Raw genomic sequence first — 57,671 nt, 5'->3', positions numbered from 1 at the left:
AGCTGGTGTGCGGGCTGCTATCTCCTCTGGCTGTGAAATGCCGATGCTGGACTTCACTCACGATTTAGCCCGCGATATTCCAGAGATTTGGGCGGCCTTGGCGATTCATCCTAATGAGGCGGCGATACATGCCGGGGTGCGCGAAGTGGCGCCTGATGGGCTTGATCCACATGTGGAACCGTGGCATGAGGAGTTGTCGCTTGACGACGCCGTTGCGCGGGTTGCACAGTTAAGTACCGATCCGTATGTGGTTGCGGTTGGTGAAACGGGACTGGATTATTTTCGTACCGGCGAAGCTGGGAAGCAGGCGCAAAAGGATGCGTTTCGGGCACATATTGCGTTAGCGAAGGAACTCGGTAAACCGTTGCAGATTCACGATCGCGAGGCACATGCTGATGTTATCGAGATTCTGTTAGCTGATGGAGCTCCGGAGCGTACGGTGTTCCATTGTTTTTCCGGAGACCGTAAGATGGCTCAGGTGTGTGCCCAGCATGGCTGGTACGCTTCGTTCGCTGGTCCGGTGACGTATAGTCCCAACGTCGAGCTGCAAGAAGCATTTGATGTGCTTCCTGAGGAATTGGTTCTGGTAGAGACTGATGCTCCGTATCTGACTCCAGCTCCTTTCCGTGGCCATCCGAACGCTGCTTGGGGAGTGGGGTATACCGTACGTTTTATGGCTGAGCGTCGTGGAGTGGGCCTAGGTGAGTGGTGTTCTGTGATAGATCGCAACACCCACAATGTGTACGGTATATAGCGAGAAGTCCGAATAATTTTGTTATTCGACCCACGTTAGTAAGAATAATGATTACAATTTGATTACAATCGATATACATCAGATAACTTGTCGATATGAGACGTGGAGAAATACCAATGGATCAGACGCAGCGGATGGACCTGAACCCGCCAAAGCCAGGTTCACGCCGAGCTCGCCGAGCAGCTGAACGCGCAGCTGCCGCACGCCGCGAGGCAACTACGGGTGAAATTCCAGTTGTCACAATTGATAAAGTCCATGGTGTCGCATCCAATCCAGTCACCGTGCTCCCGGCAGTTCCCTATGCGGAAAAAATGAACCACGATCTGGTTGTGTCACGTACTGAAGAAATAGTTCATGTGCGAAAGTCACGCAAAGCCACACTCATGCAAGGCGTAGGTTTTGGCTCAGCGGCAGCTCTTGTTGTTGGGTTAGGTTTCGGAATTGCAGTGGAAAACGTGCCCCCAAGCCTTGCGATGGCTGATAACGCGCCTGCAGTTGCTGGCGTTGCGAATGCTTCGGTCTCGCTGGGTGAAACAACTCCGCTTATCGAAGGTGTCACCACTCAATTCTCAGTTAGTGTCGATGGACAAGTGAAGACGGTTGTTACCGGTTCTAAGGTAACTTTGGCAGATGCTTTAGAGGCTGCCAAAATTACGGTCAATCGTGCAGATATTGTTTCAGCTCCGCTCGATAAGCCCGTTGCTGCTGATGCGAAGGTGACTATTACACGAGTGACCACTGAATCGTTCACGGAAAACTATCCGGTTGCTCAAGAAACTACCCGTGAGGACGATCCAACTTTGCCGAAGGGTGAAGAACGTATTGAATCAGAGGGTGCACCGGGTGAGGGCACTCGAACCTATACGATTACTAAGCACGATGGCCAAGAAGTCAGCCGTAGCGTAACGGTAGATGTTGTGACAACGCCTGCACAGCCGAAGGTCGTAAAAGTTGGCACGAAGGAAGAGGATGCGCAAACTGCCGTTGCAGTCCCTGCGAATGCGGCGCCGGTTGCTCCGGGAACTGCTCGTGCCATTGCAGCTGAGATGGTAGCAGCCCGCGGTTGGTCAACAGCCGAATTTTCCTGCCTCGATCAGCTTTGGCAACGTGAATCCGGTTGGAATCACTTGGCTAACAATCCATCATCTGGCGCATACGGTATTCCACAATCGCTGCCAGGATCGAAGATGGCCTCCGCTGGTGCCGATTGGCAGACCAATCCAGCAACCCAGATTACGTGGGGTCTAGGATATATTTCTGGCCGTTACGGTACGCCATGTGGTGCGCTAGGACACTCGCACTCGGTGGGCTGGTACTAAAAACGTCGATAGAAGCCGGTAAGTTACCGGCTTCTATCGTTATTATCTACACGATGAACGGTCGCGCTATCTGACACTCGTTTATTAAATTGTTAAACTGGAGCAGGTAAATCTAGCTCAGCACTGCGAGGAAAATATGAATCAACCATCCGTTCCCCTTCTTGGACCGGTGAAGATCCGTGAACTCGCGGCTAAGCTCAACATTCGACCAACGAAAACCCTGGGGCAAAACTTCGTCCACGATGCTGGTACTGTACGTCGGATCGTACGCGACGCCGGGGTGGAAGCAGGTGATCATGTTGTCGAGGTTGGTCCGGGCCTGGGATCGTTAACTTTAGCGATACTTGAAACCGGGGCAATAGTCTCAGCCATCGAAATCGATCCACCGTTAGCGCAAGCTTTGCCGAGTACGGTTGCTGAAGTTCAACCCGAATCCGCCGCCCGTATTGCTGTCACTAATCGTGATGCGATGGAGGTTGCTTCGGTCGCATATCTCGCATTACCACCAGTACTCGAAGCAACCGAGGATTTTGTTCCCAAACATCTGGTAGCAAACCTTCCCTATAACGTAGCGGTCCCGATTCTCCTTACCCTTCTACAAACATTGCCAACTCTTGAAACAGTTACTGTTATGGTACAACTGGAGGTAGCCGATCGACTCGCTGCCGAACCCGGTTCGAAAACCTACGGTGTTCCGTCGGTTAAAGCTCATTGGTATGCCGACGTGTGGCGAGGAGCGAAGATTTCACGCAACGTATTTTGGCCCGTTCCCAACGTCGATTCGGCGTTGGTGCATATGCGTCGACATCCAGAACCGGTGGGTGTGCCACGTTCCGACGTATTCGACGTCGTCGATGCAGCCTTTGCACAACGCCGTAAAACGTTGCGACAGGCGTTGTCGACGTGGGCTGGTAGCGCGGCGCGTGCCGAAGAAATTTTGCGTGACGCCGGAGTGGACCCGAGCTTGCGTGGCGAAAAGTTGACAATCGACGACTTTATTTCTATCGCACAAAGTTTCACGAAAGTGTCCTAGGTTACGGAAAATATTGCAAAGACTGCATATCTCCCTTATATTAGGTAAGTGAAAACCCCTGGGTGTTACTGCTAGGCAGGCATGACCAGAATAGCGCCGATTTATGGTGCGCTCGATGAGGAGCATTATGGTACAGTCTGCTGCTCGTGTCGTAAGGATTTTCAACAACAATGCAGTGCTGGTCAGTATTGATGGGGTTGAAACAGTTCTTGCTGGACGAGGAATTGGTTTTGGGAAACGGCCCGGAGATATAATCCCCGCCGGCGATGCCCAGCGCCAATTTATTGAAGCTAGCCCAGATAAAGTGGACTTTCTGACGTCAGTGAATGCACTCGATCCGCATCTAGTGTCCATAGTCAGCGAAGCGGTAGAACTTGCAACGAACGTTTTAAGCGATCTTGATTCATCAGTCTATGTTTTGCTGGTAGATCACCTTGCATTTGCAGTCCAACGTCATCGCGACGGATACGCCATTAGCAACAAGCTGGTTGACGAAATCCGTATTGCGTTCGGTCCGGAATTTACTGCTGCTCAAATGATGGTTCACTTTGTCAATGAAAATCTCAATGTGGAGCTCCCCATTGACGAAGTAGCGTTTATCGCATTGCACTTGAATGCCGCTCGCACCGGCGCGACTGTGAAGCAACCATTGTCAGAAGTTAACAAACTGGGTGCTATCGTCGAACTGATTACCACTGAGTTTAATGGCCAAGAGACGGCTGAGATTAATGAGTTGCTGAGAACTATCAATGGGTTTATCACACGTATTCAAGCTGGGATATGGCGAACAAATGAAACCGCTCCAGTGATCGAAACGCTGTTGCGTGAAGAGTTCTCCGTAGCTCAGCGAGCCATAACATACATTGCGCAACCGGGTACTGCGCCGCTCAAGATAGCCAACGAAGCTGCATACCTCGCAGTATTCTTGCATGGCTGGCGGCAAAGCTCTACGAGCGCACAAAACGATGCGCAATGAAGCGCATAAACTAGCACATATAAAGGACACATCATCATGAACGGAAAAGTCATGGAGAGCCTGCAACGGCTCGGTAAAGCATTGATGGGTGCAGTCGCTGTGATGCCAGTGGCAGCAATCTTGATGGGTATCGGTTACTGGATTGATCCCGACGGTTGGGGAGCCAACAGCGTGCTCGCTGCTGTTTTGATTAAGTCGGGTGCTGCTGTGCTCGATAACCTCGGATGGATTTTCGCTGTTGCTATCGCATTCGGTTTATCGCGTGATAGCAACGGTGCAGCTGCGCTTTCCGGTTTCATCGGATTTGCAACTATTAAGATGCTTCTCAATGAGAAGTCAGTTGCTGGATTCCAGGGCGTTGATCTTGAGGCTCTCGAAGGCGACGCGAAACTCGAGTGGGTTTCCCAGGGATGGGGCGCCATGGGTGACAAGAACGTTCTCATGGGTATCGTTATCGGTATTTTGGCGGCTTGGGTATACAACCGTTTCTCGCGCACCAAGCTTCCGCCATTCTTGGCCTTCTTCTCCGGACGTCGTTTGGTGCCAATTATTACTTCGCTTTTGGCTATCGTGCTCGCTGGCGTGATGTACTTCGTATGGCCATTCATTTACTCCGCACTCTTCAACTTCGGTGAATCCATCCAGGGCATGGGTGCTGTAGGTGCAGGTATCTACGGTTTCGCTAACCGTTTGCTCATCCCAACCGGTTTGCACCACGCATTGAACTCGATCTTCTGGTTCGACGTTATTGGCATCGACGACATCGGTAACTTCTTGGGTGGCGGTAAGACCATCGCTGCTGCAGCTTCTGCTACCGACGCTGCTACCTGCCCTGGTGTTGGTATTTGGGAGAACGGTACGTGTACTGTTATTGGTGAAATTGGCCGTTATCAGGCAGGCTTCTTCCCAGTGATGATGTTCGGTTTGCCAGCTGCTGCTTTGGCAATCTACCTGCGTGCAAACACCAAGTCTCAGAAGGCTGTTGGTTCTTTGATGTTCGCTGGTGCACTCGCATCGTTCTTCACTGGTGTTACCGAACCACTCGAATTCGCATTCATGTTCGTTGCTCCGGTCCTTTACGTTGTACACGCACTCCTGACTGGTCTTTCGGTCTTCATCGCAGCACTGTTCCACTGGACTGCTGGCTTCGGCTTCTCCGCTGGTTTGGTTGACATGGTACTTTCTGCACGTAACCCATTGGCTAACCAGTGGTACATGCTCCTAGTTCAGGGCTTGGTCTTCGCAGCAATTTACTTCGTTGTCTTCTACTTCCTTATTGGCGCGTTGAACCTCAAGACGCCAGGCCGTGGCGACGACGTTGAAATGTCTACCGCACAGACCTCGGGTGACGATGAGTTTGCTGGTATGGCGTCCACCGTGATCGCAGGTTTGGGCGGTGTTTCCAACATTGAGTCCATTGATTACTGTGCAACCCGCCTCCGGACGGTTGTGAAGGATGAGCTGAAGGTCGACGAAGGTGCTATCAAGTCCGTTGGTGTTGCCGGTATTATTCGTCCATCGCAGCGTTCAGTTCAGGTTGTGGTCGGTCCACAGGTACAGTTTGTATATGACGAGGTGGCAGACCAGTTGCGGGCCTCGGAAGTAACACTGAACGGTGAACAGGAGATTTAATGTTTGGCTTAGGCAAGAAAAAGGTGGAGTTTCATCCAGTTTTCGCAGGCCGGGTAGTTCCGGTGACTGAGGTTCCAGATCCAGTGTTCTCCCAGGGTATGTTGGGTGCGGGATATGCAGTTGTTCCGGATGAAAACGCTGCTGAGCTTGTTGTTTGCGCACCAGTTGACGGTACGGTAGGTAAGATTTTTAAGACCTTGCATGCGTTTACGATGCATGTCGAGTCTGGCGTTGATCTGCTTGTGCATATCGGCCTTGATACGGTTGAGATGCATGGGGAAGGTTTCACTGCGCTAGTCGAGAAAGGCCAAGCAGTCAGTGCTGGCACTCCGATTATGCGCGTGGATGCGCGGGCTTTGCGGGCTGCTGGCAAGAACCTCATCACCCCGGTAGTGTTTACTGAAAAGGTGCAGGTGAAGTCGGTTGCAGTGCATGAAGGTGAAGCTGGTCTTGACGCGGTTGCGGCAACCGTGACTCTTGCCTAAGAGTATTCATCTCTGACATAGCTTAGATGCTGGGTGGTGCGAGGAAACTCGTACCACCCAGCATTGTTATTTCCAGGTGTGAACAGTGGATAATAGGAAGCATGAGTATGGTTCGTTCGGTGCGGGCGTCGGCCCCGGGAAAAGTGAATATTGCGTTGCGGGTTGGTGGGGTTCGCTCTGATGGTTTCCATCCGCTCGATACGATTTTTGAGGCGCTGGATCTGCGTGACGACGTCGAAGCCCGGCTTGCTGACGAGCTTTCGATGAGTATTCGTGGGCTTGGCGAGGACTTGCCGGTGGATGAATCGAATCTGGTGATTCGAGCGGCTCAGTTGTTGAAAGAGCGTTACGGTTCGCGTACTGGTTTAGATATTGCTCCGGAGGATCTTGGTGCTCAGTTGACGGTGACGAAACGGATTCCGGTGGCTGGCGGTATGGCGGGCGGTTCGGCTGATGCGGCCGCTACGTTGGTGGCGCTCAATGAACTGTGGATGTTGGGGCTTTCCGGTGCGGAGCTACATGAGTGTGCTGCCGAACTGGGTTCTGATGTTCCTTTTTCGCTTCTGGGTGGGTTGGCGCGTGGCACGAGCCGCGGTGAAGAACTGCAGTCGCTGTCGTCGAACCAAACCCATGGTTGGGTGATGTTGATTAACCCGCACGGCCTCTCAACCCCGGCAGTGTTTCGGGAGTTCGATGCGCTGGGTTTAGGGCACGGACAAGTGCCGGACACAGCTGCCGTCACTGACGTGTTGGCCGGGCCGACGACTGGCAGTGAACACCGGGCACTGTTGGGCAGTGTGCTTGCCAACGATCTGGAAGAACCGGCACGCTCGTTGCGCTCCGACGTTGCTACCATTATTGACACTATTCGGGCACATATTGCTGCCGGTGTGCTTGGTGCACACGCAGTGATGCTGTCTGGCTCTGGGCCGACCATTGCGGTCCTCGCTGAGCCGACAAACCTTGATTCGCTCTCGGGCCGACTCGGGAAGCTCTTCCCGGAACTCACCCCGGTGGTAGCTACCGGTCCGGTACGTGGGACCCATCTAGTAAGATAACAACATGTGCGTGCATTCAGTTTGCATATGAGGTCACTTCGGCTCGATTTTTTGAGGTAAAAGCGAAAAATCCCTAACTTTGTGTACGCTTGGTGATTTTTAAAGAAAGGCCAGGTTGATGGCACATATTTTAGGTGTTGAGAACGTGTCGATCGATCTAGGGTCGCGCCCAATTCTCGGCAATATTAACGTCTCGATTGAAGACGGCGCCAAAATCGGTATCGTGGGCCCCAACGGTGGCGGAAAATCCACGCTCCTGAAACTACTCACCCGGGCGCTTGAACCAGATACCGGCCAAGTCACGATGACCAGCGGTACCCGATTTTCGGTACTGTCCCAAGCGATTTCGTTTGCGCCAGATGTGACGGTTATTCAAGCGATCCACGGCAATGCTGCCGAATACGAATGGGCATCCGATTCAGCAATCCGCTACCTTCACGAAGGACTACTGCCTGATGTTCCGCTGGACAAGAAAGTTACTGAACTCTCCGGCGGGCAACGACGCCGAGTAGCGCTCGCCGCCACCCTAGCAGCGGACGCGAACGTCATCGTCCTCGACGAACCCACAAACCACCTTGATATTGAAGGCGTCACCTTCCTTGCCAAGTATTTAAACGAACGGTTCGGTAGGGGAGAAGGCGCACTTATCGTCGTCACCCACGATCGCTGGTTCCTCGACGCGGTATGCGACCGGTTGTGGGAAGTTGTTCCGGGTAACGACGGCGCGGGCGGGCGAAACCCGCAACCTGGCCACGTCGAAACCTACGAAGGTGGATATGCGGCCTATATTTTGCAGCGCGCCGAGCGCTCGCGGATCGCGCAGCAAGCTGTCGAGAAGCGCAATAATTTGTTGCGTAAGGAGCTGGCATGGTTGCGGCGCGGTGCCCCGGCACGTACCTCGAAACCAAAGTTCCGAATCGATGCCGCGAACGAGCTGATTGCGAACGAGCCACCGCCACGCGATTCGATCGAACTAGCGAAAATGGCCACCACTCGTTTAGGTAAAGACGTTATCGACCTCATTGGCGTCTCCTTCGCCTACGATGCGCAAGACCAAACACCTGTCTTGGATGATGTCACTGTGCGGTTAGCCCCGGGCGAGCGCTTGGGTATTGTTGGCGGAAACGGCGCTGGAAAGTCCTCGCTTCTCGGGCTGATTAGCGGGGCTTTGGAGCCAACCGCCGGGCGGATCAGGCGCGGAAAAACCGTGAAGTTGGCGGTGTTGACGCAGGAAACAAAGGAACTTGACGAGATCGCTCACCGCCGCGTCGTTGAAGCCGTGCATGATATTGCCACACATGTGATGGTGGGCAAGAAAGAAATGACGGCCGCGCAACTGGTGGAAAAGCTCGGGTTCACCCGCGAGCGTGCTTGGACGCAGGTTGGCGATCTGTCCGGTGGCGAACGCCGTCGTCTGCAACTGCTACGACTCTTAGTTGGCGAACCGAATGTGTTACTGCTCGACGAGCCGACGAACGATCTTGATACCGATACGTTGGCGGCGATCGAAGACGTCCTCGATTCGTGGCCGGGCACGCTGGTTGTGGTCTCCCACGATCGCTACCTGCTGGAACGAATTACCGATCATCAGATCGCGGTGCTCGACGGGCACGTGCGTGATCTGCCTGGAGGCGTCGATGAATACTTGCGGTTAGCGGCCGAGCTTCGTGTGCAACACGATAAGGGTGGCGATGCCGGTTCGCAAGCCGCGCAACCTATTAAGACGAAAGATGCTGCCAAAGAGCGGTTAGCTCGTAAGAATATGGCACGTATTGAACGCAAGATGGATAAGGTCAGCCAGCTCATTGAACGGATTGGGTTGCAGCAGGCTGATGCGGCTGCGAGCGGTGATTTTGAGGCTTTGGTTGATCTAGGAAAAGAAGCTGCTCTAGCCCAAGAAGAATTGGATTTGTTGGAAGAGGAGTGGATGGTTGCTGCCGAAGAGGTAGAAATTTACTGAAATTAGTTAGATGCATTGTTGTAAATGTAATGGTATAGTATAGTTTTAGTAAGTCGCAATCGTGGCTAGTGGAATTAAAACGGAAAGGTTTCAAAGGCGAAAATCAGGAGTCTACCATGAGTCGGTTAATGAAATACTTCAGTGCTGGTGTGCTTTTGGCCATCGTTAATTCTTTTATTGTGGTGAGTCCAGATTTGCGCGCTGGTGTCAGTGTTGCAAATGCGCTATCGAATAATGCCATGATGGTTATTCTCCAGGCAATAGTGGCATTGGTGATCATGGGTGTTGGTGGCGTCATGCGCGAGAAAGTGGATTCGGGCGATTTTCCTGATAAAACAGTTCAAAAACTCGTATCTTTCGCCTTGTTAACAGCACTTGTACTCATTTCTATTCTGCTAGTTTTGTTGTGGAGGTAGGGATACGGCCTAAAGTCCGTAGACTGTATTTTGATGTCAAGGTAAGGTGATGGGTGTGCGTCAAGCAATGGCGCTTAACGCACGCTCTTAACCTGCGCTACACCACAGGAGCTTGCCATGACTGACCCCACACCTCTCGATACCCCAATCCGCGACGAAGTCGATGAGGTTATCGCCCAATGGCTCGTACAACGCCCAGAACTCGATACTGATCCGCTGGAAGTCTTTTCCCGGCTTATCCGGTTAACCCGCCACGTCGAACGCATGCGCAAAACTGTGTTCGCCCGCAATGCGCTCGAATCGTGGGAATTTGATATGCTCACCGCGCTCCGTCGGCAGCCCGATCATACTTTAACTGCCGGGCAGCTCATGAAAGAGACGCTTGTTTCGTCAGGAACCGTTACTAACCGCTTGGATCGCATGGCTCGTAAAGGGCTGCTAGAACGTCACACAGACGAGCGCGATGGGCGTATCGTTCACGTTAAAGCAACTGCGCTAGGAATTGAGCGTGCAGACGCTGCCTTCGCTGATCTCCTGAGCGTCGAAGCCGATATTCTCACCATGTTTAAGTTAGAAGATAATGCACAAGCAGCCGCCTACATGCGGCGGCTGCTGTGCTACTTCGAACAGTGAAACGGCGGGCGCTCTGGGCCTCTTAGCCCTTCAATGCCTGCTTGATCGATAGACGCTTGCCTGAGTGCAGTACAGAGTTCCGGTAGATTTTACCGGCAAACACTGCCATCAGCGGAATGAATGCGACGGCAATGACGAGTGCAATGATCTGCTCATAGGCTGACGAGATGCCGTAAGCCTGGCGTACCGGCATCAGATAGGAGGAGAAGAACGGCAGGTACGACACAATCTTCGTCACTAACGCGTCAGGCATGGCCGAAATGAGGAACATTCCACCGTAGACCGGCAGGAAGATCAACATCATCAGTGTTCCGGTGATCGGTGCCAAATCCTCCTGACGCGAAACGGTTGCTGCGAGCGCGCCAGAAATAATCGCGAAGGAGAAGAATCCGATAACCGCCCAGATAAGAGTCCAGCTTACGAGGCTCGACAAACTAAAGGGCACAGAATATCCAGAAATCTTCAACGAGACGATAACTGCGACGATATAGAGCGCGAACTGCCCCAGGATCACCGTTCCGATACCGAGGACTTTTCCTAGCAGGAGGGTGCGCGGCTTGACCGCGGAGAGAATGATTTCCACAACTTGGGAAGATTTCTCTTCCACCACACCCATCGAGATAACAGACAAGCCTGAAGCAGTCACCGTCACCAGGAGAACAAGCACGGCCAGTGCGGCGAAGTATCCGGTAGGGTTCGAGTCCAGCAGATTGCCGCCAGACTTCAACTCAAATACCTGCACATTGGCTGCTTCGGCGGTAGCGATGGCGCTGCTTGCCACCTGCGCGGTGAGGTCGGATTGATCACTGGCAATCCACATGGTCACACCCTGTTGGAGCTCGTCACCGAATGTTCTCAACGCGCCAACATTAGGGAACAGCACGACTGGTTTTTCCGTTGTTCCAGCGACGACGGCGAACGAGACATCGTCGTCAGAGTCGGTTTGCGCTTCGATGGATTTCGTCAGCCAGTCTTTCCCTTCGCCGTCACCGATCATTTCTGTGGTAATAAATGGGTGAGTAGCCTCAATGAAGTCCGTTGCTGCACTGGCGTTTTGCTCAACACCTACCACGTAGGATGTTTCCGATTGTGCCGCATCAGCATCGTCGTCGGAACCAGAAAAGAGGTGAGCGACGATTCCTGCGCCCAGAATCAAAACGATCATGAAGGCAAAACCGATTTGGTTTGACCGGGTTTTAAGAAGAGCGGTCATTTCCCGCTTCATAATTAATGCGAGCATGTCACTTCCTCTTTCCGAACAGGGCAGCTAGGCCGCGTTTCTTTTGTGGTGTTTCGTTGTGTTCTTCGGCCACTGGTGTGGAGACGATATCTTTGAAAATGTCTTGTAAATGCGGGCGCTGCGGAGCAAATTCCATAACTGTCCCCGCTTCGAGTGCGATACGAAGCAAATCTTGGGTGTCGACGTTGGCGTCGACCGTTAAGTTCAACGCTCCGTTCGGGTCACGCGTAGTGGTGACCCCGCGCGAAACGAAGGTTTGGGCAAGCATTGCGCTATCGCCGTCGATACGGATTCGTAGATGCTGTTGTTCGGTGGCGCGTAGTTCGTCGATGGTGCCTTCAGCAACGATCCTGCCTTGGGAGCAAATACCGACGCGTTCACACATGCGTTCCACTAAGTCGAGTTGGTGGGAGGAGAAAACAACGGTTGCGCCGTCGTCGGCCTTTTCACGCAAAACGTCACTCATGACGTCAACCGCAACTGGGTCAAGGCCAGAGAATGGTTCGTCGAGAACCAGAACTTGGGGATTGTGGATGAGTGCAGCAGCTAGCTGTACGCGTTGCTGGTTACCGAGCGAAAGTGTTTGAACTTCGTCGTTCCGACGGTGAGCTAAGCCTAAACGTTCGGTCCAATACTCCATAGCTTGAGTCGCGTCATGCTTGGTGAGCCCTTGCAACCGCGCCAGATAAATGAGCTGTTCTGCCACCCGCATTTTCGGGTAGAGTCCACGCTCGGCCGGCATATAGCCGAAGGTTTTCCGGGTTGCGAAGTCAAGTTCTTTACCGTCGAGCGTTACCGTGCCCGAATCAGCGGATAAGACGCCGAGGGTGATACGCATCGTCGTCGTTTTGCCGGCACCGTTAGAACCGACGAAACCGTATAGTTCGCCGGGGTGAACGGTGAATTCCATCCCATCAAGCGCAACGACGTTACTGTAGCGCTTATGGAGATTGCTGATATGAAGATTCATCAGCACTCCTTTCTTGTTTTTAAAGATAAGTATATTTTCCGCACCGGAAAGTGGCAGGTAAAGCTACGCTGGTGCGGGCCTAATGTTAGAGGTGGATGATCGTCGTAGTTACTTTTCCGGAGTAACCAAAGTGGGTTGTGCTTCTAAATGATGCAAGCCGTTCCACATCAAATTCACCAAATGAGCAGCCATCACACGCTTTTCAAGCTGGCGGTTAATCGCCCATGACTGGCCTACAATTCCCATGAGCCCAGAGAGCATCTGGGCATAGAGAGACATGGCGTCCGGCGGGAATTGCAGTTTTTCCACATAGGTTCCCAGTAACTGATCAAGATGGTCACCCATATCGGAAATGATCGTAGAGAATTGACCGCCGGCTAAGACGTCTGGACTTTGATGTACCATCAAACCAAAACCGTCTGGGTTTTCCTCAATATAATCGAGCAAACCCAGCACGACTGATTCTAGAGATTCACGCGGACCTTTCCCCGTCGTTAATGCCCCATGTAAAATCTCGTTAACCGCCGTTGTCTCACGGTCCACTATCACCTGGTACAGACCTTCTTTGCCACCAAAGTGCTCGTATACAACCGGCTTGGACACGTTAGCGGCGTGGGCGATCTCTTCGATGGATACGGCGTCGTATCCCCTGGCTGCGAACAAATGGCGGCCGATGCCAATAAGCTGGTCGCGACGCTGAATGCGAGTCATACGCTGGCGTTTCACTGGTTGAGGAGCGGAGGTGAGATCTGGCTTCGGGCTAAGTGTCATGCTCATATTCTCCCATACTTACGATACCAAAACCAGGGAGCTGCATGGGGTATTTCCATAGCACGGAAATAGATATATATGCCAGATGAGTTGCTATTTAACGGGGTGGGGAACGCCATAAGTGCGGATATGGGTGCGCGGGTGGAAACTGAGCGCACAAGCTGGCACAATATATCAAGTAATCCGCCATGGTGTAATGGCAGCACAGCGGTCTTTGGAACCGCTTGTCTAGGTTCGAGTCCTAGTGGCGGAGCGAAAACAACGTCGGTGCAGCGTTGTGAGAGATAGTTCGGTTAGCCGAGGAGGCACCTGTGAGTTATCAACTCGCTGCAGCAATTATTCTAGCTGCAGGAAAAGGAACCCGAATAAAATCGCAGACCCCTAAAGTCCTCTTATCGATGTGTGGTCGATCCCTAGTAGGGCACGCACTCGATGCAGTAAGTAAAGCAGGAACAGAACACACTGTCGTCGTCGTTCGCCATGAACGCGACCAAGTGGTCGAACACGTCTCACGCATAGCTCCAGAAGCGAAGATTGCCGATCAAGATGACATCAAAGGGACTGGCCGTGCCGCATGGTGTGGAATGCGTGCCTTGCCCGCCGATTTACGCGGGCCAGTATTGATTGTTGCCGGCGATTCGCCCATGTTTGCCCCTGAAACTCTGGGCGAACTAGCTCGCGTCCATCACACCTCAGGCGCTGCAGTTACTGTTTTGTCCACAGTTCTTGAGGAATCATACGGATATGGGCGAATTCTTCGCCAAGCAGCTCCCGGATCTGACGAAGTGGCATTCACTCCACAAGCTACTGGTCCGGTTGTCGGTATCGTCGAAGAAAAAGACGCATCCGATCTACAACGCACGATTAAAGAAGTCGCCACGTCAACATACGTATTTGATGCTGAGTTCTTACGTGAAGCCTTAGGTGGTTTAGATACTGACAATGCGCAAGGCGAAATGTATCTCACGGACGTGATCGCCAAGGCTGCCAACGATGACCGCGGCGTAGCTTCCTATGTGCTTGCTGATTCAGTGCAAGCTGAAGGTATCAACGATCTTGTCCAACTGGCAAATCTTCGCACCGAAAAAAACCGTCGCATCCTAGAAAAATGGATGCGTAGCGGTGTTTCGATTATCGATCCGGCTACCACACATATCGATGTGGATGTTACTTTGGCGCCGGACGTCACCATTCAGCCGGGCACAATTCTTCGTGGAAACACGAAGGTGTCCGAGTTTTCCGTCATCGGGCCGTTCACAGAACTAACCGATGTGAATGTTGGAAAGCACGCCCATGTTCCGCATGTCGTCGCCGATTCGGTGTCAATTGCTGATCATGAGCAGATTTCACCATTTTCGGTGATGGGTATTAACAACTAACGGGCTGGGGTAATGGCCAGCCGGCCGTTACTTTTCAATTGGTAGATTAAGAATGGTCGGGCATGACAGGCATCCATACAAGCGGTGAAAAGCACCTCGTTGTCGCCAGCGGGCGCGCACATCCAGAACTAGCAGAAGAAGTGGCCAGGGAGCTCGGCATCGAGCTTTCGCCAACCACCTCTTACGAATTCGCAAACTCAGAAATCTATGTTCGATTCGATGAATCAGTTCGTGGGTCTGACGTATTTATTATCCAATCCATTGATGTTCCAGTGAACAAGTGGATTATGGAAGCGTTGATCATGGTTGATGCAGCCAAGCGTGCTTCGGCAAAGCGCATCTCCGTCGTATTACCTTCCTTCCCGTATGCTCGCCAAGATAAGAAGCATAAGGGTCGCGAGCCTATTTCGGCTCGCTTAATGGCGGACTTATTCAAGGCTGCTGGTGCAGAGCGCATTATGTCGGTTGATTTGCATGCATCGCAAACCCAGGGGTTCTTCGACGGTCCAGTCGATCATTTGTGGGCTATGCCTACCCTTGTTGACTATGTGCGCACTCGTGTCAATCCAGAAGAGTCTGTGATCGTTTCTCCGGATGCTGGACGTATCAAGGTTGCCGAGCAGTGGGGTAATCGTCTAGGTGGTGTGCCGTTGGCATTCGTTCACAAGACCCGTGATATTTCCCGGCCAAACCAGGCAACAGCGAACCGTGTTGTGGGTGATGTTGCGGGGCGGACCGCGGTCATCGTTGACGATCTTATCGATACGGCTGGGACGATTGCTGGTGCTGCTCGCGTTGTGCTTGAAGCTGGCGCAAAGGATGTCATTGTTGCCGCTACGCATGCGCCTATGTCCGGTCCGGCACGGGAACGGCTCATGGAGTCCGGTGCGTGCGAGATCGTCGTAACCGATACCCTGCCAATTGCCGACGAGAAGCGTTTCGATGGCTTGACTGTGCTCTCGATTGCACCAGTTTTGGCACGTGCTATTCGCGAAGTGTTCGACGACGGTTCGGTCACGTCGATGTTTGATGGTGCGTTCTAATAGCAAACGATGTACATGCTCAATAGTGAGTTAAAGAGAGAACTTGTGTGATGTTCACACATTAGCTTTTCTCACTAGCTAGTTCGATAGTAGACTGATGGGGTTGCCTCGGCGAGGGAACCCCATCAGTGTCTGTTGATGCGAATTGGGTGTTCCGTTATCGACGCGGTGTCTGCACTCCTCACTGTAGGAGGGTAGTCTTCCGGTTTCGAGGCTATCCATAACAGAAAAAGAAGGAGTTAGATTATGGCTGATCTATTAACAGCTGAGATTCGTCAGGAATTCGGCAAGGGCGCATCGCGTCGCTTGCGCCGTGAGGAAAAGCTTCCAGGTGTGCTTTATGGCCACGGCGAAGATCCACTACACCTTGAGCTTGATTACCACGCAACCTACATGGCTGTTCGTGGCAACGCTAACGCACTGCTGAGCATTGAGATCGAGGGCGAAAAGCACCTCGCTATTGTTAAGGATGTTCAGCGCAACCCACTTTCCCGCCTGATCGAGCACGTTGATTTCTTGCGTGTGAAGAAGGGCGAAAAGGTTGATGTTGAAGTCCCAGTCATTATTGAAGGTGAGCCAGCTGGTAACGCTATGGCAAACGCTGAGATTCTTCATATTCTCGCTAAGGCTTCGGCAACCAATATTCCAGAGTCTATTGTTGTCAATGTTGAAGGCTTGGAAGAAGGCGCTCACGTGACCGTGGCTGATCTTGAACTCCCAGCGGATGTTGAGATCGAACTCGATCCAGAGAGCGTTGTTGTTGTTATCTCTGTTCCAACAGTTGAAGTCTCAGAAGACTCCGCTGAGGAAGAAGCAACAGAAGAAGCCGCTGAGTGATCTAGTGTTCTTGGGTGAGGCCTGGCCCCGCAAGGGGTCGGGCCTCACATCTTTTTGCATCCGTGCTGTGTTAATGAACCACAGATCGTGGTCATTAACGTGGGTGTGCAATAAAATGTGTGGGACAGCGGGTGTAGAACAGTTTCAGATAGTTTTTGCACGGTTACGTTGTTAAGGAGTTTTGATTGTGTACACGGTTGTCGGCTTAGGTAATCCGGGTCCAAAATATGCGGGGACTCGGCATAGTATTGGGCACATGGTTATCGACGTATTAGCGCAACGGTTAAATACTCGGCTCAGCCTCCACAAACAAACTCAAACTCAGTCAACAGCTGTACGGGTGGGAGTACGTCCCGGCGAACCTGGGGAGCAAGTTGTGCTTGGTATGTCCACTGGATACATGAACACGTCTGGTGGTCCGGTCACATCGCTAATGTCTTACTACAACGGTGAGGTAGAAAACCTGATCGTCATTCACGATGAACTAGATTTGCCGTTTGGTACGTTGAAACTGAAGCGTGGCGGTGGCGAGGGTGGTCACAACGGGCTGAAATCAATTTCGCAGTCGAGTGGAACGAAGAACTATATCCGGTTGCGCTGCGGTATTGGCCGGCCGCCAGGCCGTCAAGATCCAGCCGATTTCGTGCTCTCACAGTTCTCAGCTGCGGAACGTAAAGAACTTGGGGTCATGCTTGAGATTGCCGCTGATGCGGTTATTGACATTATCGAACTCGGGCTAGAAAAGGCCACTATGCGGTTACATACTGCTTCGTAAGCACAGCACACGGTTGATCAATTTCCCTCGATATTTCGCAGATCTCCACAATATAAAGAAGGCCGGTATGGATCTTTCAGTATTACAGCGTCTATTCTCATCTGCTCCGCAATTTCAGGAGCTCGATGGGCATCACTGTGATATCACAGTGCCACGTGGCGCATCGGCGCCGCTACTGTCTGCCATCATCAATCGAGATATCGCAAAAACCCATGTTCTTGTCACTGCAACAGGGCGTGAAGCCGACGAATTAGCAACGCTACTTCATACATTCTTGCCCGAAGAATCGGTCGCTATTTTGCCTGCGTGGGAAACCTTGCCGCATGAGCGGCTATCTCCGCGTGCGGATACAGTTGCACGCCGGTTATCGACGTTTCGTCGCCTTGCCCACCCGGAAGAGTTTCCGCCATTACTAGCAGTTATTGTTCCAGTACGTGCCTTGCTTCAACCGGTAGCACATGGTCTGGGCGAGCTTGTTCCAGTGCGGATCAAGCTCGGCGATATTATCGATATGGAAGATCTCCAAGAGCAGCTGGTTAATGCCGCCTACTCACGCGTCGATATGATTGAAAATCGCGGAGAGTTCGCCATCCGTGGTGGCATCATTGATATCTTCCCACCAACTGAAGCTCATCCGTTACGTATCGAATTATTCGACGACGAAGTCGACGACATCCGTACCTTTGCAGTGGCTGACCAGCGTTCTTTGAACAAACGCGCACATGTTTATGCTCCGCCATGCCGGGAATTACTGCTCACTGATGATGTGCGTTCGCGGGCAAGTGAGGCCATGACGCAGTTGCCCGGTGCAGTAGATATGTTGGAAAAAATTGCCAACGGCATTGCGGTTGAAGGCATGGAATCACTGATGCCAGTTCTGGTTCCGTCCATGACCCCGGTCAGTGAACTTATGCCGAAAAACTCGCGCTTTATCGTCATGGAGCCAGAACGAGTAGTAGCTCGAGCTGATTCGCTGGTAGAAACAACTGAAGAATTTCTTGCAGCTGCCTGGAATGTCGCGGTGGCTGGTGGGCAGTTGCCAGTTTCAGTTGATATGGCGTCGTTCATCGCGCTGTCTACTGCTCGTGCGTCGGTGATCGAAGCAGGTCAAGATTGGTGGACGATAGGCGGCTTGCCTCACCCAGACGCGACCGATTTTCATATTCACGAACCACAAAGCTTCGGCGGTAACGTTGATGCCACAATCGAACACGTAGGCACGCTTGGGCGGCAAGGCTGGCAGATCGTGCTCACCACGCAAGGTCCAGGGCTTGGTAGAAGACTAGCTGAACAGATCGAATCAGCAGGCTATGCAGTCTCCTATGTAGAAGATCTTCCAGAAGAACTTACCGCGGGTGTCATCTATGTGGCGGCTGTTCCGATGCTGACCGGCTTCGTGGACGAAGAACGTAAGATCGCAATCTATGGCTCCCAAGATTTGTTGCAACGCAAAAAATCCGGATTTGTTCCTCAGCAAGTCATGCCAAAGCGGCGGAAAAACGCCGTCGATCCGCTCCAGCTTAAGCCAGGCGACTACGTCGTTCATCAACGCCACGGTGTCGCGCAATTCGTCAAGCTAGCTAAACGATCACTTGGGGGTTCATCTGGCAGCCAACGCGAATACGTCGTGCTCGAATACGCGGCCTCGAAACGCGGCGGGGCTCGTGACCAGCTGTGGGTTCCTACCGATCAGCTCGATTATGTAACAAAATATTCCGGTGGTGATTCCCCGTCACTAAACAAGATGGGCGGTGCTGACTGGGATAAAACCAAAGCGAAAGCGCGCGCAGCAGTCAAACAAATCGCCAAAGAACTCATCCGGCTTTACGCCAAGCGTCGCGCAACTAAAGGTCATGCGTTCGGCCCAGATACACCGTGGCAACGCGAACTTGAAGATGCGTTCATGTACGTCGAAACCCCAGATCAGTTGACCACCATCGAAGAGGTCAAGCGCGATATGGAATCGCCAGAACCCATGGATCGGCTCATCTCGGGCGACGTCGGTTATGGAAAAACTGAGATCGCGGTACGCGCAGCGTTCAAAGCAGTCCAAGATAATATGCAGGTTGCCGTGCTTGTACCAACCACGTTGCTTGTCCAACAGCACGCCGAGACATTCATCGAACGATACTCCGGATTCCCGGTCCGAGTAGCTAGCTTGTCGCGCTTCCAAAGCGCGAAAGAAGCCGAAGACGTCCGAAAAGGCGTGCGTGAAGGAACGATCGACGTCGTTATCGGGACACATCGACTCATCACCGGAGACGTCCGCTTCAAAAACCTAGGTTTGGTCATTATCGACGAAGAACAACGCTTCGGCGTCGAACACAAAGAAATGCTCAAACAGTTGTATTCGTCAGTTGATGTGCTGTCGATGTCGGCAACGCCGATCCCGCGAACGTTGGAAATGGCAGTGACGGGTATTCGCCAGATGTCGACGCTGGCTACCCCGCCGGAAGAACGCCACCCGATTCTCACCTACGTGGGTGCGCATGAAAACCGGCAAATTTCGGCCGCTATCAAACGTGAATTGTTGCGTGATGGTCAGGTATTTTATGTCCATAATCGCACCCAGTCTATCCATCGAGTAGCTCATGAGATCACCGAACTTGTTCCACAAGCACGCGTGGGTGTGGCGCATGGAAAGATGAGTGAAACCCAGCTAGAAGATGTTATTCAAGCATTCTGGGATAAAGAAATAGACGTACTTGTGTGTACCACAATTGTGGAAACCGGCCTCGATATTTCGAACGCAAATACGTTGATTGTCGAAGATGCTCATAAACTTGGCTTATCTCAGCTTCATCAGCTACGTGGCCGAGTGGGGCGAGGAAGAGAGCGCGCCTACGCCTACTTCCTGTATCCACGCGATAAGTCGATGACTGAAACTGCGATTGAACGACTGCGTACCATTGCTGCCCATTCGGAGCTCGGTGCCGGTATCCAGGTCGCAATGAAAGACCTTGAAATTCGTGGTGCTGGAAATATTTTGGGCGGTGAACAGTCCGGGCACATCGCCGGAGTCGGATTCGATCTCTATCTGCGGATGGTTTCGGAAGCTGTAGCGCAGTTGACCGGGCAAGATAAACGCACCGAAGCTGAACAACAAGCAGAAATGCGTATCGAGCTCCCCGTCGAAGCCTATGTTCCAGAACGTTGGGTGACTTCGGAACGCTTACGGTTAGAGATTTACACGAAGATTGCTTCGGCGGTTAACGAGCAACAGCGTGATGACGTGCGCCAAGAACTCATCGATCGGTATGGCAAGATACCGGTGGAAGTAGATCGGTTGTTCGCCCTTGCTGCACTGCGGGAACAAGCGCGCTCGTATGGTGTTGAAGAAATCACTGTGATGGGAAAGAACCTGCGGATCGCTCCGGTAGTCCTTTCAGACTCCAAGCATGCTCGTCTGCGCCGGTTGTATCCGAAAGCTGTGGCGAAAGCTGCAATACGTACAATTCTGATTCCGCTATCGGATTTACATCGATCGTCACACGAACGTAGCGTGCTTGCTGCGCAGACAATGTTAGAAAACGATGAAATGATTGCGGCAGTGAAAAAGATTATGGAGCAACTGCTGGCCTGACCAGCGACAATTTTGCGGCCGATGGCAGGCAAGCGCGCTAGCGAGTATGCAGTTGAGGTTCGCGGTGATCGCATGTCGGATAAGAAGTATTCTGCTCTGAAAAATCGATGAGCCGATCGGAATAAGCCAGACGCGTAATCGACTATCTCATAGGACTTTTAGCCGGGATATAGCCAAAAAATTATGCCCGTTTAGCTCTTGTCGTGAGTAATTTCGATCAGTATGGCCATCGGGATACCCAAATGACACAAAACGTAGGACAATAGAAGAGTACGTGTTGGAAAACTTTCCAGCACGAGACTGCAAGACCAAAAATAACAATTTAAAGGAGTCCTTGTGGCACTTATTGAGGCAATCGCCGCCCGTGAAATTCTTGATTCCCGTGGCAACCCAACCGTTGAGGTTGAGGTTCTTCTAGACAACGGTGTTTTCGCTCGCGCGGAAGTTCCATCCGGTGCATCAACCGGCGCATTCGAAGCTGTCGAGCGTCGTGACGGTGACAAGTCCCGCTACGGTGGCAAGGGCGTTGCTGACGCTGTTGCGGCAGTATCTGAAGTTATCGAGCCAGAAATCATTGGCCTTTCAGCTTCCGATCAGCGCTACCTCGATCAAGCTCTCATCGACCTTGACGGCACCCACAACAAGGGCAAGATCGGCGCAAACGCCATTCTCGGCGTTTCCCTCGCAGTTGCTAAGGCCGCTGCTGAGTCTGCCGGTTTGCCACTGTACGCATACCTCGGCGGACCAAACGCACACGTTCTCCCAGTTCCAATGATGAACATCCTCAACGGTGGATCCCACGCAGATTCCAACGTTGATATTCAGGAATTCATGATTGCGCCAATCGGCGCTTCCACCTTCAAGGAAGCTCTGCGCTGGGGTGCAGAAGTTTACCACGCACTCAAGTCCGTTCTTAAGGATCGCGGCTTGAACACCGGCCTGGGCGACGAAGGCGGTTTCGCGCCAAACCTCGGTTCGAACGCCGAAGCTCTCGATCTGATTGTTGAAGCAATCAAGAAGGTCGGCCTAGAGCCAGGCAAGGATGTTGCACTCGCACTCGACGTCGCTTCCACCGAATTCTTCGAAGATGGCAAGTACAAGTTCGAAGGCGAAATGCGCGACACTGAATACATGGTCAAGTACTATGATGAGCTCGTCGCCAAGTACCCAATCGTCTCCATCGAAGATCCACTCTCTGAAGATGAGTGGGATGCATGGAAGTCCCTCACCGAGCATGTTGGCGATCGCGTCCAGCTCGTTGGCGACGATCTCTTCGTCACCAACCCAGAGCGCCTTGAGAAGGGCATCAAGCTCGGTGCGGCTAACGCACTCCTCGTGAAGGTCAACCAAATTGGTACTCTCACCGAAACCTTCGAAGCTGTTGAAGCAGCACACCGCGCTGGTTACAAGTCAATGACTTCCCACCGTTCCGGTGAAACCGAAGACACCACCATTGCTGACCTCGCAGTTGCAACTAACTCCGGTCAGATCAAGACTGGTGCACCAGCTCGTGGCGAGCGCGTCAACAAGTACAACCAGTTGCTCCGCATTGAAGAAGAACTCGGCGATGCAGCAGTTTACGCTGGCGCTTCGGCATTCCCACGCTTCAAGGCATGAGACTCAACTAGCTTAAGCTAGAACATATACGTCAGGCGGTTCCGCGAAAGCAGGACCGCCTGACGTATATTTTACCTAGCGTTACTCCCATCGGAGACGTAAAGAGGCAAGGGCGAAAGACAAATTTCTCGCGTCGAATAAAGATGGTGGGATGGCTCACCGCCTCCCTCTCCCGTTTTAGCTCCAAGAGCTCTAAACTTATAGGCATGGTTCGTCGTCCGAAAAAGCACTCATCCGGGACCCCCGGATCATCTCGTGTACGCGCAACGAGCCAACGGCACACGAAACCATTGACGAACCCGCCGCGACCCGGCCAGAAAAGACGATCGACGCCCGGCGTACAACGAAGTCAAAAACAGGGCTTCCGGTCCCGCTTTTCTCAAGAACACCATATCGTTTTCGAAGGGCGAGATAAGACGCACCGGATCTCGTTACGTTTAGCAACTATTATGATGTTCGCCCTTATCGGAGTTCTTATCATAGCTAATCCGCTCACGCAGTATTTGGCGCAACAAGAAGAAATCCGTCAAGCAAAATCGGAACTTGCTATTGCGAAAGAACGAGTCGAAACTCTTGAAGAAGAAAAGGCGCTCTGGAGCGATCCGGTATTCATCCAGGCTCAAGCGCGCGAACGGCTCGGATTTGTTATGCCGGGGCAGACCTTATATATTGCTAAGGATCCCAAACAAGGCGATGCAACGACGCGGCTGAATAAGCGCACGGAAGAAGTGAACCGGCTTCGCCGGGAAAAAACACCGTTCTTCGTCACCGGTTGGGACTCCCTAGTTATCGCCGGGCAAGTTGGGGAACGCGCCAACCCGCAAAATACCCCGATTCTCAACGACTCTCCGGAGCCGGAAGCACCGGCACCGGAATCCCCAACAACTGAATCGACGCCGCCGGAATCGACGCCGACCCAAGACCCACAGCAAGAATTCCAGCAGTAAACCCAGACCAATCTAACCTAAAGGACTAGGCGACATGACCTCTGTTTCTATTCCACTCGACGTTCTACAACGAGTTGCAGTCAAGGCCACCGAAATCCGTCCCGGTGATCGAGAGATCCTTACTGAACAACTCGGTCGTGATCCGCGTGGACTCGTCGGTATCGGTGCTCGTTGTGTATGTGGTGCACCAGCGGTGACAATTACCTATCCACGGTTGCCTGATGGTTCACCATTCCCTACTTTGTTCTACCTGTCCTACCCGTGGCTAGTGCGCGAAATTTCGCGAATTGAAAGCTCCGGAGACATGGTTAAATATAACGAACGCCTAGCTAATGACCCGCAGTACGCGCAGGCACATACTCGAGCACACCAATCGTATGTTGCACGCCGCGACATCCTTGATGAAGTCCCAGAAATCGCTGGTAAGTCCGCTGGTGGAATGCCTGACCGCGTGAAGTGTTTACACGCGTTGGCTGGCTATGCGCTTGCGGTAGGCCCAGGGGTTTGCCCGGCTGGCGATGATGCTCTGGCACAGGCCGGATGGGATCCGAACGTGTGTCACTGTGGTTCACACGACGATGCCGAGTCAGACGCTTGGACAACCCAGGGGTGAAGGAATGACGAAGCGAGTTGCTGGGATTGACTGCGGTACGAATTCGATTCGATTGCTGATCGCCGATGTTGATGAAAACGGCAAGCTAACTGATATTGATCGCAGGCTTGAGATAGTGCGGCTCGGCCAAGGAGTCGATAGTACGGGACAATTCGATCCCCAAGCGCTGGAACGCACGTTAGCTGTGGTGGATGACTATGCCCGACGTATCCGTCACCATGAATGCGAGTCGGTTGTTTTCGCGGCGACGTCAGCTACTCGCGACGCTGCGAATCGAGATATTTTCATCGACGGTGTGCGCGAACGGTTGGGTGTTGATGTCAATGTATTTTCCGGCGATGAAGAAGCACGCACGTCCTTTGCGGGTGCGATCTCAGCGCTTATTGATCCAATAGAGCCGATGCTTGCGATAGATTTAGGTGGCGGTTCAACCGAACTTGTTTTAGGTAAGCGCGACGGTAGTGTGATCAGTGCGTTTTCGATGGATGTAGGGTCAGTGCGGATGCGTGAACGAAGGCTAAAATCTGATCCTCCAACGAGTGAAGAAATCGCCTTGGCGCGTGCAGATATTCGCTACGCACTCGATGAGGCAGAATATCATGTGGATCTTGGCCAGGCTCGCGCAATCGTTGGTTTGGCAGGAACAGTAACATCTGTGGCTGCATTAGCCCTTGGCTTGGAGACATACGACTCTGAGCGTATCCATGGTTTATCGATGAGTATTGCCGAAATTGAGCGTGCTACTGATTGGTTTATCAACGCTTCTGGTGCGGAACGGGCAGCAGTCCCGTTCTTGCATCCACAACGCGCGGATGTGATGGGAGCTGGGGCACTAGTGTGGCAAGAAGTCGTGCGACGTATTGTGCAACGCTGTGCTGAAGCTGAGCATCAGATATCAGCGGTGACTATTTCCGAGCACGATATCCTTGACGGCTTAGCGCTAAAAGCGGCGCGCTTGTAATTGAACAAGCGTGAGCAGATATATTTTATCAACCTAATTATTGCAAATGTATGGGTTGAAGGTATATTTCCTACTTTCCGAAAGACCTAGTTAGAAATTTCGTTGCTGTATTAAAATTCGAATGCATTAGAAAGGAATCGCGTATGAAAAAAATTGCTAAATTTGCAAGCCTGTTATTGACACTTGTGTTGATGTTTAGCTCGTTTACTCAGGTGGCCAATGCTGATGAATATAAATATGAAGGCTATATGTCCTCATTTGGTAATGTGTTAAAAATTAAAGATGGTCAAACTGAAGTTGATGGTTGGTGTATTAACCTCAATAAAACTTTTTTGAAGAGATGGGGGGCAAAAAATCCACTGTTTAAAAAGTTAGATCCGACCGCAGATAATCTTAAAAGACTGGTAGAGGATCCTAAATCCAACAGCGCTGAAGAGCTCTTAACGCGCGTAAAGCAAGTTATAAAATATTCCGAAAACCATCGAAAAGAACTTGAAAGTCTTGCGAATACCTTCAAAGGTAGGACGGGGTTCGAAGACCACCGTGCACCGGAAAAAGAAGCGTATTTTTTGGCAGTGCAGGGTGCTATTTGGAGTTTGACAGATTATAGAAAAGCTGGCTCCAATCCTACAGATTCACGTACGCGTTATTTTCCGACTGAAACACAGAAAAAAATCAAGGATTTAGTGAAACAAATTCTGCAAGAATCAGTTGAAATCTCGTATTTTGAATATAACACGATTCATATTGGTATTTATGAAGCTGAAAACCCGAGAAATCAAAACATTATAACACGTGAAAAGCCAACAGTTAATACTTTTAAGGTGAAAAAAACTGTTTCCGGTTTTACAGGTGAAGAAAATAAGAATAAAGAATATGAGTTTAGCTACACGTGTACCGATGGGCAGTCTGGAAAACTAGTTCTCCAAGCAGGTGAAGAAAAGGTCGCGGACAAGTTTTTCCCTATTGGTACTTCTTGCACTATTAAAGAGAATGCGGACTCTGCGAAGGTTGACGGCTATACGCTGCTGAAGCCTAAAGAACAGACTTTGACCATTGGAGAGGATGAGACTGCAGAGTTTGTTTTTGTCAACAAGTATGAGCGGGAAAAAGGAGCCTTCCTAGTTCAAAAACATGTTACTGGAACTGAAAATAATGCTGGTAAAAACAAGCAGTTTGAGTTCTCGTATTCTTGTGGTGGTGAGACAGGAACGATAGCCGTTAAGGGTAACGGCGAGTTAGCTAAAGTAGGAGATTTTCCGCTAGGTACTTCGTGTAGTGTGAAAGAAGTTGGTAATACTGATGTTCCAGGTTATGTGCTGAAGATCAAAGCCGCTGATACGACGGTTGTTTTAGCTAAAAATAAGGCAAATGTAGCTACTTTTAACAACCACTATGAGAAGGTTGAGCCTGAGAAGGCTACTTTCCAGGTCAAGAAGTTGGTTACTGGTGTTACGACTGATGCTGCTAAGGATAAGGAATTTGAGTTTTCTTATACCTGTGGTGATCAGGTAGGCGCGGTGAAAGCCAGGGGAGATGGTGTTCCTGTTTCTGTGGGCAAGGAGTTCCCTGTTGGTACTTCGTGTACTGTGAAAGAAGTTGGTAATACTGATGTTCCAGGTTATGTGCTGAAGATCAAAGCCGCTGATACGACGGTTGTTTTAGCTAAAAATAAGGCAAATGTAGCTACTTTTAACAACCACTATGAGAAGGTTGAGCCTGAGAAGGCTACTTTCCAGGTCAAGAAGTTGGTTACTGGTGTTACGACTGATGCTGCTAAGGATAAGGAATTTGAGTTTTCTTATACCTGTGGTGATCAGGTAGGCGCGGTGAAAGCCAGGGGAGATGGTGTTCCTGTTTCTGTGGGCAAGGAGTTCCCTGTTGGTACTTCGTGTACTGTGAAAGAAGTTGGTAATACTGATGTTCCAGGTTATGTGCTGAAGATCAAAGCCGCTGATACGACGGTTGTTTTAGCTAAAAATAAGGCAAATGTAGCTACTTTTAACAACCACTATGAGAAGGTTGAGCCTGAGAAGGCTACTTTCCAGGTCAAGAAGTTGGTTACTGGTGTTACGACTGATGCTGCTAAGGATAAGGAATTTGAGTTTTCTTATACCTGTGGTGATCAGGTAGGCGCGGTGAAAGCCAGGGGAGATGGTGTTCCTGTTTCTGTGGGCAAGGAGTTCCCTGTTGGTACTTCGTGTACTGTGAAAGAAGTTGGTAATACTGATGTTCCAGGTTATGTGCTGAAGATCAAAGCCGCTGATACGACGGTTGTTTTAGCTAAAAATAAGGCAAATGTAGCTACTTTTAACAACCACTATGAGAAGGTTGAGCCTGAGAAGGCTACTTTCCAGGTCAAGAAGTTGGTTACTGGTGTTACGACTGATGCTGCTAAGGATAAGGAATTTGAGTTTTCTTATACCTGTGGTGATCAGGTAGGCGCGGTGAAAGCCAGGGGAGATGGTGTTCCTGTTTCTGTGGGCAAGGAGTTCCCTGTTGGTACTTCGTGTACTGTGAAAGAAGTTGGTAATACTGATGTTCCAGGTTATGTGCTGAAGATCAAAGCCGCTGATACGACGGTTGTTTTAGCTAAAAATAAGGCAAATGTAGCTACTTTTAACAACCACTATGAGAAGGTTGAGCCTGAGAAGGCTACTTTCCAGGTCAAGAAGTTGGTTACTGGTGTTACGACTGATGCTGCTAAGGATAAGGAATTTGAGTTTTCTTATACCTGTGGTGATCAGGTAGGCGCGGTGAAAGCCAGGGGAGATGGTGTTCCTGTTTCTGTGGGCAAGGAGTTCCCTGTTGGTACTTCGTGTACTGTGAAAGAAGTTGGTAATACGAAGATTGCTGGTTTTACTTTGGTTAAGAATCCTGATCCTGTCACGGTAGAGGTTACAAAGAGTAAGCTGGTTGAGGCAGCATTTGTCAATGACTATAAGCCTGAAGAAATTGGTGTGACGTTCTCGAAGGTTATTGCTGGTCAGGGTAAAGAGCTGGCTGGTGCGTCTTTGAAGATTGTTGAAGGCGAGAAAGCTGATGGCAAGGTTGTTCATGAGTGGACTTCTGAGGGCCAGGCTAAGGTGTTTGGTTTGACTGCTGGTGTTTACACCATGGTTGAGGATCAGGCTCCACTTGGTTTTGATAAGGCTGAGTCGATTACTTTCCGTGTGTCGTTCGATAAGAATGGTGGCAAGGTTGAGGTCAAGCAGGGTGACGAGTTTGTTGTTGCTAAGGACGCCAAGGTTGTCATGGAAGATAAACCATCCCTCACACCTGAAGAGCCTACGCCGCTAGCCAAGACCGGCCTAGAAATTGGTGGATTAGGAATTCTAGCAATTGCGATGGTCGCCATTGGTTGTTTCTTCATCAGCCGTAAAAAGAAAGCATGATGATTTGAATCGAATAAGCTAGATAATAATCTAGCTATAATAGCTTCCCGTTACAGAATTAACCGTGACGGGAAGCTTTTATATTCCCTTTTCTGATGCTTGGAGTCGTAAGAATCCTCAGGCCTTAGTGTGGCCTGAGTCTAGGTCAATGAAGGTGAAATCTGAACAAACAGATAAGCCATCGAAAGCGTAATTAAAGGACCCAATGAAGAACAACACAACCTACCGGATTAGGCTGAAGTGTACCGGGTTTTCTTCCTAGGCTTGTGCCCTGGTTGGTGTTTGTATTTTCTGTGTTGTGTTAACGGTGTGCCAGTAATCGTTTTCAACTTCGAGCGGTGTGCGGTAGTCGAGTGCTTGATGTAGCCGTGTCTTATTCCACCAACTTACCCATTCAAAAGTAGCGATTTCCACTTCGAGTACGTCTTGCCATGTACGAGGATGAATAAGCTCGTTTTTATAACAACCATTGACATTCTCAGCTAAAGCATTATCGTAGCTATCACCCACGCTACCTTGTTGAGGGAATAATCCCTCCCCTGTGCTAGGTGCTCGTTATACACAATCGAAGCGTACTAGGAACCATGATCGCCATGGTCTACTAGCCCGCTGACCTCCTTCGCACAAGCAATTGCTTGGTTTAACGCCTGGTAAAGCCTGGGTTCGCATAGAATCCAACAACGCCCACCCCACGATCTTACGGCTGAAAACATCCACAACAAAAGCCGCATACACAAACCCCTGACGTGTTCGAACATACGTCATATCGCCCCACCCATAACTGGCCGGGTTTAACGGCACGGAAATGACGATTAACTAAATCAAGACGAGTATCTTCACATCTTCTTAGCCGACTCACCACCGAGGATCGGCCCTTTACCTTTGCCTGACAAGCCGGCTAAACGCATAAGCCTAGCTGTTTGTTCACACCCAATCATGATCCAGGCACACCCTAAAGCATGCCACATCTCACCCACCCCATACACACCATAATTCGAGGCATGAATATCCACGCATAATCCCCACAAACTCACTATCGCGTCTGGCTCGAGCGCTTAACGGAACCGACTTGGCATAACGATAACCACGAGAGGTAATGAATCCTCCCTCACGATACTTAATTCAACGTCACGCACATGAAACACGACATGTGAAACGATCCTTATGTTCATCAATAAACGCAATCATTTCCCAACGCCCACGGGCCGAGTTCGGACGCGAAAAAAGCTGACGCAGCTTATCTGACCTCATTCATATCACGTAACTCCTAGATTTCTCATCCCAGCCGAGCATTTTCCGTAATAACCTCTTCTTGAGCCCGTTTAAACCCCACCCGAACGCCGTGATTGTTGACCCCATTGACGCCCCGAATGCCACGAAACCCCAAGCTTGGGTGCCACAACCTGGCACGCAATACTAATAGTTAGTCCTTCTGCAAGGACCCTATCATCGATAAGCCCGACCACCCGATCCTTAGCATCTTGATCAAATTTCTTTGGCACGATAAACATCGTGCCATCTTCTCAAACGGAAGAAAACCCGGGATGCTTCAATCTGATATGACAATGTTGTCAACCAATTTGAACACTGCAAGTTCAGATACGATAGACACAAGTGTGGGGAGTGTATCTCAATAAGATATACTCCCCACACTTGAATGCAAACGATCCTTACTTCTTGCGCTTCGTTGAGCGGTTGCGGTTCTTCTTTTCGCGGGTCAGGGACTTCACTTGTAGTGAGCCCTTCGGTGCGATGCCTCGTTGATGTTGGCCAGCGCGTAAGTGCAAGAAGAACGCACCGATTAGCAGTGCTAGTAATGAACCGAGAAGGACCGCAACACGGGCATGTGGGCCGTGCGGATTTCCTTCAGTGAAACTTAACGTTGCGATCAGCAGTGAGACGGTGAATCCGATACCGGCAACCCAGGAGATAGCGAAAATATCGGGAAGGTCGACGCCGTGGCCGAGTTTGAGGCGTAGAACTTTGATCATGAAGTACACGCCACCAAAAATGCCGAGGAATTTTCCGAGCGGGAGGCCGAGGTAGATTCCCATGGATACCGGATCAACGAGCATGCTACCAAAGCCGCCTGAATCGACGACGTTGACGCCAGCTGCAAAGAAGGCAAAGATTGGCAGAATAAACCCAGCTGAATAGAATTCAAGTTTCTCGGTTAAGGTTTGTGTCAGCGGCTGAGGCTCTTTTCGGGTGGTGATAACTGGGATAGTCATACCAAGAAGAACGCCAGCGATTGTCGCGTGAACGCCAGACATGTGCATGAAATACCAGGTAAGGATGCCTAGTGGCCACAGAATGTACCATTTCGTTATGCGACGGCGCACAAGCACGCCAAAGACTGCAACGATGGCCAGCGCAATGAATAGATAGAGGAAGTTCAGGCCGTTGGAAAAGAAAATAGCAATAATGATAATGCCGAGAAGATCATCGACGACGGCGAGGGTCATGAGGAACGTCCGCACTGCCGGTGGGAAGCCTTTACCGAAGACGCCTAAGACAGCGAGCGCGAAAGCGATATCTGTGGCGACGGGTACTGCCCAGCCGTCGTAGACGGTCGATCCGGTGAGTGCTTGAATGACGACGTAGACAACTACTGGGCCAACCATGCCGAAGACTGCGGCAAGGATCGGCACAAGTGCTTGTTTAACGTCACGCAGTGATCCAGCAACGAACTCGTGCTTGAGCTCCATTCCAACAATGAAGAAGAAGATGGCAAGGAGGCCATCTGCCGCCCATTCTGACATGGTGAGATCTAGGTGGAGCGAATGTGGCCCGATCACAGTTTCAGATAACGTCATGTAGGATTCGCGGATAGGCGAGTTAGCCCAGATAAGTGCAAGAATTGCTCCAACAATGAGGACGATTCCTGCGGTGGCTTCATTGTGTAGTGCACGCCGATATCGAGCGATCGGGTTTTGGCGATGTGGCATCTGCCAGCTCCATTCTTCTCTTTACATATAATCAGTGATAATTCTACGCTGTAAAGCCGGGTGCTTTTGACAGACTGTGTCGAGGTTGGCAGAAATATGGCTGTTTATTGTTTTAATTTTGCCTATCTGCGTCTGAACTATTAGGATTAGCACGGTAGTTGTTACTACCGTGCCTCCATAGCCCAATCGGCAGAGGCAGCAGACTTAAAATCTGTTCAGTGTGGGTTCGAGTCCCACTGGAGGCACTCAAAGACCCGCGATATCGTTGAGATATCGCGGGCCTTTGCCTATCCGTGCAATGTTTGTTTTCTACGTTTTAGCGTGAGGTTTTGGGCTTGAGGTGCCGATACCTTCTGCGCTTTTTGGCGAAACTTACACGTCTGATTTTTCGTAGCGTAGGTAGCCGAGCACAGTAACTATCAGGGTATAGCCTCCGAAAATGAGGAATGCCACTAGTGGTGGATACACCAGCATGTCATCGCTGACAGGCATGCCTTGATTTGCTTGTAGTGCTGTATCCATGAGTACCAGTGGCAGATTCGGTGGAACATAGTAACGGAAGGTATCAAACTTAGCGAAGATGAGCGTCACTAGCGGAAGCAGGAAGATGAATGCGATCATCATGCTGATTCCGCCAGCGGTCGATCGTAAAATATAGCCGAGTCCGGTTGCCATCACGGCAGTAAGTACGTTGAGTCCAAGCAGTGTAACCAAGATCAGGACGTCGTTCCCGTCAAGGCTGGAGTTTCCGCCAGCGATGATGAAAATAATCAAAAACGCTACCGTGATGATAGCGATCGTGGCTAGCGCGGTGTAGAGAGCGACAGCGAGGACTTTTGCCAGCAAACCGACAAGCCGACGTGGTGTGGCGAGGACTGTTGTACGCATGGTATTTGAGGCGTATTCGCCCGTCACCGCCAGAGTGCCGATAATTATTGCCAGCAGCAAATACAGTTGGAAGCCACCGACGGCATCTTGAACTGATAGCGCAAAGCCTTCAGCCTCGGAACGTGAGAAGAATGCGCTTGCCGATGGCGCACCGATGAGCAATATAGCGAAAACGATGACGTTGAGAGACAACGTACGATGACGCAGTTTCAACAGTTCGCTAGCAAACGAGCGTCCGAACGTGTTGTTATTCGCCCCAGTTGCATACACCGATGAATAGTGTGTGGCAGTCACTGTGCACCTCCATCTTCGTTACCCATCCGGTAATCGACAGCTGAATCAGTTAATTCCATAAAGACATCTTCAAGTGAAGAGTGGATTTCAGATAGCTCATGGAGCTCGATATTGTTCTGGTAAAGCATATGGCCAATGACTTCAGAAGTAGAGCCAGCCACAATGAAGCGACCGTGTGGCCGTTCTTGTGCAGGTTGTTCAAAAGTGAACTCCACACCGTGGTTACTCAACGCTCGCCCAATAGCTTCGGTTTCTGGGCCGCTTACCTGAACGGTGGTACGCGACGACGAATGGGTAAACTTACCGATTGGTCCGGCATCGATCAAATGACCACGACCGATGATGACGACGTCGTCCGCCGTCAACGCCATTTCGGACATCAGGTGAGACGACACGAGAACAGTTCGACCTTCTTCCGCTAATCGACGCATCAGATTACGAACCCACTTCACGCCGTCGGGATCCAAACCGTTTACCGGCTCATCAAAAATAAGATATTCCGGATCGCCTAGAAGCGCCGTGGCGATACCGAGGCGTTGGCTCATGCCGAGAGAAAATCCGCCGACTTTTTTCTTCGCGACCGACGCAATACCAGCAGTTTCTAAAACGCGATCGATCTGCGACGACGGAAGACCATGCGTGGTAGCAACGATCTGCAGATGGCGACGAGCGGTTACTTTAGGGTTGAATGCTTTACCGTCAAGCAAGGCGCCAACTTTGGTTATCGGTGCCGGCGAGGAAACATAAGATTGGCCATCAATAGTGGCACCACCAGATGTTGGGTTATCTAACCCGAGAAGACATCGCAGGGTGGTAGATTTTCCGGAGCCATTAGGGCCAAGAAAGCCGGTAACTGCGCCATCACGTACGGTAAATGAAAGATCGCGAACTGCCTGGACTTTGCCATAATTCTTCGACAAATGATCGACAGTTATCATGCCATCACATCCTTTCATGGTTGATGATGATAGGTCTATCCTACTAGAGTTACTGTCGCACACGGATGGTTTTCCACAAGAAACTATTACCTCAGGATGTGTGGAAAAGTCGAGCAATTCTGGGAAAACCCAGAAAACTTTGTGAGTTTTCGCCTGCGAGAGAAAAAGATGGTTGGCTCAACCTGCGGGTCAGGTAGAATCTTCAGTTATACACGCGTGTAAATTGCACGCAAAACTGAGCTTGGAGGTTCTTTAATGAGCAACCCAGTAATGTCTCGTAACCCGTATTTCACGGGTCAGACTCAACGGCCAAACCAGTTTGGCCAGCAGGCTGGTATGCGGCCTGAGATGCCTGCACAGCCAACACCAACCGCTTTTGACGCACAGCCTACCGATGGACTCATGACATACACCGATGCCATGAACAAAACGGCCTTGTTGCTTGGCGTCACCGTTGTTACAGGCATCATTGCAGCCTTCGTCGTCCCAACACCGTCCATGCCCGCCGTGGCGTTGATTGCTTCACTTACTGCGTTGGGACTTGGTTTCTTCGCAGCTTTCAAACCGATGGTATCCCCAGGTTTAGCGCTCGGATATGCAGCTATTGAGGGAATCGCCCTAGGAACTATTACCGCAGCGTTCAATATCTTCTACCCAGGTATCGCATTCCAGGCTATTTTGGCTACCCTCGTCATCGTCGGTGTTACCCTCGGCTTGCACTACTCAGGTGCGGTCCGTACCACCAAGCGTGGTCGTAAATTCGTTTACGTTGTTGCACTTGGCTACCTTGTGTTCTCCCTACTCAACACTGTTTTGATAGCAACGGGTGTCCTTCAAGGTTTCGGCGTGCGTAACGGCCCATTCGGTGTACTTATTGGTGCAGCGATGATTCTTGTTGCTGCTTACATGCTCATCGCAGATTTTGAGCAGATCAATGAAGCAATTGTGCGTCGCGCTCCGGCCCAGTTCGCATGGACAGCGGCTCTGGGCATCGTCATGACCATTCTGTGGATCTACATCGAGGTGCTGCGTTTATTGGCGATTTTGGCTGATAATCGATAACACGTGAATAAAAGTTGGGTCCGGTATCAAATCGATACCGGACCCAACTTTTATGTTGTAGTAATAGGTGTGCGCCGTACAAACAGGGGAGCGTTGACCACAGGTCACTAGCACCACTTTGCCGTTAAGACGTTCGGCAGACGCTTACGTGTCTACTTATCGGATCGAGTGCGTAGAAAAAGCGGTTTGGTTAACCCCGAGGATATCAACGACGAAGACGAGAACATCGTCGCCTTTGATGCCTGCACGCGGATTACCGGCTGGACCGTAACCCTTTTCTGGCGGGACAACGATCATGACACGCGAGCCAACCTGCTTGCCGACAAGCGCCTGATCCCAGCCCTTGATAACCATTCCGACGCCGATAGGGAAGCGGGTAGGTTCGCCACGGAAGTATGACGAATCGAAGAGTTCGCCATCCCAAATCTGACCGTGGTAATTCACCTCAACCTCGTCACCAGCATGCACAACTGTGCCGGTTCCTTCTTCAAGCATGACAACCTTAAGGCCCCGTGGAGCATCAGGTGATGGATAGGTTATTTCGGGAGTTTCTCCGAATGAACCTGCGACCGTAGGAAGTTCAACTGCCATCGTTTTACCTTTCGCTGTAGAAATAGTCGGTAAAGACTACGTATAACACTGCAATATTAGTCGAGATCGATAAACGACTGTGGTTTGTTACCAGACGGATTTTCATCTGCTTGTTGAGCAAGTGGACCACTACCCGGCATCGGACACGGCATGCCTGTTGCTGCGTGGCAACGGTAACCGAACGGGTTCTTATCAAGATACTGCTGATGTTCATCTTCTGCGAGATAGAACGGGCCTGCCTGCTCAGCAGTGCGAATCTCTGTGACGATCTCGCCTTGACCAGCTTCAGCCAACACTTGCGAGTATGCAGAAAGTGATTCGTCGACGAGTTTTTGCTGGGATTCAGTGGTCACAAAGATAGCTGAACGATACTGGGTTCCGACGTCATTACCTTGGCGATTTAACGACGTCGGATCATGCATCTCCCAAAAGGTCTTGATGAGTTGGGGAATAGCTTCGTCGGAAGCAACAACACGTACCGTTTCAGTGTGACCAGTCAATCCGGTGCAGACTTGGCGGTATGTCGGATTGGCAGTCGTTCCACCCATGAAACCTACCGATGTGCTAACTACTCCGGGAAGTTGCCACATAATTTCTTCAACGCCCCAATAGCATCCACCAGCGAGATAAATAACCTGCTGGCCGGGTTCGGGTTCGGCCATAATATCTGTACCGAGCACGGTATGCGGGTGGGGGTGAGGTAAAACCGGTGTGGGATTATCCGGCAGTGGTGAACGAGAAAACATCAATCAGCCTTGGAATGGTTCGATACCGAGAACTTTGACGGAGAATTCTTTACCGTTTGGCGCAGTATAGGAGGTCTCATCGCCGATGGATTTACCCATAATCGCCGAGCCAAGGGGAGCAGTTTCTGGATAGACGTCAATGTCAACGAAATCGGCTGCTTCACGTGAACCGAGCAAGAACTTCTTTTCTTTTCCGTTGACTTCCGCGGTGATGACAAGTCCTGGGGCGACTTCGGAGATTTCCTGTGGGGAATCGCCAACTTCTGCATGTTCGAGAAGGTAGGTCAGTTCCTGGATACGGCCTTCCATCTTGGACTGCTCTTCACGTGCCGCATGGTAGCCGCCGTTTTCTCGCAAGTCGCCTTCTGAACGAGCCTCTTCAATCTTGGTAGCAATTTCGGTACGACCAGTGGTCTTGAGATGTTCGAGCTCAGCGTTGAGACGATCGAATGTTTCTTGTGAGAGCCAGGTTGTTTCAGCCATGTGCGTTCTCCTTGTGTCATGCTGGGCAATATGGATTGCCAAGGCGTGGATAAAAAAGACATGTCCACAAGGAGTGGACATGAACCTATCTGAGCGTGAGCGTACCACTAAACGCCGCATAGAACAATTACTATCGACGATATTCGCCGCTAGCTAAGCGTTATGCATATATGGCTAGCCAGATAGCGACAACCTGTGTAGCGAAACCGCCCAGCGTTCCCAGATGGAAGAATTCGTGAAATCCCCAAAGGTTTGGCCACGGGTTTGGCCGTTGAAAGGCGTAGCAGAGCGCTCCGAGCGTATAGGAAATTCCACCAGCCAGGATCAGCCAAACAATGACCGGGCTTCCATTTACCCAGAAATCAGGTAAGTACCAGACTGCCACCCATCCCAAGGCAATATACAGTGGCACGTTAAGCCAGCGAGGGGAAGTCGGCCAGAAAATATGCATCAACGAACCTGCGATTGCTCCGCCCCACACGATAAGTAGAACTGTGAGTTGGTCGCGTTGATCTAGGAGCAGAACTGCCAACGGAGTGTATGTTCCGGCGATGAGCAAGAAAATATTCGCGTGATCAATACGTCGCAAGATACCTTCAACCCGCGGACTCCACGCGCCAATATGATAGATACCAGAATTGGCAAACAATAAGAACGACGCAGCTAAGAAAACTAAACACGCTATTTTCGCGCCGACGTCGGGAGCGAAAACCGCTAACAAGATACCGTTCGCTAACGCAAGCGGCGCAGTTAAGGCATGGATCCAACCCCGTAGCCGTGGTTTGGGTAGTTCTGCGTTGTTATATTCTAGAATTCTCGATGCCATAATGCTCCCCTCAACTTACTTTCAGGTTATACCCTCAAGCTCAAGATTTATAGCATCTGAGAAAAGTTTCGCAGTAAAGAGGACATTATCGAGATCTAAATATTCCTTTGTATGAGCACATATAGGATAAGATAAATTAAAGAGCGTGCACGCTGACATCGATTGGTTAACCGGTCTCAATAACTTGCAGTAAACGCGCCAGAGACAGAAGGTGGTGAGCTGATGATCCCCATGGATTTCCTCTATAGAGTCTATGAGCACAGGCTTTCTCGCGAAATCAAAGGGGTCGAAGTTCCTCGGCACATCGGGATTATTCTGGACGGAAATCGGCGTTGGGCGCGTGCGTTAGGAACACCCGTGTCACACGGTCACCGTCAAGGCGCAGATCACATCTCTGAAGTTCTCGGTTGGGCTGAAGAAGCCGGCGTATCTATCGTGACGCTGTGGATGCTCAGCACTGAAAATCTGCAACGCTCGCCCAAAGAACTCGATGAGTTGCTCGATATTATCGTGACAGCAGTCGCTCAGCTTGCAGTTCACTCCACTTGGCAAATTCGTCTACTAGGCGATCTGAGCCTCCTTCCCGCAGAAGCAGCTAAGTCCTTACGCACAGCGGCAAACCAAACCAGCGACCACACAGGGATGATCGTTAACGTAGCTATCGGCTACGGTGGGCGCCAAGAAATCACCCAAGCAGTACGAGATTATTTACATGAGCAGGCTGCGTTAGGGAAAACGCTAGCCGATGTAGCAGAATCGATCAGTGTGGATGCTATTACTAGCCACATATACACTAAGGGGCAACCCGATCCCGATTTGATTATCCGCACGTCGGGTGAGCAGCGTATGAGCGGCTTTATGCTCTGGCAAACCGTTCACACCGAACTGTATTTCTGTGAAACCTACTGGCCAGATTTCCGACGTATCGACTTTCTGCGTGCCCTGCGCGATTTTTCGTCACGTGAACGCCGCAAAGGCAAGTAGCGCTCCCGGTGTTCTGCGACCGTGCGAATCTTTCCGCGACGCCGCTAACATTCTGCAACTGTGCAGAATTTCAGCAGTGACTACACTCCGCCGGAATACAGCTCCATCGATAACGATAATTCTTCACGCGTGGGAGAGTGGGAACCCGGGCGTGCTACAGTAATCCCAGCTGCAGTTGCGGCGTAAGACCCCAACGAAGCAAGACCTTGCCGGGAAATGTCTCGCAAGGCTTCGCCGTCTTCCCCGCCCAGTACGCTCATTCGGGACAATCCATCAATAAGTGCCGCCATCAGTGCATCTCCTGCGCCGACCGTATCAACAACCGGCATATTCACTGACGGCACGTGTACCTCGGCCTCAGGCGTTGCCAACACGAGTCCCTCGGCACCCATAGTGATCACGACGAGCTGTGCTCCGCGCTCGAGGAAATAACGAGCGCTTTCTCCGGGCTCCGTAGGTCCACCCAAGGCCCGCATATCGTCAACGGAAGCTTTGACGACGTCGATAGCCGGCATCAATTCATCAATTTCATTACGTAACTTAGCAGCTGGGCCCATTACTCCTAGCCGGACGTTCGGATCGTATGAGATTGTTGAAAATTGGCCAAGATATCTCAGCCAGGAACGCAGAGTGCTAGCCCCAGGTTCGAGATGTGCTCCCACTGATCCGATATGAACCAGGCGTGGTTTGAGTGCTGGCCCACCGGCAGGCGGTTGCGGGAAATCAGATCGCAGATCAAACGTATAACTGGCATTACCGTGCACGTCTAATTGGGCGTGTGCGATTGACGTCGGATGCGAATCAATCGACCCGGGATACAGGCGCACCCCGGAATCGGCGAGGAAATTGATGATAGTTTCGCCGTCGTCGTCGCCGCCGATCCGGGTCACGAGGGTGACGTCACGCTCAAGACGTGCAAGCCCGGCGGCAACATTGAGTGGCGCACCACCAGGATGCGTGGTGCGAACATTACCGCGTTGAACTTCGTCGAGGAGAGATTCCCCGATCACCATAAACGACGACATTTAATTGTCACCTGAAGCGTTATCGAGCACAGCCCGTGTTTGTTCTTGAGCTTGGGCGAGGCGCTCGCGGGCGCCAGCAAGCCACGTTTCGCAACGGCGAGCCAGTGCTTCACCGAGCTCCCATAGTTCGAGGGCCTCTTCGAGTGGAATATTGCCTTGTTCGAGCCGGGCGACGGTGTCGACAAGTTTGCTGCGGGCGTCTTCGTAGCTGAGTTCGGCGACCTGGGCGTCGAGTTGTTGTGGGTCGCGAGGATTCATGATTCGTTCCTTTCAGCTGACATGACCGTGGTGGTGATTGTGCCGTCGTGGAGTTGTGCGATCAACGTTGAGCCTGGTTCGGCGTTATCAACACTAGTGACGACGCCGGTTTCGGTGCGCAATACTGCGTATCCGCGTTGCAGAGTGGACAACGGTGAGAGCGCGCGCAAGCGGGCTAGTGAAGATTCAACGCTGTTGGTGTGGTGGGTGAGCAGGCGGTCGAAATTATTGCGTAGCCATTGTTGCAGTTGGGTGAGTTCGAGCCCGCGAGTTTCGAACATGGTGTGTGGTTGGGCGAGAACTGGCCGGGAGCGTTGCGTGCGAATATCTGTAAGTGCCCGTTCTAGTAGTGAGTTCATGGCGGTTCGTCCGCGGTTAAGTGTGTCGAGCACGCCGGCATGTTCTTCGCTGACATCAGGGACAATGGAACGTGCGGCGTCGGTTGGGGTCGAGGCACGGAAGTCGGCGACGAGGTCTAGTAGCGGATTATCCGTTTCATGACCGATAGCCGAGACGACGGGGGTGTCGGTTTGTGCTACAGCCCGGATGAGCCGTTCGTCGGAGAAGGGCAGAAGATCTTCGACTGATCCGCCGCCGCGGGCGATGACGATAACGTCTACTTCGGGTAGGGCATCGAGTTCAGTCAGTGCAGGAATCATTTCTTGGACGGCGGTTGGGCCTTGGACCACGACTTCTCGCACCGCGAATTGTGCGCTTGCCCAGCGGGCGCGGGCATTAACTTGGACGTCGTGTAGAGCTTTGGTGTTGCGACCGACGATGAGCCCGATGGATCTGGGAAGGAACGGGAGCGGTTTTTTGAGTTTCAGGCTGAAGAGCCCTTCGGCAGCGAGTTTGTTTTTTAACGCTTCGATGCGAGCCAAAATATCGCCTAATCCAACTGCGCGGATTTCGTCGACCTGGAGAGATAGGCTACCGTTGCCGGTCCAAAAGTCTGGTTTTGCACAGACGATAACGCGCGATCCTGATTCGATTCCTTCAGGTAGTGCGTGGGTGAAGATTTTGCAGGTGATGGAGGCTTTGTCTTCGAGGTCTGCCAGGGTGAAGAATTGGACCTTCGCGCCGGGCCGACGAGTGAGGGTAATGATTTCCCCTTCAACCCATAAACGAGACATTTTGGCGATGTATTCGGCGATTTTCGCGTTAAGCAGACGTAATGGCCACGGGTGTTCGGGAGTTGTTTCCCTGGCCACCTGTGGCAGGTCAACCGGAATGGTAACCGTTCTGCTCATGGGCGTTTTGCGACCTATTCTCAAGGAAATTCGTTACTTTCCGAGCCGAATATGACTCCTTAATAGTTTACGGGGAGCTGGTTCATGAAATTTTGGGCGAAAGTCCCAGCGCGGAAATGGGCAAATGTGCACAAGCTAATAAGCAGGAGTTAGTCCGAGCTGTTAGTCTTGGGAGCGTGAGAATCGAAGAGAACTCTGGAAATACTGGCACGGTTTCGTTGGCAGGTGCTTCGGCGTTTCCTGCCGATATTGCTTCGGAACCGAACGCTGAAGGCAAACGCATCTTGATTGCTACCCCGCGCGGATATTGTGCCGGGGTGGATCGTGCTGTGGACACGGTGGAAAAGGCGCTTGAGCTGTATGATCCACCGGTGTATGTGCGCAAGGAGATTGTGCACAACAAGTTCGTGGTGGAGACGTTGATGAAACGTGGAGCGATTTTCGTTCATGACACTGACGAGGTTCCGGAAGGTGCCCGCGTGGTCTTTTCAGCACATGGTGTTTCTCCTGCCGTTCAAGAAGCCGCTAATCGCCGCATGTTACAAACGATTGATGCGACCTGCCCGTTGGTGACGAAAGTTCACAAGCAGGCTGTGCGGTTTGCTGACCAGGACTACGACATTTTGCTTATCGGTCACATTGGCCACGAGGAAGTTGAAGGCACTCAGGGCGAAGCTCCGGATCATATCCAGGTGGTTAATGGTCCAGAAGATGTTGCCAATGTGCAGGTTCGTGATCCGGATCGGGTTGTGTGGATTTCACAGACGACTCTTTCGGTTGATGAAACGATGAAGACGGTTGAGCTGTTGCGTAAACGTTTTCCGAATTTAATGAACCCGCCTAGTGACGATATTTGCTATGCGACGCAGAACCGTCAAGGTTCGGTGAAGGAGATGGCTCCTGATTGCGATGTTGTGATTGTGGTGGGTTCTGCTAATTCTTCGAACTCGGTGCGTTTAGTTGAAGTTGCTCTCGAGGGCGGTGCACGGGCAGCCTACCGCGTAGATAAGGCCGATGAACTGCAACGTGAATGGGTTGAGGGCAACTTGACAATTGGCGTTACTTCGGGTGCCTCGGTCCCAGAGATTTTGGTTCGCGATGTTGTTGACCAGCTCAAAGAGTGGGGTTTCACCTCAGTAGAGCCAGTATTCACTGTCCACGAAGACGTCCATTTTTCGTTGCCGAAGAACCTGCGCGGGGAGCTGAAAGCTACCGGTGTTGAGGTTGACCGCCCGCATAAGGCTCGTGCGAAAGGTGCTTCGCGCAGATCAACCGCACGGAGCACTGGACGCCTCGCAAGTGACGAAGATTCCGACTCCTCGCTAGCCTAAATGGGTAACCGCTCTATTGTGCGGAATCGCAGGGGCTTCTAGGCTAGTTGCCGTTTCTTAGCCAGTTGCTATTTCTGGGCTAGTTTCCGCTATCTGACTCGGCGTGCTCAGCTGTCTCTAACAACTCAGGGGCAGTGAGTGCGCGCGTGCTCGAATGATCCGGATCAACGAGAACTGAACCAGCTTCAAGATCACTGATTTTTTCATTGAGAGCATCAAACTTGCGGTACGTGACCAGCACACGTGATTCTAGTGAAGACATCGCACTGTTGTAAGATTTCACAGCATTCGTCAGATTGATACCGAGTTTTGACAAGTGTTTGACGAATACCGATAACCGGTCAACAAGCTCATTACCTGCCTGAACAATCTCTCGAGCCTGTTCGGAGGCTTGCGCAGACCGCCAAATCGCAGCCACCGAACGCAACAAGGCGAGCAAGGAAGCTGGTGACGTCAAAATGATTCCATCACTGAGTGCATAATCAAGGAGTTGTGGATCGGCATCCAAAGCCTCTGCGAGCAAACCTTCCGAAGGAAGAAACATGACCGTCAACTGTGGAGACTGCGGGAAATCAGCCGGGTAGTTACGCTTCTTTAACGCCTCAACGTGCTTACGAACCGCCTTAGAATGATCGAGTAGCAGGGACTGACGTTCACTAGCCCGCTCATAATCATGGGGCGAAATCTCATGAGCGGCAATATAGGAACTCATCGGAACCTTTGAATCGATAGCCAAATGCGCACCATTCGGCAGATGGACCGTCACATCCGGACGGCCGCGACCCTGGGCGCTATCAGAAAACTGCGATGTGGCAAGCTGTTCATCAAAATCCACCCGCTCGAGCATCCCAGCGGCCTCGATAATCCGGTGAAGTTGAACTTCTCCCCAAGTTCCTCGCGCAGAAGAGTTTCGCAAAATCGCATCCAGCGATTCGGTAGTACGCGACAACTGCGCGGAAATCTTCGCCTCGTTCTGCAACTGCGCAGTAATCGAGGAGAAATGTTGCGTAGTTTTCGACTCCAAGGCACGCACATAGGAATCCACCGTGCCCAGCTGTTGGGCAATCGGCGCCAACGCCTGAACCGTTTCACCCTGCGCATCGATGCGCGTATGCAGATGCTGATTCTCGCGCTCCAGCAACTCAAGCTGGCCCTGCAAATACAAGGATTGTTCGCGCGCCGACTGCGCCTCATTGCGCAACCGATTCGCCTCCGAAACAGAGTGACGCTGCCCAACAACCCAACCGAGGCCGCCACCACAGGCAGCAACCAGAAGAATAATAATTATGAAAATACTGAATGGAAGTGTCATAGTCTCAACTCTAAAACCAGCCTCCGACATACTTTGGTGACGGGTAGTTCGCATCCACACTCCGCCGTCGTCAAACCAAAGCAATCCCACATCAACCCAACGTGACGTACACACAACGGTGAACTAAACTAGACAACGTGGCTTTAACTATTGGAATTGCAGGACTGCCCAACGTCGGCAAGTCAACTTTGTTCAACGCACTTACCCGTGCAAACGTGCTGGCAGCGAACTACCCGTTCGCCACCATCGAACCAAACGTGGGTATCGTGCCCCTTCCAGATCCGCGACTGAACAAGCTCGCGGAGATTTTCGGGTCGCAAAAGATCCTGCCAGCAACGGTGTCTTTCGTTGATATTGCAGGAATCGTGCGTGGAGCATCCGAAGGTGAAGGCTTGGGTAACCAGTTCCTCGCAAACATTCGCGAAGCTGACGCAATCTGCCAAGTAACCCGCGCGTTCGCAGATCCAGACGTCACCCACGTTGACGGTCGCGTCGATCCAGCATCCGATATTGACACCATCACCACTGAGCTGGTGCTAGCTGACATTCAGACGCTGGAAAAGCAGCTGCCGCGCCTCCAAAAAGAATTGACGAATCGCAAGGTTGCCAAGGAAGTCGTTGAGACTGCCCAAGCAGCCCTGAAGATTCTCGAAGAAGGCAAAACGCTCTACGCTGCGGGTGGAGACCTCGATCCGAAAATTTTGAAGACTTTCCATTTGATGACCAACAAGCCATTCATCTACGTCTTCAACACCGACGATGAAGGCCTCGCAGATACCGATATGCAAGCCAAGCTACGCGAGTTGGTTGCGCCAGCCGAAGCTATCTTCCTCGACGCTAAGTTCGAAGCCGAACTCATTGAGCTCGATGAAGAAGAAGCCCGCGAAATGCTCGAATCCACCGGCCAAGATGAAGCCGGTTTGGACAAGCTCGCACGCGTCGGCTTCGACACCCTCGGACTACAAACCTATTTGACGGCCGGACCAAAAGAAGCACGCGCATGGACGATCCACAAGGGATGGACCGCTCCGCAAGCAGCCGGCGTGATTCACACCGATTTCGAACGTGGATTCATTAAGGCGCAAGTTATTTCCTTCGACGACCTCGTCGAGTTCGGGTCGATGACCGAGGCGAAAGCACACGGCAAGGTCCGCATGGAAGGCAAAGAATACGTGATGAATGACGGCGACGTCGTGGAGTTCATGTTCAACGTGTGACACGGCTGATTTTTTAATATTGCTGCGGGAGCCAGTGGCTCCCGCAGTTTTTTGTTGAGCGGGGTGGGGTGCTAGGTGGAAGCTGGATTGCCCGGGCAGTGGCGGCTCCCCGGCTCTGGGGAGTACCAGCCGGCGAGTCATGCCGGATGGCTAGTGCCTGGCCAGTCCCGCCGGATTCGTCTGCAGTAGATGGGGGAATAGCGCAAACCTCGTCCATATACGTCGAGGTTTGCGCTATTCCCCGTTTCAGTGCACACTCGATCCAGGGGCAGGAGCTTAGTTATCTCATTTGTAGCTCGTTTTGGCGAAATCTTGCACATACCTGCGTGAGATGTACAATTAGTTGTACAAGGAGAGTTCTTATGAAAACTATGTCATATTCTGAATCGCGTGCGAACTATGCAGATGTTCTGAAATCGGTTGTTGAAGATCGAGAAGAAGTCATCATTACCCGCAAAGGTCACGATTCTGCAGTGATTGTTTCGCTCGATGACTATAATTCGCTGCGAGAAACCGCGTATTTGATGCGGTCACCGCGCAATGCGCGCAGGCTATTTGATGCTGTCGATCGATTAGAAGCGGGAGAAGGTACAGTTCAGCCACTCCTCGAAGCGGAGTGAATCGCGTGAAATATGTCTGGGATGAGAACGCCTGGCAAGACTACCTATGGTGGCAAGCCCACGACCGGAAGATGCTGAAGCGAATCAACCTCTTGCTTAAAGATATTTCGCGCAACGGAAACGAAGGTATCGGGAAGCCGGAACCATTGAAATATGAGCTTGCCGGATATTGGTCGCGCAGGATCTCTGATGAACATCGCCTCGTTTATAAATACACCGAAACGGCAGTATATATAGCTGCTTGCAGATACCACTATTAGGAGAAGGTTATGGAGGATGCTCGGAAAATAATCTTGCGAAAGATTGAACAGAGCGATGCCACTGCGGTTTTGGCAGCTTTTCGCTCGCATCCAGACATGAAACGGCAAGGTGATGTGTCGACTATCGATGAGGCTCATCGATATATAAGCCAGTTCACCGAATCTAAGTCTATGGTTGCGTGGGTGATTGATTTAGACGGTCGTGCTGTTGGATTAGTGGGACTGGCAAGTGATCCAGAAAATCGCAGTGCCTGGTTCTTCTATTGGATGGGCGCGCAATACCGCGGACAGGGTTGGACATCGATTGCCGCACGGACTGTTGCAAACTGGGCATTATCGGAGGGCGGTTTCGAGCGCTTAGAATTAGGGTACCGGGTGAATAATCCAAGTTCTGCAACTGTGGCTCAATCGGCCGGATTCCTACCTGAAGGCCTAGAACGTTCCAAGTTCTTAATCACCGGAAAACGTATTGATGTTGTTACTTGTGGCAGACTGCCTAGCGACCCGTGGCCTCAGGGTCCGAGCTTTGAAATTTTGACTCGCTAAACGTAGTTGGCGAAGTCAGTTTTGATCTAGATTGCGGATTCAACTGCATTAAATGGGGTAATAGTGCAAACCTCGACGTATATGGACGAGGTTTGCGCTATTTCCCGTTTCAGTGCACGCGCCATCAGTCGGACCTTGCGCACGGGAAGATCTATTTGAGATTATGTAGACGTGCCGCACACGTTTTGGGCTTACACTGTTTCGTAAATGGTGAAAGTTTCGATGGTTAAGGACCATAATCGATGGAGGAAAATGAAGAAAAGATTGAAAACAGTGATCCTCCCATTAAAATAATGGATGGTAGTGACACTGACGTCACTGGTCAAGACTCAGGACTTTCAGCATAGGCGGCTTATACGGATCAGCAAGACGCGCAGCTCCAGCAGTTCGCGATTGATTTTATCCTTAAAATTATTCGACTGCGAGGCGTTCAAATTGTTCGAGATAATTTTCTGCGTCAAGAGCTCCGTCGAGCTGGTTACTCGAATGAAGTAATCGAAACTGCGGTGGTCTCCACACCACTGGGTGCTGGTGTGACGCTTGAAGATTTGGAAGCAATTTCGCATCGAGTAATACGATCCGAAACCAATAAATCTACTGCGTTGTCGTTTGCAAGTGGGTTGCCAGGTGGCCCAGCGATGGCGGTATCCGTTCCTGGCGATATCGTGCAATATTTCGTTTACGCTTTCCGCATCATGCAAAAGCTTGCCTACGTATACGGTTGGAAAGATTTCATCAACGATCTCGATGCGGTTGATGATGAAACTATGAGCAAGTTTGCGCTGTTCCTAGGCGTAATGTTTGGCGCTCAAGGTGCATCCAATGCGCTTTCAGTATTCGCCAAGGACGTAGCCAGTCCTGCGATTCGGCAGCATCTTAAGAGAAAAGCTCTCACAAAGACCGCATGGTATGGTCCGATGAAGCAGGTACTGCGTATAGTTGGAATTAGAGTGACAAAAGATTCCTTTGCTCGAACAGTGACTAAAATGGTGCCAATTGTTAGTGGCGTGATCTCGGGTTCGATGACGTTTGCGTCGTTAAATTCCCAGTCTCGCCGGTTGCAAAAGACGCTTCGGGAGCTACCGGCTCCCACTATGGATGCCTCGAAATTCCGCCAAATCATGGCTGAGCAGGAAAAGTCTACGCAGGAACTCGCGGTCAATAATGATGCCTCGAGCGCCATGACGGCCTTTATTTCCTCGACGGCGTCGAAAATTCAGGCTACGAAAAATATCTGGTTTGGCGGCGAGGAAGATCCGTCTTCACAAAGCTAAGAAATTCAAGGGAGCTTTTCACATAGCACGCTGAAATGATCACATGAATGCATGTGACAATAGTTGTTTTGCCTCATTCATCATTGGTTTGAGGAGCTTCGCTAATTGTCACGAAACATCCTAGTGCGTTTAGTGTTACAACACTTAAGATGGTAGCTATGGAACAAGAACAGATAGTATTTTCCGACTCGGACGAGTTTGCTCGTGATGAGATTCGGGGGTTGTACGAATCTGTTGGGTGGAGTTCCTATACTCAGCAGCTTGACCTGTTAATGAGTGCTCTGGAGTATTCAACGAGGGTGGTTTCGGCTCGTCAGGGTGGCGATCTCCTCGGGTTGTGTCGAGCGATATCCGATAGCGCCACGATTGTGTATATTCAGGACCTTCTTGTTTCGCCGAAGTTTCAACGGATGGGTGTTGGTAGGCGGTTGTTGTCGTATGCGTTGGCTCCATACGCGGGTGTGCGGCAAAAGGTGTTGCTGACAGACAGCGAGGACTATCAGCGAGTCTTCTACGAAAGCTCTGGATTCACTGAGATCCGGGACTATTCGGGTGGTGGGTTGCGAGCCTTTGTGCAGTTCAACGATGGTTCGAATTAACAACGGAGCGACCGAATCGGTAGAGAAACTCAGAACAGAAGAAGGAGTATAAGCCATGCTGCCCCACGCGCTGAGCTCACACGCGCTGAGCCCGCTCACGTTGCGCCCGCTCACTGCAGGTGACGAAGCCCAGGCGTTGCGCGCTCAGGCCGAATTTGCTGGAACTGGTTTTGATTTCTTGCTGCAGGGCGAGGGGGAGAGTTGGGATCAGTATCTATCTCGGCTTGATGCCGAGTCCAAGGGTATGAACCTTCCGCCCGGTCGCGTGCCGGCCACCTTTCTTGCCGCGTTCGTTGATGAGGAGCTGGTAGGGCGGGTGAGTATTCGTCACGAGTTGAATGAGTTTCTACTCAATCAAGCTGGACATATTGGCTATGCGGTTCGGCCCGCCTATCGCTGCCAAGGTTTTGCGACGGAAATTTTGCAGCAGTCACTTCGCTACATGCACTCGCTAGGTGTTGAGCGCGCGCTGGTCACCTGCGATGAGACGAATGTCGGTTCGCGTAAAGTTATAGAGGCGTGTGGTGGTGTATATGAAAATACGTTCCATGGTGAGGGAGTCGGCAAACTCAGGTACTGGTTTCCGACAGCCTGGTAATGATCAGGCTTTGTTGCCGGGGATGGATTCTCGTCCTGGAATAGAGTGACGTACCAGCAGTTCTGGGCTGGTTTAGAGAATATTTCGGACTGTTGCGAAAAGTAAATGGTGGGTGGAATGAAGAATCTTCATTCCACCCACCATTGGTGTGCTATGGATAGCGCGTGAGTGCTACATCAGATCTGATTCATCCCATTCTTGTGGATCTTGTGGTGCGTCCGGTGTTGGGAATGCTGACGGCGTATTTGGTGCCGGAGATGCTGACGGTGCGTTCAGCGGAGGAACAGTATTAGCTCCAGGTGCTTGTGCTGCGGTCTGAGCTTGTGCTGCGGTCTGAGCTTGTGCTGCGGTCTGAGCTTGTGCAGCGGCCTGGGTTTGGGTGGCTCCCTGAGCCTGCACGTAGGCTTGTGCTTGCGCTCGTACAGCAGCTTGTGCTTGTTCTGCAGCAATCCGGCGCTTTTCACGGAAGTCAGCTAGTTTTGCGGAGAGCTTCTTACGGAAAATGAATGCAAGAACAAGTGCGATCAGTACAAGTCCAGCAATAACAATGCCGACGATAAACCAGACGAGTGAGTGCTCGGTTACTGGACCGTCGAAACTAATGTATTTATCTGTGAGCTCAGTGAGTGTTGCAGTTCCACCGTCGATTTTCCATCCGGAGATCGAGGATTCGTCTGTAAAGCTAAATGTATCGCGCCCGGGCAGAGTGATCTTTCCGGTTATTTCTGCGGGGAGGTTCTCAAAGAGTTGGTTAGGGAAGATGTGGAGGGATACGAGGTAATCGGCTCCGCTTGCGATCTCCGGTACCGTCGCCCCGATTCTTCCACCGATGAAATCGACAACTTCTTGAGAGTTCAGAGGGGTTATTTCTGGAATCTCTATGGTGTAGTGGCGTAGATCGTCACTATCGTCAGAAGTTAATGTGCCGAGATCGTTAGCCGGGGTGAACTTCTTGGTGATCGCGGTATTTAGTTGTTCAGCTTCGTTGGCTGGGATGCCGAATGCGAGTTTCAGTGAAGAAGTTTCCTTGTCTTTAACGTCCAGTGCGAAGTCCAGAGTGGCTACAGAAATTGGACGGGAGATGCTGATTGAGAAATCTGTGAGACCGGTAGCCGAGTCTTGTGATAGTGCAAAGTCGTCATCTTTATTCACTATTTTGATAGTCAATTGCGAAAAACGCTCATCGGCAATTTTTGAGGTGTCGATGCTGCCGGTATAGATTGTGGTGAGATATAGCGAGTTTGCTCGACTAGTGCCGAGCTTGCTTTCAAGTTTGCTACCGGTGGTGAGGAAAACTTTGTCGAGGTTCTCGGTGAGCTTTGCCATGTTTTCAGAGGTGAACTGTAATGTGCGCTCATAGGCTGTCTCAGACTTTCCGGCTTTATCTTTTTCGAGGCCGTCGATATCAAGATTCTCGAAGTGCTGGTCTTCTTTCTCGATGATAGGGCCGGCAGGTACCGAAGAACGAGAGAAAGCTACTTGTGTTTCGTAGGACCCATCCGTCTGCGGGCTGATCTCAATTTTTGCGCTTTCGAATCGGTTGTCGATGGTGTCCTTAGTCCGGAGATAGCCGCTGTCGGTATCGTATGTTTTTCCTTTTGCGGTGATCTTTCCGGGTCCGTTGCCGTCAAGAATGTTGTTTTTGTTGTCTTGGCTCACAACGCCGTCGGTCACCAGCGAATCTGGTATCCATCCGAGGAGGTCGGTAGAGTTGAAGTTTTCGTCGTATGCGAAGCCACTGATAAGGGGAGAGTCGGTGTTAATGATGGTGAGTGTTGGATCTTTTTCGATGCCGGAATACTCTAGTAGTTTCATGGCTTTTGTACGATAGTCATCCGCGTCAGTAAAGCTGAGTGTGAAACTGGCAGTAGCCTGCTCTGTATCGACCGTTAATCCTGAATAGGTGAGTTCGTCGGGCAGATGGTTTTCAATCGAGGCGTCGATAGCTTCGAATCCGCCATTGATCTTCCCCTCAGCATCAGCATCCCGTTTGAGGCTAAGATTCATGGTTCGGGTTCCCGAGTTGTCTTCGGTGATATCCAACGTGGTGTTAACTTTTGCTCCGCAGGCCGAAAGTAGCAATGCTACGGTGAGCGGGATAGCCACTTTTGCCTTACGCGTGAGTGTTTGAGACATATTTTTCCTAGTGCGTAAGTGAATGAAATGATGAGGTGTTGTCATCGGTAATGTACTCGTTTTCGTTTTATTTCCAGTACAGAATCCATTCAATCCTATTTGTGCCTTAATAGTGTATCGTGACCTATAGGTTTTAGGTTTAAATATTAGGGCTGGTCCTTAGGGTGGCGATCTGGTCGTGTTGCCTTTGATATTGCCCCTAGTTCATCTGTGAAGACAAAGTGAATCTCAGAGTTTAGTGACGTGGAGCATATTATGTGTTAGAGTACTTTTATCGGCGCGCGTCGATAAAAGTTTCGATGCTTGATAACAAAGGGGTCTACAGCATGAAGAAAACACTTTCTACCATGATGGCCGTAGGTATGGCCGTATCAATGCTGAGCGCATGTAGTGGCGGCGATGATGCCTCCACAGCAGACGGCGGAGCATTTGAAGGCCGCGGCCCAATCACCTACGTGCAAGGTAAAGATAATTCTGGAAAGCTCGTCAATATTATTGACATGTGGAACAAGGACCACCCAGACGAAGAAGTTAGCCTTGTTGAACTCTCCACCGAGGCTGACCAGCAGCGCCAGTCCATGATCCAAAATGCACAAACTGAATCTGATGCTTATTGCGTTCTGTCCGTGGATAACGTCTGGGTTTCTGAATTCGCAGCTAACCGTTGGATCGATGAACTTCCAGCTGCTGAGTTCCCTAAGTCAGAGATCATGGACCCGGTGTGGAAGACCGGCGAATACCGCGGCAAGCTCTACGCTATGCCACACGCATCCGACGGCGGCTTCCTCTACTATCGCAAGGATCTGCTCGAGCAAGCTGGAATCACTGAAGCACCGAAGACGTGGGACGATATGGAAAAACAGTGCGAAGCTGTTCGTCAACTCCCGGGTTACGAAAACATTGGTTGCTACGGCGGTCAACTTGCTAAGTATGAAGGTCTGACTGTCAACGTTGACGAAGCTATCCACTCTGCGGGTGGCGAAATCGTCAATGCGGAGGGTAAGGTCGTCGTCGACTCCCCGCAAGCACGTGCAGGTTTGCAGAAACTGATCGATGGCTTTAAGTCAAACTTCATCCCGCAAGAAGCATTGACTTACAAGGAAGAAGAAGGCCGTGCAGCGTTCGAAAGTGATCGCTTGGTCTTCTACCGCAACTGGCCTTACCAGTACTCGTTGACGCAAAAGACGATGGACGGCAAGTTCGGCATCGCCCCAATGCCAGGTCTTGAAGAGGGAAAGATTGGCGCCTCCTCACTCGGCGGTCACAACGCAGCTATTTCCTCTTATTGCAAGAACAAGGCGACGGCTCTTGACTTCGTGAAGTTCTACACCTCGAAGGAAATTTCTGACTACCAGCTCAAGGAAATGTCGTTAGCGCCAACCTACACCGCGCTCTATGACGATCCAAAGAACATCGAGGACTACCCGTATCTTCCAGTTCTCAAGGCATCGATTGAAGCAGCTGCGCCACGGCCACAGGTAGCAAACTATGGTGACGTCACCGCAGCAATCCAGGATGCAGTTTTCCCTGCACTCAAGGGTGAGAAGACAGCTGATGAAGCTATCGCCCAGCTGTCCGATAAGCTCAATGAAATCGTGAAGTAACGTGAAGAACAGTGGTGGGGTAGCACATCACTACCCCACCACTGTTCTATCTCCTTACGGATCAGCAAAGTATAGAGGACTAGGGGAAAGTCATGAGTACGTCACGGACAACTACTACCCGGCCAGACGCGATTGCTCCTCGAGCACAACGACGTGACTCGGCACGGCGCCAGAGCCGGCTCGCTTGGATGTTAGTAGCACCTACCATTCTTATCATTACAATCGTCGTCATTTTTCCAACGCTCACTGCCGTCTACCAGTCATTGTTCGGCGTCAAGGGTATCGATCCGGAAACCGGTTTCGTTAATGACACTGCGCCGTTCGTGGGCCTGCAAAATTATGCCAATATGTTCATTGGTGAGTCGGGTGCACGTTTCTGGAATGCGGCATCGAATACTACTATCTTTGCGCTACTTACCGTCACGCTGGAAACCATTTTGGGTGTGACGATGGCGCTGATCATGCATCGCGCTATGCGGGGGCGTGGTCTGGTCCGCGCGGCTATCCTCGTTCCGTGGGCGATCCCGACCGCGGTTTCAGCTATTTTGTGGAAGTGGATTTTTGACGCTCATGGCGCAGCGAATGCGCTTCTTGGAACCCAAATCCTGTGGGCTACTTCTGATATTCCGGCAAAGATGGCGATCATCGTTGCTGATACGTGGAAGACAGCGCCGTTTATTGGCTTGCTGACGCTTGCGGGTTTGCAGGTTATTCCGGATGAAGTTTATGAGGCGGCGAAGATTGATGGGGCGAATGCGTGGCAGCGGTTCCGCCGGATTACGCTGCCGTTGGTGAAGCCAGCACTGGTTGTTGCGGTGTTGTTCCGCTTGCTTGATGCGTTGCGCATGTTCGACCTTCCTTATATCTTGATCGGTGCTCGCAAGGGGTCGGTTGAGACGTTGTCAATGCTGGTTCAAGATGAGGCGTCGAATCTGCGTTACGGTTCGGCGGCTGCGTACGCGTTGATGTTATTCGCCTACGTGTTCCTCATTGCGTTTGCGTTTATTAAGGTTGCCGGTGCTGAAGTGATCGGTGCGGAGGAGAAGAAAAAAATTCCGTTGCGTCAATTGTTTGTTAATTCGCGATTGCCGTGGAAGCGCAGTCGGAAAGCTCAGGAGGAAGTAGCATGAAGATGAAGAAGTTCCGTGAGGGGTTGAGCAACACATCCTCGACGCTGGGAATTATCGGTATTGTTATTTTCTGTTTGGCGCCGTTCTATTGGATGTTTGTTTCGTCGATTCGCCCGGCGACGAAGATTTTCGAGACGTCACTATGGCCAAGTGACGTGAGTTTTGAAAACTATGGCGCAGTTTTCGATCCGTCGCGTGGCTTTGGGCGCGCGCTGTTGAACTCGGTGATTGTTGCCGGGACGACGACGGTGTTGGCGCTTATTGTGGCGACGTTTACCGCTTATGCGTTGGCTCGGTTGGAGTTCCGTGGCAAGACACTGATTTTGACGGTGATTGTTGCGACGTCGATGTTCCCGATTGTGGCGATCGTTGTTCCGCTTTTGCAGTTGTTTACGGATATTGGCTGGATTAACACTTATCAGGCGATGATTTTGCCGTCGCTGTCGTTCGCTTTGCCGTTGGCGGTGTGGAATTTGCACAGCTTCTTCCGGCAGATGCCGGTGGAATTGGAGCAGGCGGCAATGATTGATGGCTGTACGCCAGGTCAAGCGTTCCGTAAGATTATTATGCCGTTGGCTGCCCCTGGTGTTTTCACGACTGCAATCATTGTTTTCATCAGTGCATGGAATGAGTTCATGATTGCAGTGACTATGGTTAACGATCAGGCGATGCAGACTGCGCCGGTGGCTATTTCGAAATTTGGTGGTGTTTCGCAGTTTGAAACTCCCTATGGTTCGCAGATGGCGGCAGGCATTGTGGTGACAATTCCGCTTGTTATTTTGGTTCTGATTTTTCAGCGTCGAATTGTTGCAGGTTTGGCAGCTGGCGGCGTGAAGTAACGTGTAGTCGGTGGTGTGTAGTGACGCGCCGCTGGCTACTTGTAGAAAATGGTGAAAGGATGAATATGGTTATGCGTTCTGACCTTGATCAATGGTGGCGAAATGCAGTCATTTATCAGGTGTATCCGCGAAGCTTTAACGATACGAACGGTGATGGGCTCGGTGATCTTGCCGGCATTATTGAAAAGATTGACTATTTGCATGAGCTTGGTGTGGACGCGATATGGATTTCGCCGTTCTATCCTTCTCCGCAAGCTGACGCCGGTTACGACGTCGCGGATTATTTCGATATTAATCCGGAGTATGGTTCGTTGGACGAAGCTCGGGAACTGATTTCGCGAGCTCATGCTGTTGGGATGAAGGTTATTATCGACGTCGTCCCCAACCATTCGTCTGATCAGCACGAGTGGTTCCAGGAGGCGTTGCGTGCCGGTCATGATTCGCCGGAACGTGCCCGCTATATTTTCCGCCATTCGGTCGGTGAGCCGCCAAATAACTGGGGGTCGATGTTCGGCGGTCCAGCCTGGTCGAAAGTTGAGCCGTTGACTGGCCGTGAAGAAGATCGAGACTGGTGGTATTTGCATCTGTTTGCTCCCGAGCAACCTGATTTCGATTGGAACAATGCTGATGTGCATCAGTTGTTCACTGACTATTTGCGATTCTGGTGTGACCTAGGGGTTGATGGTTTCCGCGTCGACGTGGCACATGGTTTGGTAAAAGCTGACGGTTTGCCAGATGATCTACGTGGATCAGATCGGTGGGTTGATGGTGATCGTGACCCGGATGTTTTCGATTCGGGCCCAATGTTTGATCAAGACGGCGTCCACGAGATTTACCGCGAATGGCGTAACGTTCTCAACGAGTACGGCCGCGACCGTATGCTGGTTGCTGAAGCGTGGGTTGATCCGCCGTCGCGCGGAGCTCTCTATGTGCGTGAAGAAGAAATGAGCCAGGCGTTCAACTTCGACTATCTTAAGTGTGGTTGGCGTCCGGCTCGGTTGCGCACCATTATTGACCAAACATTGCGCGAAATGAATAACGTGGGGGCACCGGTGACGTGGGTGTTATCTAACCACGACGTCGTTCGTCACACCTCTCGTTTCGGTTTCGATCCGGAGCACAGCACCGAAGCTGGTATTGGGTTGGGAGATCCACAGCCTGATCGCGAGCTGGGTTTGCGACGTGGTTTGGCAATGACGCTCTTTACGTTCGGTTTGCCTGGCTCGGTCTATATTTATCAGGGTGAAGAGTTGGGCCTGCCAGAAGTCACTGACATGCCTGACGATGCTCGTCAGGATCCGACATGGTTACGCACCGGATATCAAGTTCGTGGCCGAGATGGTTGCCGTGTGCCGCTTCCGTGGAAAGCAAACCCAGCAGATACTGGGTTTGGTGCGCATCCGTGGCTACCGCAGCCAGCCGATTGGCACGAGTTCGCAGCCGAACGTCAAGAAGACGATCCGCAGTCTGTGCTGAATTTCTATCGCGCCATGACAGCTCGACGTCGGCATTACGATCTCGGGCATGGCGATTTTGAATGGGTTGCATATGATAACAACGAAGTGCTCGTTGTCCGCAATGGCAAGATTACACTTGCTCTCAACATGACTAGCGAACCGGCGGTTATTCCGGGACAATACAGTATTGTTATTGCTTCTGGAACATGTGATCACGTTTCCGGTGGTGTTGAGCTGGCGGCAAATACGGCAGCTTGGTTGTCCTGATAATCCGCAGCGGTTATCGCACTTGTCAGATAGGGAACGTGAACCTATCTGATATGTAACGAAAGAGTGAGGTCGATGGCGACACGTGCAGATGTGGCGAAACGTGCTGGCGTATCGCCATCGACTGTCTCATATGTGCTCAATGGTGAGCGTCCGACGTCGGAGGAAACTCAAGCCCGCGTCATGAAAGCGATCACGGAACTGGGATACGTTCCGCATCGGTGGGCAGGGAACTTGGCGGCTCGCTCATTGCGTACAATCGGACTCCATCTTGGCGTTGGCGACTATGTCATTGATCAGATTGCTGGCGAATATATTGCTGGTATGCGAGATAGGGCTGCTGAACTCGGCATTATGTTGACTATTCCGGTGGTTAGCCATAAAGATCCGGAGTCTTTCCGGGCATATTTGCGCTCGCGAGTCTTCGACGCGTTAATCATGATGGAGGTTTCAGACGGGGATTGGCGTGAGAGCGTCGTTGAAGAGGAATGTATTCCGGCAGTGTTTTTAGGTTCGCCGGGCACAAACCGCATCCCGTTTGTGGAGTCTGATTTTTTCGATATTGGCCGTCGCGCTGTAGATTATGCATATCAACGGGGCTATCAGCGGTGTATTGTGGTGGCGCGTTCCGAAGACCGGGTAGATTTTAATCGTATGACAGATCTGATCGTGCAGGGTGTGAAGCAGGCTCGCGATCATACGGGTGCCGATGTTGCGGTTTTGCGTTTGCCTTCGTGCTCGGTGAGTGCTTTTGCGATTCTAGATCAGTTGTCCTTGAGTGCTCATCGCACGGTGGTGATGGGTGATAATGCGGAAGCATTAACGTCACTAGTTTCTATTTCGCCTCGTTTCGGGTTGGACGTCGGAAAAGACTATTCGTTGGTGACCTTGGGTGCTCGGTATCTTATTGATGCTGGGCGCAACAGTCACACGACGGAGTCTGGTACGGATCGTTACCAGATGGGCCGGGCGTGCGTAGATAAAGTGGTTGCGCGATTTAACGGCGACGAGGTGCCTTCCGTCTATTTCCCAGCCCAGATTATCGACGGCGATACCCTGGCGTGAGTGCCTAGCGGGGGCCATTCTGCCCAGGGAAGACAAACGCGACTTTTTGCGTGATGTCAGTATGCTATTACTGCAAAAGGTGAGGTAGGCATGGCTGGTTTGAGTATCCGGGAGCGCAGTGCGCGCGGGCTTCCGTGGCGTGTCATAACGTTGTTTATGGGAGCGACGTTGGCGCATTCGTTATGGCTTTCTGGGCTGCAACTTGGTCTTGGCGTCAATCTTGACTACATTGCGTTTCCGCAACTTGGTCCGGCGCTGGGCTTGGCGACGACGTGGTATTTTTACCGTGGTTTCTTAAGTAGGTACCTGCCGCTTGTTCCTACCAGTGAGCATTATTTCCGACGTCGGTTGCTGATCACGGCCGGGCTTTGCTTAGGATACTTGGGTTTCACCTGGGTGCTCGCAGCGGTGCTCGGTGTGCATTATTTCGCTGCAGTCTTTACCGACTGGGCCTTGGTCGGGTTTTTGACTGTGCAGTTCTTGGGCGCATTTTTAGAAGAGATCGGTTGGCGTGGGTTTCTACAACCGCTCTTTGTGCGGCGCTTTGGTGCGATCACGGGTGCGGTATTCGTTGGCGTTATCTGGGCGTTTTGGCATGGTCACATGCTTCTAGATCCGTGGTTTTTCGTGGTTTTTGCGGCCACCTGTGTGGCGATCTCGCTGGGTTTACAGATGGTGACTGGTGGGTCGTGGTGGCAGCGTGCCGTGTTGGCGGCGTTAATTCAC

Annotated in this window: 55 protein-coding genes and 2 tRNA genes (2 of these 57 cut by a window edge); 38 read left to right on the top strand and 19 right to left on the bottom strand. The window is 51.4% G+C overall.

Features of this window, described 5'->3' with window-relative positions:
* From JTE88_RS07860 to JTE88_RS07815, 10 genes are all read left to right on the top strand, one after another.
* On the top strand, positions 1-754 hold the 3' portion of the coding sequence (locus JTE88_RS07860; protein ID WP_204424144.1) for a TatD family hydrolase. The gene continues 209 nt to the left of window position 1, outside the view; only the last 754 of its 963 coding nucleotides appear in the window; the start codon falls outside the window, past its left edge; it ends in the stop codon at positions 752-754.
* 116 nt (positions 755-870) lie between these two features.
* Positions 871-2,073 (top strand): aggregation-promoting factor C-terminal-like domain-containing protein, encoded by a 1,203-nt coding sequence (locus JTE88_RS07855; RefSeq protein ID WP_204424142.1) that lies wholly within the window; start codon positions 871-873, stop codon positions 2,071-2,073.
* Positions 2,074-2,209: 136 nt separating this feature from the next.
* The gene (gene rsmA, locus JTE88_RS07850) at positions 2,210-3,106 is read left to right on the top strand and encodes a 16S rRNA (adenine(1518)-N(6)/adenine(1519)-N(6))-dimethyltransferase RsmA (RefSeq protein ID WP_204424140.1); all 897 of its coding nucleotides are present in this window, start codon (positions 2,210-2,212) and stop codon (positions 3,104-3,106) included.
* A 127-nt stretch (positions 3,107-3,233) separates the two neighbouring features.
* The gene (locus tag JTE88_RS07845; protein WP_204424138.1) at positions 3,234-4,082 is read left to right on the top strand and encodes a PRD domain-containing protein; all 849 of its coding nucleotides are present in this window, start codon (positions 3,234-3,236) and stop codon (positions 4,080-4,082) included.
* A 36-nt stretch (positions 4,083-4,118) separates the two neighbouring features.
* Positions 4,119-5,714: an N-acetylglucosamine-specific PTS transporter subunit IIBC gene (gene nagE / locus JTE88_RS07840; RefSeq protein ID WP_204424137.1), complete on the top strand. Its 1,596-nt coding sequence runs from the start codon at positions 4,119-4,121 to the stop codon at positions 5,712-5,714.
* Entirely contained in the window at positions 5,714-6,199 is a 486-nt protein-coding gene (locus JTE88_RS07835; RefSeq protein WP_204424135.1) for a PTS sugar transporter subunit IIA, read from the top strand. The genes nagE and JTE88_RS07835 overlap by 1 nt, the downstream gene beginning before the upstream one ends.
* 101 nt (positions 6,200-6,300) lie before the next feature.
* Entirely contained in the window at positions 6,301-7,257 is a 957-nt protein-coding gene (gene ispE, locus JTE88_RS07830; RefSeq protein ID WP_204424133.1) for a 4-(cytidine 5'-diphospho)-2-C-methyl-D-erythritol kinase, read from the top strand.
* A 118-nt stretch (positions 7,258-7,375) separates the two neighbouring features.
* Positions 7,376-9,217 carry an ABC-F family ATP-binding cassette domain-containing protein gene (locus JTE88_RS07825; protein ID WP_204424131.1) on the top strand — a complete coding sequence of 614 codons (1,842 nt, stop codon included), beginning with the start codon at positions 7,376-7,378 and terminating at the stop codon, positions 9,215-9,217.
* Between the two features lie 116 nt (positions 9,218-9,333).
* Positions 9,334-9,633, top strand: a complete 300-nt coding sequence (locus tag JTE88_RS07820) for a hypothetical protein (protein WP_204424129.1) — start codon at positions 9,334-9,336, stop codon at positions 9,631-9,633.
* Between the two features lie 117 nt (positions 9,634-9,750).
* The gene (locus JTE88_RS07815; protein WP_204424128.1) at positions 9,751-10,266 is read left to right on the top strand and encodes a MarR family winged helix-turn-helix transcriptional regulator; all 516 of its coding nucleotides are present in this window, start codon (positions 9,751-9,753) and stop codon (positions 10,264-10,266) included.
* Positions 10,267-10,288: 22 nt separating this feature from the next.
* Here JTE88_RS07815 and JTE88_RS07810 read toward each other — a convergent pair whose 3' ends face one another.
* From JTE88_RS07810 to JTE88_RS07800, 3 genes are all read right to left on the bottom strand, one after another.
* Entirely contained in the window at positions 10,289-11,506 is a 1,218-nt protein-coding gene (locus tag JTE88_RS07810) for an ABC transporter permease (protein ID WP_204424126.1), read from the bottom strand.
* A 1-nt stretch (position 11,507) separates the two neighbouring features.
* Positions 11,508-12,476: an ABC transporter ATP-binding protein gene (locus tag JTE88_RS07805; protein WP_204424124.1), complete on the bottom strand. Its 969-nt coding sequence runs from the start codon at positions 12,474-12,476 to the stop codon at positions 11,508-11,510.
* A gap of 108 nt (positions 12,477-12,584) precedes the next feature.
* Positions 12,585-13,247 (bottom strand): TetR/AcrR family transcriptional regulator, encoded by a 663-nt coding sequence (locus JTE88_RS07800; RefSeq protein WP_204424123.1) that lies wholly within the window; start codon positions 13,245-13,247, stop codon positions 12,585-12,587.
* A gap of 182 nt (positions 13,248-13,429) precedes the next feature.
* Here JTE88_RS07800 and JTE88_RS07795 point away from each other — a divergent pair.
* The 11 genes from JTE88_RS07795 (at position 13,430) to JTE88_RS07745 (ending at position 28,397) form a co-directional block, all read left to right on the top strand.
* Positions 13,430-13,500: transfer RNA gene (locus JTE88_RS07795), tRNA-Gln, on the top strand.
* A 58-nt stretch (positions 13,501-13,558) separates the two neighbouring features.
* Complete coding sequence (locus JTE88_RS07790; protein ID WP_204424121.1) at positions 13,559-14,626, top strand: NTP transferase domain-containing protein; 1,068 nt, start codon at positions 13,559-13,561, stop codon at positions 14,624-14,626.
* 62 nt (positions 14,627-14,688) lie between these two features.
* The gene (locus tag JTE88_RS07785) at positions 14,689-15,669 is read left to right on the top strand and encodes a ribose-phosphate diphosphokinase (RefSeq protein WP_204424119.1); all 981 of its coding nucleotides are present in this window, start codon (positions 14,689-14,691) and stop codon (positions 15,667-15,669) included.
* Between the two features lie 246 nt (positions 15,670-15,915).
* Positions 15,916-16,506, top strand: coding sequence for a 50S ribosomal protein L25/general stress protein Ctc (locus JTE88_RS07780; RefSeq protein WP_204424117.1), 591 nt, complete (start codon positions 15,916-15,918; stop codon positions 16,504-16,506).
* A gap of 187 nt (positions 16,507-16,693) precedes the next feature.
* On the top strand, positions 16,694-17,281 hold the full coding sequence (gene pth / locus JTE88_RS07775; RefSeq protein WP_204424116.1) for an aminoacyl-tRNA hydrolase: 588 nt from the start codon (positions 16,694-16,696) through the stop codon (positions 17,279-17,281).
* Between the two features lie 67 nt (positions 17,282-17,348).
* Positions 17,349-20,864, top strand: coding sequence for a transcription-repair coupling factor (gene mfd / locus JTE88_RS07770; RefSeq protein ID WP_204424114.1), 3,516 nt, complete (start codon positions 17,349-17,351; stop codon positions 20,862-20,864).
* Between the two features lie 336 nt (positions 20,865-21,200).
* Positions 21,201-22,481, top strand: a complete 1,281-nt coding sequence (gene eno, locus JTE88_RS07765; protein WP_204424113.1) for a phosphopyruvate hydratase — start codon at positions 21,201-21,203, stop codon at positions 22,479-22,481.
* A gap of 452 nt (positions 22,482-22,933) precedes the next feature.
* The gene (locus JTE88_RS07760) at positions 22,934-23,428 is read left to right on the top strand and encodes an FtsB family cell division protein (protein ID WP_204424111.1); all 495 of its coding nucleotides are present in this window, start codon (positions 22,934-22,936) and stop codon (positions 23,426-23,428) included.
* A gap of 34 nt (positions 23,429-23,462) precedes the next feature.
* Positions 23,463-24,041 (top strand): DUF501 domain-containing protein, encoded by a 579-nt coding sequence (locus JTE88_RS07755; RefSeq protein WP_204424109.1) that lies wholly within the window; start codon positions 23,463-23,465, stop codon positions 24,039-24,041.
* A gap of 4 nt (positions 24,042-24,045) precedes the next feature.
* Positions 24,046-25,002, top strand: a complete 957-nt coding sequence (locus JTE88_RS07750) for a Ppx/GppA phosphatase family protein (RefSeq protein WP_204424108.1) — start codon at positions 24,046-24,048, stop codon at positions 25,000-25,002.
* A 143-nt stretch (positions 25,003-25,145) separates the two neighbouring features.
* Positions 25,146-28,397, top strand: a complete 3,252-nt coding sequence (locus JTE88_RS07745) for a DUF5979 domain-containing protein (protein ID WP_204424106.1) — start codon at positions 25,146-25,148, stop codon at positions 28,395-28,397.
* Positions 28,398-28,655: 258 nt separating this feature from the next.
* Here the strand turns inward: JTE88_RS07745 and JTE88_RS07740 are convergent, their stop codons facing one another.
* From JTE88_RS07740 to nhaA, 5 genes are all read right to left on the bottom strand, one after another.
* Positions 28,656-28,907: an integrase core domain-containing protein gene (locus tag JTE88_RS07740; RefSeq protein ID WP_204424104.1), complete on the bottom strand. Its 252-nt coding sequence runs from the start codon at positions 28,905-28,907 to the stop codon at positions 28,656-28,658.
* A gap of 45 nt (positions 28,908-28,952) precedes the next feature.
* Positions 28,953-29,162 carry a hypothetical protein gene (locus tag JTE88_RS09310; RefSeq protein WP_420826931.1) on the bottom strand — a complete coding sequence of 70 codons (210 nt, stop codon included), beginning with the start codon at positions 29,160-29,162 and terminating at the stop codon, positions 28,953-28,955.
* Positions 29,163-29,233: 71 nt separating this feature from the next.
* A complete protein-coding gene (locus JTE88_RS07735; protein WP_204424102.1) occupies positions 29,234-29,410 on the bottom strand; it encodes a hypothetical protein in 177 nt (58 codons plus the stop codon).
* A 309-nt stretch (positions 29,411-29,719) separates the two neighbouring features.
* The gene (locus tag JTE88_RS07730; RefSeq protein ID WP_204424101.1) at positions 29,720-29,908 is read right to left on the bottom strand and encodes a hypothetical protein; all 189 of its coding nucleotides are present in this window, start codon (positions 29,906-29,908) and stop codon (positions 29,720-29,722) included.
* A 159-nt stretch (positions 29,909-30,067) separates the two neighbouring features.
* Positions 30,068-31,345: a Na+/H+ antiporter NhaA gene (gene nhaA / locus JTE88_RS07725; RefSeq protein ID WP_204424099.1), complete on the bottom strand. Its 1,278-nt coding sequence runs from the start codon at positions 31,343-31,345 to the stop codon at positions 30,068-30,070.
* A 171-nt stretch (positions 31,346-31,516) separates the two neighbouring features.
* On the opposite strand from nhaA, the gene JTE88_RS07720 reads away from it, so the two are divergent.
* A tRNA-Leu gene (locus tag JTE88_RS07720) sits at positions 31,517-31,590 on the top strand.
* A 127-nt stretch (positions 31,591-31,717) separates the two neighbouring features.
* Here the strand turns inward: JTE88_RS07720 and JTE88_RS07715 are convergent.
* A complete protein-coding gene (locus JTE88_RS07715; RefSeq protein WP_204424097.1) occupies positions 31,718-32,527 on the bottom strand; it encodes an ABC transporter permease subunit in 810 nt (269 codons plus the stop codon).
* On the bottom strand, positions 32,524-33,465 hold the full coding sequence (locus JTE88_RS07710) for an ABC transporter ATP-binding protein (RefSeq protein WP_204424096.1): 942 nt from the start codon (positions 33,463-33,465) through the stop codon (positions 32,524-32,526). Before JTE88_RS07710 ends, JTE88_RS07715 begins: the two co-directional genes overlap by 4 nt.
* Positions 33,466-33,720: 255 nt before the next feature.
* Between JTE88_RS07710 and JTE88_RS07705 the strand changes: the two genes are divergently transcribed.
* On the top strand, positions 33,721-34,527 hold the full coding sequence (locus tag JTE88_RS07705; RefSeq protein ID WP_204424094.1) for a Bax inhibitor-1/YccA family protein: 807 nt from the start codon (positions 33,721-33,723) through the stop codon (positions 34,525-34,527).
* Positions 34,528-34,683: 156 nt separating this feature from the next.
* Here JTE88_RS07705 and JTE88_RS07700 read toward each other — a convergent pair whose 3' ends face one another.
* The 4 genes from JTE88_RS07700 to trhA form a co-directional block, all read right to left on the bottom strand.
* The gene (locus tag JTE88_RS07700) at positions 34,684-35,118 is read right to left on the bottom strand and encodes an FKBP-type peptidyl-prolyl cis-trans isomerase (protein WP_204424093.1); all 435 of its coding nucleotides are present in this window, start codon (positions 35,116-35,118) and stop codon (positions 34,684-34,686) included.
* Between the two features lie 56 nt (positions 35,119-35,174).
* Entirely contained in the window at positions 35,175-35,864 is a 690-nt protein-coding gene (gene msrA / locus JTE88_RS07695; protein ID WP_204424091.1) for a peptide-methionine (S)-S-oxide reductase MsrA, read from the bottom strand.
* A gap of 3 nt (positions 35,865-35,867) precedes the next feature.
* Complete coding sequence (greA, locus tag JTE88_RS07690) at positions 35,868-36,347, bottom strand: transcription elongation factor GreA (RefSeq protein ID WP_204424090.1); 480 nt, start codon at positions 36,345-36,347, stop codon at positions 35,868-35,870.
* A 160-nt stretch (positions 36,348-36,507) separates the two neighbouring features.
* Positions 36,508-37,173 (bottom strand): PAQR family membrane homeostasis protein TrhA, encoded by a 666-nt coding sequence (gene trhA / locus JTE88_RS07685; RefSeq protein ID WP_204424088.1) that lies wholly within the window; start codon positions 37,171-37,173, stop codon positions 36,508-36,510.
* Positions 37,174-37,395: 222 nt separating this feature from the next.
* Between trhA and JTE88_RS07680 the strand changes: the two genes are divergently transcribed.
* The gene (locus tag JTE88_RS07680; RefSeq protein WP_204424086.1) at positions 37,396-38,157 is read left to right on the top strand and encodes an isoprenyl transferase; all 762 of its coding nucleotides are present in this window, start codon (positions 37,396-37,398) and stop codon (positions 38,155-38,157) included.
* A gap of 80 nt (positions 38,158-38,237) precedes the next feature.
* Here JTE88_RS07680 and JTE88_RS07675 read toward each other — a convergent pair whose 3' ends face one another.
* Genes JTE88_RS07675 through xseA form a run of 3 tightly spaced genes read right to left on the bottom strand, consistent with a single transcriptional unit; the run spans position 38,238 to position 40,690 of the window.
* The gene (locus JTE88_RS07675) at positions 38,238-39,182 is read right to left on the bottom strand and encodes a carbohydrate kinase family protein (protein WP_204424084.1); all 945 of its coding nucleotides are present in this window, start codon (positions 39,180-39,182) and stop codon (positions 38,238-38,240) included.
* Complete coding sequence (locus tag JTE88_RS07670; protein WP_204424083.1) at positions 39,183-39,440, bottom strand: exodeoxyribonuclease VII small subunit; 258 nt, start codon at positions 39,438-39,440, stop codon at positions 39,183-39,185. It abuts the gene before it with no gap.
* Positions 39,437-40,690, bottom strand: coding sequence for an exodeoxyribonuclease VII large subunit (gene xseA, locus JTE88_RS07665; RefSeq protein ID WP_204424081.1), 1,254 nt, complete (start codon positions 40,688-40,690; stop codon positions 39,437-39,439). Before xseA ends, JTE88_RS07670 begins: the two co-directional genes overlap by 4 nt.
* A gap of 176 nt (positions 40,691-40,866) precedes the next feature.
* Between xseA and JTE88_RS07660 the strand changes: the two genes are divergently transcribed.
* The gene (locus tag JTE88_RS07660) at positions 40,867-42,021 is read left to right on the top strand and encodes a 4-hydroxy-3-methylbut-2-enyl diphosphate reductase (RefSeq protein ID WP_420826932.1); all 1,155 of its coding nucleotides are present in this window, start codon (positions 40,867-40,869) and stop codon (positions 42,019-42,021) included.
* Between the two features lie 79 nt (positions 42,022-42,100).
* Here JTE88_RS07660 and JTE88_RS07655 read toward each other — a convergent pair whose 3' ends face one another.
* On the bottom strand, positions 42,101-43,333 hold the full coding sequence (locus JTE88_RS07655; protein WP_204424079.1) for a DNA recombination protein RmuC: 1,233 nt from the start codon (positions 43,331-43,333) through the stop codon (positions 42,101-42,103).
* Positions 43,334-43,470: 137 nt separating this feature from the next.
* Between JTE88_RS07655 and ychF the strand changes: the two genes are divergently transcribed.
* The 7 genes from ychF to JTE88_RS07620 all read left to right on the top strand — a co-directional run bounded on the left by ychF (position 43,471) and on the right by JTE88_RS07620 (position 48,447).
* Positions 43,471-44,550, top strand: coding sequence for a redox-regulated ATPase YchF (ychF, locus tag JTE88_RS07650; RefSeq protein WP_204424077.1), 1,080 nt, complete (start codon positions 43,471-43,473; stop codon positions 44,548-44,550).
* Positions 44,551-44,912: 362 nt separating this feature from the next.
* Positions 44,913-45,170: a type II toxin-antitoxin system Phd/YefM family antitoxin gene (locus JTE88_RS07645; protein WP_204424075.1), complete on the top strand. Its 258-nt coding sequence runs from the start codon at positions 44,913-44,915 to the stop codon at positions 45,168-45,170.
* A gap of 5 nt (positions 45,171-45,175) precedes the next feature.
* On the top strand, positions 45,176-45,430 hold the full coding sequence (locus tag JTE88_RS07640) for a Txe/YoeB family addiction module toxin (protein WP_204424073.1): 255 nt from the start codon (positions 45,176-45,178) through the stop codon (positions 45,428-45,430).
* Between the two features lie 9 nt (positions 45,431-45,439).
* A complete protein-coding gene (locus JTE88_RS07635) occupies positions 45,440-45,976 on the top strand; it encodes a GNAT family N-acetyltransferase (protein WP_204424071.1) in 537 nt (178 codons plus the stop codon).
* Between the two features lie 533 nt (positions 45,977-46,509).
* Positions 46,510-47,250: a hypothetical protein gene (locus tag JTE88_RS07630; protein WP_204424070.1), complete on the top strand. Its 741-nt coding sequence runs from the start codon at positions 46,510-46,512 to the stop codon at positions 47,248-47,250.
* Positions 47,251-47,408: 158 nt separating this feature from the next.
* The gene (locus JTE88_RS07625; protein WP_204424068.1) at positions 47,409-47,849 is read left to right on the top strand and encodes a GNAT family N-acetyltransferase; all 441 of its coding nucleotides are present in this window, start codon (positions 47,409-47,411) and stop codon (positions 47,847-47,849) included.
* Positions 47,850-47,904: 55 nt separating this feature from the next.
* Positions 47,905-48,447 (top strand): GNAT family N-acetyltransferase, encoded by a 543-nt coding sequence (locus tag JTE88_RS07620; RefSeq protein WP_204424067.1) that lies wholly within the window; start codon positions 47,905-47,907, stop codon positions 48,445-48,447.
* A gap of 171 nt (positions 48,448-48,618) precedes the next feature.
* Here JTE88_RS07620 and JTE88_RS07615 read toward each other — a convergent pair whose 3' ends face one another.
* Complete coding sequence (locus tag JTE88_RS07615) at positions 48,619-50,583, bottom strand: hypothetical protein (RefSeq protein WP_204424065.1); 1,965 nt, start codon at positions 50,581-50,583, stop codon at positions 48,619-48,621.
* Positions 50,584-50,909: 326 nt separating this feature from the next.
* Between JTE88_RS07615 and JTE88_RS07610 the strand changes: the two genes are divergently transcribed.
* The 6 genes from JTE88_RS07610 to JTE88_RS07585 form a co-directional block, all read left to right on the top strand.
* Complete coding sequence (locus tag JTE88_RS07610) at positions 50,910-52,187, top strand: ABC transporter substrate-binding protein (RefSeq protein WP_204424064.1); 1,278 nt, start codon at positions 50,910-50,912, stop codon at positions 52,185-52,187.
* A 92-nt stretch (positions 52,188-52,279) separates the two neighbouring features.
* The gene (locus tag JTE88_RS07605; protein ID WP_204424063.1) at positions 52,280-53,317 is read left to right on the top strand and encodes a carbohydrate ABC transporter permease; all 1,038 of its coding nucleotides are present in this window, start codon (positions 52,280-52,282) and stop codon (positions 53,315-53,317) included.
* Positions 53,314-54,156: a carbohydrate ABC transporter permease gene (locus tag JTE88_RS07600; protein WP_204424061.1), complete on the top strand. Its 843-nt coding sequence runs from the start codon at positions 53,314-53,316 to the stop codon at positions 54,154-54,156. The genes JTE88_RS07605 and JTE88_RS07600 overlap by 4 nt, the downstream gene beginning before the upstream one ends.
* 65 nt (positions 54,157-54,221) lie before the next feature.
* Entirely contained in the window at positions 54,222-55,880 is a 1,659-nt protein-coding gene (locus tag JTE88_RS07595; RefSeq protein WP_338021081.1) for a glycoside hydrolase family 13 protein, read from the top strand.
* Between the two features lie 75 nt (positions 55,881-55,955).
* Positions 55,956-56,945, top strand: a complete 990-nt coding sequence (locus tag JTE88_RS07590; protein ID WP_204424058.1) for a LacI family DNA-binding transcriptional regulator — start codon at positions 55,956-55,958, stop codon at positions 56,943-56,945.
* A gap of 90 nt (positions 56,946-57,035) precedes the next feature.
* Positions 57,036-57,671, top strand: the 5' portion of a protein-coding gene (locus tag JTE88_RS07585; RefSeq protein WP_204424056.1) for a CPBP family intramembrane glutamic endopeptidase. It continues 171 nt past the right edge of the window; only the first 636 of its 807 coding nucleotides appear in the window; the start codon lies at positions 57,036-57,038; the stop codon falls past the right edge of the window.

This window comes from Arcanobacterium phocisimile, assembly GCF_016904675.1.
GTDB classification, from domain to species: Bacteria; Actinomycetota; Actinomycetes; order Actinomycetales; family Actinomycetaceae; genus Arcanobacterium; species Arcanobacterium phocisimile.
Note: the sequence above shows the minus strand (reverse complement) of the source record. Positions and strands in the feature narration are given on the sequence as shown.

What these genes read in the sequence shown, in the direction of transcription:
- JTE88_RS07855 (WP_204424142.1), top strand. Translation starts at nt 871, where the DNA reads ATGGATCAGACGCAGCGGATGGACCTGAACCCGCCAAAGCCAGGTTCA.
- rsmA (WP_204424140.1), top strand. Translation starts at nt 2,210, where the DNA reads ATGAATCAACCATCCGTTCCCCTTCTTGGACCGGTGAAGATCCGTGAA.
- JTE88_RS07845 (WP_204424138.1), top strand. Translation starts at nt 3,234, where the DNA reads ATGGTACAGTCTGCTGCTCGTGTCGTAAGGATTTTCAACAACAATGCA.
- nagE (WP_204424137.1), top strand. Translation starts at nt 4,119, where the DNA reads ATGAACGGAAAAGTCATGGAGAGCCTGCAACGGCTCGGTAAAGCATTG.
- JTE88_RS07835 (WP_204424135.1), top strand. Translation starts at nt 5,714, where the DNA reads ATGTTTGGCTTAGGCAAGAAAAAGGTGGAGTTTCATCCAGTTTTCGCA.
- ispE (WP_204424133.1), top strand. Translation starts at nt 6,301, where the DNA reads ATGAGTATGGTTCGTTCGGTGCGGGCGTCGGCCCCGGGAAAAGTGAAT.
- JTE88_RS07825 (WP_204424131.1), top strand. Translation starts at nt 7,376, where the DNA reads ATGGCACATATTTTAGGTGTTGAGAACGTGTCGATCGATCTAGGGTCG.
- JTE88_RS07820 (WP_204424129.1), top strand. Translation starts at nt 9,334, where the DNA reads ATGAGTCGGTTAATGAAATACTTCAGTGCTGGTGTGCTTTTGGCCATC.
- JTE88_RS07815 (WP_204424128.1), top strand. Translation starts at nt 9,751, where the DNA reads ATGACTGACCCCACACCTCTCGATACCCCAATCCGCGACGAAGTCGAT.
- JTE88_RS07810 (WP_204424126.1), bottom strand. Translation starts at nt 11,506, where the DNA reads ATGCTCGCATTAATTATGAAGCGGGAAATGACCGCTCTTCTTAAAACC.
- JTE88_RS07805 (WP_204424124.1), bottom strand. Translation starts at nt 12,476, where the DNA reads ATGAATCTTCATATCAGCAATCTCCATAAGCGCTACAGTAACGTCGTT.
- JTE88_RS07800 (WP_204424123.1), bottom strand. Translation starts at nt 13,247, where the DNA reads ATGACACTTAGCCCGAAGCCAGATCTCACCTCCGCTCCTCAACCAGTG.
- JTE88_RS07785 (WP_204424119.1), top strand. Translation starts at nt 14,689, where the DNA reads ATGACAGGCATCCATACAAGCGGTGAAAAGCACCTCGTTGTCGCCAGC.
- JTE88_RS07780 (WP_204424117.1), top strand. Translation starts at nt 15,916, where the DNA reads ATGGCTGATCTATTAACAGCTGAGATTCGTCAGGAATTCGGCAAGGGC.
- mfd (WP_204424114.1), top strand. Translation starts at nt 17,349, where the DNA reads ATGGATCTTTCAGTATTACAGCGTCTATTCTCATCTGCTCCGCAATTT.
- JTE88_RS07760 (WP_204424111.1), top strand. Translation starts at nt 22,934, where the DNA reads ATGTTCGCCCTTATCGGAGTTCTTATCATAGCTAATCCGCTCACGCAG.
- JTE88_RS07755 (WP_204424109.1), top strand. Translation starts at nt 23,463, where the DNA reads ATGACCTCTGTTTCTATTCCACTCGACGTTCTACAACGAGTTGCAGTC.
- JTE88_RS07750 (WP_204424108.1), top strand. Translation starts at nt 24,046, where the DNA reads ATGACGAAGCGAGTTGCTGGGATTGACTGCGGTACGAATTCGATTCGA.
- JTE88_RS07745 (WP_204424106.1), top strand. Translation starts at nt 25,146, where the DNA reads ATGAAAAAAATTGCTAAATTTGCAAGCCTGTTATTGACACTTGTGTTG.
- JTE88_RS09310 (WP_420826931.1), bottom strand. Translation starts at nt 29,162, where the DNA reads ATGACGTATGTTCGAACACGTCAGGGGTTTGTGTATGCGGCTTTTGTT.
- JTE88_RS07730 (WP_204424101.1), bottom strand. Translation starts at nt 29,908, where the DNA reads ATGTTTATCGTGCCAAAGAAATTTGATCAAGATGCTAAGGATCGGGTG.
- nhaA (WP_204424099.1), bottom strand. Translation starts at nt 31,345, where the DNA reads ATGCCACATCGCCAAAACCCGATCGCTCGATATCGGCGTGCACTACAC.
- JTE88_RS07710 (WP_204424096.1), bottom strand. Translation starts at nt 33,465, where the DNA reads ATGATAACTGTCGATCATTTGTCGAAGAATTATGGCAAAGTCCAGGCA.
- JTE88_RS07705 (WP_204424094.1), top strand. Translation starts at nt 33,721, where the DNA reads ATGAGCAACCCAGTAATGTCTCGTAACCCGTATTTCACGGGTCAGACT.
- JTE88_RS07700 (WP_204424093.1), bottom strand. Translation starts at nt 35,118, where the DNA reads ATGGCAGTTGAACTTCCTACGGTCGCAGGTTCATTCGGAGAAACTCCC.
- msrA (WP_204424091.1), bottom strand. Translation starts at nt 35,864, where the DNA reads ATGTTTTCTCGTTCACCACTGCCGGATAATCCCACACCGGTTTTACCT.
- greA (WP_204424090.1), bottom strand. Translation starts at nt 36,347, where the DNA reads ATGGCTGAAACAACCTGGCTCTCACAAGAAACATTCGATCGTCTCAAC.
- trhA (WP_204424088.1), bottom strand. Translation starts at nt 37,173, where the DNA reads ATGGCATCGAGAATTCTAGAATATAACAACGCAGAACTACCCAAACCA.
- JTE88_RS07680 (WP_204424086.1), top strand. Translation starts at nt 37,396, where the DNA reads ATGATCCCCATGGATTTCCTCTATAGAGTCTATGAGCACAGGCTTTCT.
- JTE88_RS07675 (WP_204424084.1), bottom strand. Translation starts at nt 39,182, where the DNA reads ATGTCGTCGTTTATGGTGATCGGGGAATCTCTCCTCGACGAAGTTCAA.
- JTE88_RS07670 (WP_204424083.1), bottom strand. Translation starts at nt 39,440, where the DNA reads ATGAATCCTCGCGACCCACAACAACTCGACGCCCAGGTCGCCGAACTC.
- xseA (WP_204424081.1), bottom strand. Translation starts at nt 40,690, where the DNA reads ATGAGCAGAACGGTTACCATTCCGGTTGACCTGCCACAGGTGGCCAGG.
- JTE88_RS07655 (WP_204424079.1), bottom strand. Translation starts at nt 43,333, where the DNA reads ATGACACTTCCATTCAGTATTTTCATAATTATTATTCTTCTGGTTGCT.
- JTE88_RS07645 (WP_204424075.1), top strand. Translation starts at nt 44,913, where the DNA reads ATGAAAACTATGTCATATTCTGAATCGCGTGCGAACTATGCAGATGTT.
- JTE88_RS07635 (WP_204424071.1), top strand. Translation starts at nt 45,440, where the DNA reads ATGGAGGATGCTCGGAAAATAATCTTGCGAAAGATTGAACAGAGCGAT.
- JTE88_RS07625 (WP_204424068.1), top strand. Translation starts at nt 47,409, where the DNA reads ATGGAACAAGAACAGATAGTATTTTCCGACTCGGACGAGTTTGCTCGT.
- JTE88_RS07620 (WP_204424067.1), top strand. Translation starts at nt 47,905, where the DNA reads ATGCTGCCCCACGCGCTGAGCTCACACGCGCTGAGCCCGCTCACGTTG.
- JTE88_RS07615 (WP_204424065.1), bottom strand. Translation starts at nt 50,583, where the DNA reads ATGTCTCAAACACTCACGCGTAAGGCAAAAGTGGCTATCCCGCTCACC.
- JTE88_RS07610 (WP_204424064.1), top strand. Translation starts at nt 50,910, where the DNA reads ATGAAGAAAACACTTTCTACCATGATGGCCGTAGGTATGGCCGTATCA.
- JTE88_RS07605 (WP_204424063.1), top strand. Translation starts at nt 52,280, where the DNA reads ATGAGTACGTCACGGACAACTACTACCCGGCCAGACGCGATTGCTCCT.
- JTE88_RS07600 (WP_204424061.1), top strand. Translation starts at nt 53,314, where the DNA reads ATGAAGATGAAGAAGTTCCGTGAGGGGTTGAGCAACACATCCTCGACG.
- JTE88_RS07595 (WP_338021081.1), top strand. Translation starts at nt 54,222, where the DNA reads ATGGTTATGCGTTCTGACCTTGATCAATGGTGGCGAAATGCAGTCATT.
- JTE88_RS07590 (WP_204424058.1), top strand. Translation starts at nt 55,956, where the DNA reads ATGGCGACACGTGCAGATGTGGCGAAACGTGCTGGCGTATCGCCATCG.